Source organism: Paenibacillus sp. MCAF9 (genome assembly GCF_052114265.1).
In the GTDB taxonomy this organism is placed as follows: Bacteria; Bacillota; Bacilli; order Paenibacillales; family Paenibacillaceae; genus Pristimantibacillus.
In genome coordinates this window covers 1-57,671 of record NZ_JBFREL010000006.1, presented here as the reverse complement: position 1 = coordinate 57,671, position 57,671 = coordinate 1, and the positions used below count along the sequence as shown (strand labels likewise).

Below are 57,671 nucleotides of genomic sequence, written 5' to 3'. Positions count from 1 at the left end.
TGGAGATCCAACAAACAATTTGGATCAGCTTCCAATGTTCTAAATGAAATGTTAACAACATTAATAAAAAGGCGCCGCACTTCTTAGATGTCGGCGCCTTTTTTGTATTTAGTTGATCTCATAGCTTTCATGCTGCCTAACGATTCGCATATGGCCCGTTAGACCTTCATATTGCTCTATGGTGTCTCCGTAATGCATAAGCCATATTTTACTTTGAATAGATTCAGGAAGGCTTAGAAGCTCCTCCAGGCTTGCGTGAACAACAGCTGGCGCTTCAAGCTGGCAATCATGGTAAATAGTCGTTACGCCATCATCAACTAATTGCTGAAGCAGCTCTGGATCAAATCGCATGTCGGCAGAGTAGAAGAAGCTGTTGTTAAAAATAAAGGAATAGCTTGGCTTATTAAGAATATGCTTCGTTTGCAACAGCTTAACAGTCAAACCAGGATGAATTTCAAATTCGTTATTTGGCTGAATCGGATGGACCTCGAAAAAATCCTCAAGCTTGGTTAAAGGATCCTGCGTTAAACCTCCGCGAAGTGTTTGCTCCCAAAGCGGTTCAACTAACGACTCTGCTATGTATAGGGCAGGCTTTCGATTATATTTAAACATCATTTGGAAGGCGTATTCTTCTAATCCACCTACATGGTCCCCATGAATGTGACTGATGAGAACAGCATCCAGGTCAGAGAAGGTCAGTCCTTGTTGATGTAAAGCCTTCGGTAAAGTGATTCCGCAGTCTACGAGCAATCGGAAGCCATTCACTTCAATAATAGCATTATTATTATCGTATTTTTTGGCAAAGGCACTGCCTGTCCCAATCATTTTTATTTTCATGAATCACACCTCCTCAGCTTTCTATATTGTTTAATGTACCAAATTTAAAATATATCTGACAAATAAAGATGCACATTCGCCCGTGTCTACATACAATGCTAAAGCGATACGAACAGTGGAGGCGAACAAGTGATGAGCAAAGGAAAAGGCAAAGTTGTAAAGAAGAAACAGCCGGCAAGCGATCGGAAACAGTATAATTATAAACTTGTACTTTCGGATACCTGTGCAGTATGTAAAACACCGTGTACAAGAGGGATGGCATATCTTGCAAGAATGAGAAATCCTGGAACAGTAGGCAAAGGTGTTCCTTGCATTTTAACAAGAACGTATGGGTAATTATTATTTCCACTTTTATATTTCCCAGGCAAGCGCAGGTTTCAACAGCATTTGACAATAATGGTTAAGATGTAGTATGGGATTAAAAATGTTTCATAAATCGCGCAACTTTGCTCGGGCTGACGAGTATAACCTTTCATCCAGGCTATCGGATGGAGGGCTTACAACTATGAAAATCAGAAAAATCGTTATTCTGCTTCTGCTGCTATCTCTTTGGGGTGGATCGATGATGTTCGCAGACTCGGCTATACAGAAGGTTCGCGTTCTCATTAACGGAGATGATCAGGATGACGGTGGAATAATGACCGATGGCAAAACTTATTTGCCGCTTCGTCAATTAGCCACATCTATGCAGGCCATTGTGGAATGGGACAATCAAACGAAAAAAGCGACCGTTTATAAGCCTAACGTGCATATGTTTCTTTTCCAAAATAATGCGGTATTCGGAAACGTAGCAAAAGGCTATCAAGCGAAGTTTAAAGTGTTTGCCCAGATCGATAATTTGATGACGGATATTGTAGCCGTCAAGGTTTCTATTTTCGATCCGAATGGTAAAGAGAAAGTGATTCAAACGGAAAGTGTCAAAACATCAAAAGATAATTTCTGGTTCGCTACAGAAGATATCTCATATAAATTCGAATCTAGCGGGAAATATCCGATTCGTTTTTACCTTAAGCTTAAGGGCTCAGATGAGTGGACTGTTGTTTCAGAAAAACTAATTTCTTCTTTGTAGTAATCAAATGGTCTACCTAAGGCGCTCCTTTTCTTCATAGGGGCGTCTTCGTTTGACCGTTGATAGAGTGTCATGTTAATATACGATAGTCTGTAAACATTATTGAAATGGGGTAATAACATGAGCGAACATCAGCATGGCGATGATTGCGGCTGTGGTGAAGACCACGAGCATGAAGAGCATGTCTTTATCGTGACTGACGACGAGGGCCAGGAACGCGAAATGGTCATGGTTTATACGTTTGAATCTGAAAGCCAAGTTTACGCTGTATTGCTGGATCGCAACGATCCAGAAGCAGACGGCGTTATCTTCCGTATTGAAGAAGAAAACGATGAGTCCTTCCTAGTTGGCATCGAAGATGATGCGGAATGGGATCGCGTAACAGCGATTTATGAAGAAATTGCTCGTACGGAAAGCGAAGAGAACTAGTTCTCTTAAGCTTTAACGAGCTAGTACTAAAAAAACGATCTGCGAGTTTCGCCTGCGGATCGTTTTTTTTTATTAACTTATTTGCGTGGATTAAAATAAATCGTTCTTCCATTAAACATGGTCAGCTCTGCCTTCAATTGCTTAGCTATATATTTGCATAGTTCATTTGCTTTCGATTTGTCTCCGTGCGTAGCTTCCTCTGGTAACACGACTTGAACGCAAGGGACGTTTTGGCCTGCTGCGCTTGCCGTTTCGCCGGGTCCAAAGATGATGTGCTTATAAAGGTGATTAATACCCTTTAAATAAAACCAACGATCATCATCCTTCGATTCGATCGTATAAGGAAATGCTGCTTCGGCATAGTCCCAATCCAATTGCGAGCCGGTAAGGCTTGTTTGCTCCCGGTAACTTATAAGCTCGTTCTTAATTTCCTGCAGCGTCAGTTTCTCCACGGATGATCCTTGCACAAATTTGATATAAGCGCTTTGACTCATCGCATCTCACCTCTGCCAACATCATAGCATGCTCGAAATAGGTTGACAATAAGTGGCATTCCGTAAAAATAATTAGAAAAAAACCGACCTCAGGATTTCTATAAGATTCCTGTAGATCGGTTTATTAATTTATTATGAAATGGCTGTTTCTTCAACGATTACTTTAACGAACTCGATGCTGCGATCTTCCGGCCCCTTGACAGGCAATCCGACTTGGACATGATCCACGATATAATCGATATTTTTTTGGGTAATGACTTCGCCTGGTAGCAGAATCGGAATGCCTGGCGGGTATACATAAATGAATTCAGCAATAATTCGGCCAGCTGATTCTTTGAACGGAAGAACTTCTGTCTCACCGTAAAATGCATCACGAGGCGTTAAGGACAGCTGTGGAATATCTGGAATTTTGACCACTAATTCACGTGCTTCAGCGCCTTCATGGAAATGCTCAGACAATCCACGCAGCGCAGTTAACAATTTAGACACGGAATCAGAGGTATCTCCAGGCGTAACTAGGCAAAGAATGTTATACATATCGCTCATTTCAATTTCCACATTATAGTTGTCGCGCAGCCAGTTCTCCGTTTCATATCCGGTGATGCCAAGGTGGCGAACATGAATGGAAACTTTAGTGGGATCGAAATCATAAGTAGCCTCATCGCCGAGAATTTCTTCTCCGAAACAATATAGACCTGGAATTTCATTGATTTGTTTGCGTGCGGATTGAGCAAGCTCAATCGCGCGCTCAGCGATAGCATGTCCGTTCAAAGCAAGGTTGCGTCTAGATGTATCAAGCGAACCTAACAAAATATACGATGTCGACGTTGTTGTAAGCATGCTGATTACGGTTTGAATACGGTGCGGGTTAACTCTTCCCTTGCGAACATTAAGAACTGAGCTTTGCGTCATAGAACCGCCGAGCTTATGAACACTTGTCGCAGCCATATCCGCGCCTGCTTGCATCGCTGACATTGGCAGCTTCTCATGGAAATGAATGAGTACGCCATGTGCTTCATCCACGAGTACAGGGATATCAAAGCTATGAACGAGATCAACGATCTCCTTAAGGTTGGCGCAAATGCCGAAATAGGTAGGGTTGATGACAAGCACAGCCTTTGCATCCGGATGGCGCTCAAGCGCTTTACGGACGGAGCGGGTCGTTATGCCATGATCAATACCTAGCGTATTGTCACGGGCTGGCGAGATGAATACTGGTCTGGCACCTGCAAAAATAATAGCAGCCATAATGGATTTGTGAACATTTCGAGGCACAATGATTTTGTCCCCCGGGGCACATACGGTCAAAATCATCGTCATTATTGCGCCGCTTGTTCCTTGTACAGAGAAATAAGTATAGTCTGCTCCGAAAGCGTCAGCAGCTAGCTTCTGCGCTTCCTCAATAACGCCGGTTGGCTGATGCAGGTCATCAAGCGGTGCTATATTGATTAAATCGATCGACAACGCGTTATCGCCGATAAATTCGCGAAATTCGGAATCGCTGCCTAATCCCTTTTTATGTCCGGGAATATGAAACTGAACGGGATCCTGCTCCGCATGCTTACGAAGCGCGGTGAAGAGCGGGGTTAAATTGTGATCCATCGCTTTCATCCCTGCCTTTCTTTAAAGTTTACAAACAAAGTTGAGTATAGCAAATACAGGGGGGAATGCAAGCTTCATTTTTGAGATAAGAGCATCATTTTCAATTTGTTCTTCAATTGTTCATACATGTGCGATAAATGGATATGGTAACATAGGTTGGTGGAGGGGTTGTATTATGAAAGATAAACGAATGCTAATTGTAATGGCTACTTTAATGACAACATTTATAGGGTTCGGCATTATCATTCCGGTTATGCCAGAAATTATTCAAGCCGCAGATCCGAGCAAAGCGGAACTCCATACAGGTTGGATGCTTGCTGTTTATTCTGCAGTTTCCTTTTTCTTATCACCATTTTGGGGAAGCTTGTCCGACCGTATCGGCAGACGGCCGATTATTTTAATAGGTATTCTTGGCTTTGCCGCAAGTTTCTTGTTATTTGGTTTATCGTCAGGAGACTTAACGCTCATGTACCTCTCAAGGGTGCTAGGGGGCTTGTTCTCGGGGGCGGTTGCTTCCGTTATTGTAGCATATGTCGCTGATATTACATCGCCTGAGGAAAGAACGAAGGGGATGGGGCTCGTTGGGATGTCCATCGGATTAGGCTTTACGATCGGACCTGGCGTTGGCGGTTTGTTAAGCGTGATCTCACTGGAAACGCCATTTTATGCAGCATCAGCGTTAGCGCTGATAACGTTCATTTTGGCTGCATCTAAGCTCAAGGAATCACTAACACCTGAGCAGCGGAGCAGCCAGTCAGAGAAGCGTGTATCACGCTGGGCTGCGTTTACAGGACCGCTGAAATATTTGTATGTGTTAGCCTTTTTTGTAACATTCACTCTCGCTGGAATGGAAGCGACCCTGCAGTTTTTTGGCATGCGGCGTTTTGATGTGACTCCATTTCAGGTCGGAATCTTATTTTTTGTTTGCGGCTTTGTGGGAGCACTCGTTCAAGGCGGAGTTGTGCGACGGAGAATTAAGACAGGCGAGGAGCCGAAATATATTGCGATCGGACTTGTCATCTCGGCACTTGGTTTTTTTATGCTTCTAGGCRCACATTCCCTTTGGTGGGCTACGTTGTCACTTGCTGTATTCGGAATCGGCAATGCCTTAATTAGGCCATGTGTCACCTCGCTCATCACTCAGAAGACGACTGTAGGCAAAGGGGTAGCATCCGGTCTAAGCTCTTCGATGGACAGTTTGGGGCGTATTGCCGGCCCGCTGCTCGGTTCATTTTTCTTCACGATAGAAATGGGACTGCCATACTTGCTCGGCGGCATACTATGTCTAGCTGCTCTGCTGCTATTGTTTCGTTTCCGTCAAATGGATACAAATGGAATTGGCGAAAAAGAAGTTAATGCTGCAAAATAAACAAAAAACAAGCCGGTTCCTCATCTTGCGATGAGCGACCGGCTTGTTTTCTTTTGGAGCTTAAGGGGCAAGCCCTTTTATAATAAAAGTAATAGTCGCCTCTTTCTCTAAATCATCATCCCAGTGAATGCCATCTGTTTTTCCGATGAACGTACGACTAAGGACATAACCGATTAAGGACGAGGCGATTAATCGAATGACAGTAAGGGGGGCCCAATTAACGATTACGCCTTGCTGCTGAAATTGCGTAATACTAATACTGAATTTTTGTACCACTTTTGAGAGGATGAGCTTCTGGAATTGATCGAGCAGTTCGGGATGAAAGGGAATCTCTTGAACAAAAATTTTCAACACCTGAACATGACGCTCAACAAATGTAATGCGATTTTCTATAATGGCGCGCAACATAAGGTCAAATGTGTCAAATCGGCTTTCGAGAACCTTATAGAAATCGCGAAGTACAAATGGAGCGATTAACTTTGCCATAACAGGCGCAACAATCGAGAAAAGCAAATCCTTTTTGGTTTTATAATGACGAAAAATAGTTCCTTCTGCCACACCGGCTCGCTGGGCGATTTCACTTGTAGAAGAGGCGGCAAAGCCCTTCTCAGCAAAGATTTCGGAGGCAGCCTGCACGATTTTCAATTGTTTTTCTGTCATTTTTTCTTCTTCATTATCTAGTTGCAATAACTTCTGCAGCCATTGATCCACCGGTTCTGACATGCAAGACACTCCTTCGCGTTAACCCATTCCTTTGATTATACCAGTTGTTCTATTGTCTACATACGGCGGTGCTTCTTCAGAGCCAGCACATTCAATACAGCAAACAATAAGGAAAATCCCGCCAACACATATACATTTACCTGAAACTCACTCCAGCGCTCGCCGCGTATCATTATTCCCTGCATAGCATCTGCGCCATAGTAAAGAGGCATTAGGTAACTTAGCTTTTGCAGCCAGGGGTTCATGGCATCAAGGTTAAACAACCCGGAGAAGAAGGCTTGCGGCACGATGACAATAGGAATGAATTGTATGATCTGAAATTCACTGCTTGCAAAAGAAGACAACAGTGTACCTAGTGTTAATGCTGTTAATGATAATAATAAATTAATGACCAGCATATTTAAAATGCTGCCCTCCATGTACATTCCAAGAACTTGAACGGAATACCAGGCGATCAAGCAGGCTTGAATCAGGGTGAAAATACCGAAACCGGCTAAATAACCGACTACGATTTCGCTTCGTCTAATTGGCGTAGCTAATAAGCGCTCCAAAGTACCGCTCGTTCGCTCGCGCAGGAAGGAGACACCTGCAAGTAAGAAAACAAAGAAAAACGAGAAGAAGCCTATTAAGACAGGCCCAAAGGAGTCGAATGGAGCCATGTCAGGACCGCCGTGCAAGTATGATATAGCTGGGGCAGATTTATCTAAGCCTTGTTGCATCACGCTTTGAATAAGCAATATTACCGCTCGATTGATGGAGGGATCGCTGCCCTCAAGCGTTAGTTTAGGCATGCCGCCGCTCGCTTCCAATATCGCGTCGAGCTTGCCGCCCTGTAAAGCAGCTTGAGCAGCAGCACTTTCATCATAAAGTGTGATTTCAGCATCAAGCTGCTCAAACTTTTCTGTTAAAGCTGCAGGCACATTAACCATTCCGATTGCTGGAGAGACAGCTTGCCCATCAAAAACTAATTTCATTAAAGTTAAGATGAGCAGGGGAGCAAGAAATAACAAGGCAAGCGTTCGTTTATCACGCAAAAATTGATTAATAATTCGAATGGCGAGCGCACGTATTCTCATTGTTCAGCTCCTTTGCTTTGACCAAGCGCAATGAACGCCTCTTCGAGTGTGGCGCAGCCTGCTTGCTGCTTAAGTGCTTCAGGCGTATCGATGGCTGTAAGTTTACCGCTTCGAATGAGCCCTAACCGATCACATTTCTCGGCCTCGTCCATAACATGGGTTGTTATAATAATGGTCACGCCTTGTTTGCTCAAATCGGATAGCTCTTTCCAAATTGATTGGCGTAAAACAGGATCTATGCCAACGGTTGGTTCATCGAGTACGAGAAGCTCAGGCTCATGCAATAGTGCAATAGCAAGCGAAAGCCGGCGTTTCATGCCGCCAGAATAAGCAACCGTTTGCTTATGAAGATGATCGGTTAGCGCAACAAGCTTGGAGACCGTTTGAATCCGATCTTGCAGTATGGCTCCCTTTAATCCAAACATAGCCCCAAAAAACGCTAAGTTTTGCTTGCCAGTCAATTCACTATACAAAGCGTCTGATTGAGCCATATATCCAAAGGCTTGCAGCATTTTTAATTGCGGCATGGGCTCGCCAAGCATGCGGACCGTTCCGGCATTTGCCCTGTCTATTCCAGTCATGACCTTGATTAGCGTCGTTTTCCCCGAGCCCGATGGGCCTAATAAACCAAATAGTTCACCTCGCGGAATAGAAAGTGTAATGCCATCAAGAACGGTACGATCACCAAATGAGCGGTTAATGTCTTGTAGTTCTACGGCGAAGGTTGTTTCAGCTAATACTGCTGGACTGTTAGTCATCATCGATCACACTCCACTTTCTCAAATGAGTAATCACTCCACCCAATTATATACAGAGAATGCCTTAAATAAAAGTGAGTACTTACTCATTTTTATTCCAGGCTGTCCACATCCTCAGTCTCTGGTCGTAGATGAATCAAGACTAAAGCCGAGAACCAATAACCTTCTCTGGACGTTTTTGGTAATCATACTTTCCCTCTATGATTAGAAAAGACAAAAAAAGAAATCCGTAATCGGAGAAGGAGTCGGAAACAAATGAGTAAATTGACGGAATGGTCGTTCCGAAATAAGGCGGCTATTATACTGATCGTCATTATGGCTTTAGTGATGGGGGTAATCAGCTATTTGAGGCTGCCGATGGAGTTTCTGCCTGCTGCAGATAATCCACAGGTCATGGTCACGGCAATAGGGCCGGGGAATGACGCGAAGACGATGGAGCAGATGGTCACAAATCCTTTGGAAGAAGCTGTAACGCTGGTTAAAGGAAAAACGGATATGTTCTCTACATCAGGTGATGGTTATGCTCAAATCAGCTTGAATTTCAATTCGAAGACGAATATGAAGGAAGCGAAGACGGAAGTCGAGCAATTGGTCGCTCAGGTACAGCTTCCGGCAAATGTAATGAAGCCTTTTGTCTTGCAATTGAATACTTCAATGATTCCAATCTCATGGGTGACGTTGACCTTTGATGAAGGATTATCTGAGCAGCAAAAAGACGCAAAGCTGAAAGAAGTAACGGCGGAGCTTAAAAAGACCGAGGGTGCGGGCGAGGTTAGCATTAGCGGCAAGTCGTCGCCATCGGTTCATGTCGTACCCAATACGGAGAAGCTTGCACAGGCAGGAATTCCCGTACAAGCGTTAATGGGCGTGCTTCAAGGCAGGGGAGCGTCGGTTTCACTCGGGGAACGCACGCTCGATGGCGCTGATGGCAATATTAATGTGTACGATCAGGTATCTGATGTGGAAACACTGCGCAAGCTTCCTGTTGCAGCAGGCGTGAAGCTCGGGGATGTTGCAGCGGTTGAGCTCGCCAAAGACCAAGAAAGCATAAGCCGTATGAACGGCAAAGATGCGATTATGTTCACGGTCTCTAAATCTGCTGATGCGAATGCTGTGAATGTAGGTAAAGCAATCAAAGAAACGATTGATCGTTTAAATGCAGATGTGGAAGGAATCGATGCTTCCATCATTTTGAGCACATCTGATTCGGTCGTATCTTCTGTTAATAGTATGCTGCGAGAGGTTTTGCTTGGTGCATTGTTCGCAACCATCGTCATTTTATTGTTCATGCGCAACTTTAAAGCAACGCTCGTGACGATTGTTTCAATTCCGTTGTCGCTTGGCATAACGCTGTATCTGCTCCAGCTCTCTGGTGTATCACTTAATATTATTACACTTGGAGGCGTAGCCGTCGCGGTTGGAAGGCTGGTCGATGATAGTATCGTCGTTATTGAAAATATTTATAGAAGGCTGCAGAAGGAGTCCTTCTCTATTAAGCTAATTACGGATGCAACGAAGGAAGTGGCTTCGGCCATTACCTCGTCAACTCTCGTTACAGTTGCAGTATTTTTGCCAATGGGCCTTCTGCGCGGTTCATTGCAAGCATTTCTTCTGCCATTCGCGCTGACAGTCGCTTATTCATTGCTCGCTTCTCTTCTTGTAGCGCTGACAGTTGTACCCCTTTTAAGTGCAATATTGCTTCGCGGCACAAAGGAGAAGGAGCATGCGGGTTCTCCAAAATTCGCTTCCTTCATTCGTTGGAATCTTGCTCATAAATTAGTGCCGTTAATCATTGCGGTATTGCTGTTTGCAGGATCGATCGGCGCTTATATGTTCATGCCAAAAGGAGCGCTTGATTCCTCGAGTGCGGGGAATTTAAATGTGGCACTGCAATATCCGAGCGATACGCCGGCGGATCAAGTACTCGAAGCCGGGAAGAAATTCGAATCCTATCTAACTGCAAATCCAGATATTGAATGGGTCATGATGATGCTTGGCAATAGCGCAGATGCGGCTAAGTATGGCTCGGTGACTTCGCCAACGCTCATTACTTATATGGTGGATTTGAAGGAAGGCGTTGACGCAGAGCTCTTGATGGATAATATCAAGACTCAGAAGGATAATTATGAGGACGCAACCTTGACGGTTGATGCGGCCGATCTAATTATGGGCGGCGGATCATCGCAAATTTACATCGATGTCTCTGGTGAGAACTTGGAGCAGCTCTCTACAACCGCAGACCAGTTGATCGCAGCGATTAAACCTATCGACGGTGTGCTCAAGGTCGAGAGCAATCAAGAGGAGAAAAAGTCGGTTTATTCCTTCCATGTTGATCCTACCCTTGCCAAAGGCCAAGAGGTAGCCATGCAGCTGCAAAGCATGCTTAATCCATTGCCGATAGGATCGATCCAGCAAGAAGGCAGTGAAATTCCGGTTATTATGCTGCCTGTTATAAACCCAGATTCAAAGGCAGAACTAGAGAAATTAACCGTAATGACAGAGTCTGGTCCAACACCGATGTCGAAGGTAGCGGAGCTCGTTCGTACCGAGGAGCCATCCTTGTACTACCATAAAGAAGGCAAAACGTATATCCGTGTCACAGCGAGCGCCGAACCAAAAGAACTATCGGTCGTCGGCGATGAAATATCAAAAGCAACAAAGGATCTCAAGCTTCCTGATGGCGTCAGCCTTGCAGTAGGCGGAGCGTCGGCTGACCAATCGAGCGACTTTGCAGATTTGGGCTTAACAGCGCTTATCTCAATCGGTATTGTTTATCTGATCATGGTGTTAACGTTCAAGACGCTTCGTGCTCCGCTGGCGATTATGATCTCCTTGCCGCTTGCAGCAATCGGCGCAGTAACAGGCTTGCTTGTATCAGGCGTAACGCCGGATTTCACAGCCATGTTCGGAGCGCTGATGCTAATCGGAATTGTCGTCACGAATGCTATCGTATTAATTGATCGTGTGAAGCAAAACGAGCTGACGATGCCGATTCGTGAAGCGTTGATTGAAGCGGCTACGACACGGATGCGTCCAATCGTAATGACAGCGGTGGCGACAGTGTCCGCGATGCTGCCACTCGTATTCGGTTCGCATGAATCGGGCAGCATCGTCTCCCAAAGTTTAGCGATCGTCGTTATTGGCGGGCTAGTTGCGGCTACGCTGCTCACGCTAATTATCGTTCCTTGTGTCTATGAGCTGTTATTTTTCCGTACTTCACGCAAGCAACGGCGCAATTTGGCTTCCTCCGCACATGCGGAAGCGGCTGCATCACAGCAAGCGTAACTAAACGATAAAAGGCAGTACTTTTAGGTCAGAATGGACCTAAAGGTACTGCCTTTTTTGAATAGATATTAAATCCATTCTTATACATTTGCCATATGGTATAACGGCATAAGCGTTTTATAAGTGGAGGAAGTAAGCTCAAGCAGCGCATCGCCGTCTTTGAGAATCGGATCGCTCGCTTGCACATGACGGCCGATAAGCAGTTCAGCTTTTTGAACATCACGGAAACGAACGAGCGCATCGTTCCAGTCTTGTTTTGACATCGTATTGACAGCGGTGGACTCTTTTTTCATATGATCAAGTGAAAGTACAAAATCCTTAGGTACATTTGCAATGACCTCATCAATTTGGTTCAGGAAGGCCGTTGCGATATTGGATTTATGCGGAACTTCGTAAATGAGTGCAAACCACATAAATAGATGATCATCAAACAATCCAAGCTGAAAATGCGGATGTGCCTTGTAGCCGCGTTTGCTAGCGCAAATGGCAAGCCAAGTATCCTTTGGCGGATTCACTTTACGACGAGCATGCCTTGCAACATGCAAGTACATTTCATTGCCGGCGTGAACAGCTGCATCGACGCTGAGCTGCTCGCCGATCGCTCGGAATTTCGGCTGAATCTGATTTTGAATAGCAGCCATACGCTCCTCAAGCCCTTGAAGCGCAAAAACATCGAAATCGGCTTGTGTAAAGCCAACAAGCGGGGTAGAAGTAATCTGTGTTGTCATTAAATTAATCTCCTTCAATCAAACAATTATTGGTGCAATAATTTCAAATAAAAAATGGCGATTTGCGTTCGGTCTCGAAGCTCGAGTTTATTAAGTATTTCAGTAATATAATTTTTAATTGTACCTTCGCTTAAGAAAAGGGTAGCGGCAATTTCCTTATTGGATTGACCGTCCGCAATCAGACGAACAATTTGCACCTCAGCTTGCGTAAGGCCGGAAATCATTACTGATTTGGCTGAGTCGGCTCGTGGCGTCTCCAGCATCCCAGCCAATTTACGGGCGATGTCGGGATGGATCAGTACGGAACCTTCATGAACAGTTTTTATGCCGCTTATAATACGGCTTGGCGGTACATTTTTGAGCAAATAGCCGTTGGCTCCGTTTCGAATGGCTTGCGCGATGTACTCGTCATCATCAAATGTCGTCAAAATAAGCACGGCAGGTGGAGGATCAAGTGCGCGCAGCAGCTTCGTACCTTCCACCCCATCGCAGAGCGGCATCCGAATATCCATTAGCACGACATCAACGGGGTGTTGGCGGACAAATTGTTCGGCCTCCAGACCGTTTGCACAAACGCCAGCGACATGCAATTCGTTATCCAATCCTAAAATAACGTTCATGCTCTCTCGTATAAAAGGATCATCATCCACTATCAGCACTTCAATCATTTGCTCAAATCTCTCCATTTCTAAAAAGAGCAGAATCGTCGTTAACCGCCAAGCAGCGGAAGTGTTGTCGTTATTGAGAACTGATCGGCCTTCTGCCAGTCCATTTGGCCCCCTATTAAGGCAATCCGCTCTCGCATCCCCTTCATGCCAAGACCAGCTTCGATAGGCTCATCGGGCAAGCTGCCATTATTGGATACGGTCAGCGCTACGTACGCAGTTAAAAAATTTAAAGTAACCGAAACCGATGTCGCATTTCCATGCCGAACAGCATTCGTGATCGCTTCTTGGGCATTTTTGAATAAAATGAGCTCGATGCTGGGGTAAAGAGGTCTGGGATGACCTGTTACACGGAAGCTTACGGATATGCCTAGAGCAGAAGCGGATTCTTCAACCAGACGATCGAGGGCATATTGCCTAACGTCTTTTTCCCCATCTGATGCGAGTCTTCGTACCGTTCGGCGCATCAGCTCCATGCTGTCCTGTAGCTGATCACGCATTTGCTCAACCGTGCTGCGAGCTCTTGCGGTATCTGCATCGAATAAATGCAAAGCCGCTTCGGACATCATTTTGACGCGAATGAGGCGGTGCCCCAAATCATCATGAATATCTTTGGCGATGCGGTTTCGCTCTTCGATCTGGGCTTGATACTCAACCTGCAAAGCGTAATCTTGCATTCTGCGTCTTGCTGAGTCAAGCTCTGCATGGCTGGCAGCCAGTGCTCCGTATAAATCCTCTATTTGATGATGTTTGTTCTCAAACTCGTTGGAAGCATAGAGGGCGGCTGCTGTAGTTATCCATAGTACCGCTACGGCAAATATGATTTCGGGTTCTCTGCCATACATACCTGTCAATAAAGCAGCTAAGCCAGCGAAGGTCCAAGCTGTGCTGACCATGCGAGTCGGCCTTTGTTGAAATGAGGCAATAAGGGTAGAGAAAAGCAATAGAAACAGAACTCCGCCGTATGAATAGGAAAACCATGAGAAAGCGATTAACTCCAGTACCAGCAATAAAATTCGGTATTTAGGATACATGGAGCCAGTTTTCGTTAGGAGCAGAGCAAGGAGTACAGAGGCGGTGTAATGAGCATATAAACCTGCTTCTACATGCACGATACTAATAATAGAAGGAATCGCTACTAACAAGGATCGAATTTGGTTCAGTTGTTTCTTCATATCCGAGCAGCTCCTGCAGCTGAATTTGATTTATTATAGCACATTGTTTAATGAGCGAACGAGACTGAAACCGCTTTTCATCCAACCTTCATGCGGATAGAAGCTATTTTACAAAGAGATGACTTTAGTCACCTTCATAAGATGACTTTTTAGACCTGTTTCGTTGCCTTTCATGACGTACAATTGGTTTATCAGAAACGAACTGAAAGGATGAATAAATATGAATCTAGTTACATTTCGCGAGGTTGTCAAAAAATACGACACAACGATAACGGTTARTCATCTTAGCTTCAATATTGATCAGGGTGAAATTTTTGGTTTGCTTGGTCCAAATGGAGCGGGAAAAAGTACAACGATTCATATGTTGGCTGGTTTGCTGAAGCCAAGCGGCGGAGATATTTTGGTCGAAGGTTTTTCAATTCGCAAGCATCCGCTTGAAGTAAAGAAACGGATTGGTTTAGTGCCGCAGGAGCTGGCTATTTATGAGACGTTGACCGCTCGCGAAAATGTTACTTTTTTTGCAAAGCTTTACGGTCTCAGAGGTTCGCTGCTTCGCGATCGTGTGGATGAGGCGCTGCAATTCGTAGGGTTGCTGGACAAAGCGAAGGATAAACCTAGCACATTCTCAGGAGGAATGAAGCGGAGACTGAACATTGCTTGCGCCATCATGCACCGCCCAAAGCTGATCATTATGGATGAGCCAACGGTTGGAATCGACCCTCAGTCACGCAACCATATCTTGGAGTCCGTTAGGGAATTAAATAAGTTAGGCTCTACCGTCATTTACACCAGCCATTACATGGAAGAGGTAGAAGCGATTTGCACAAGAATCGGCATTCTTGATAAAGGCAAGCTTATTGCATGCGGGACGAAGGATGAATTAAAACGCCAGGTTGGCCAAGAAGAGAAGCTGATTTTTGAAATTGATAAAAAATCGGCGCCGGCAATGACTGAGATGGCTGAGCATCCAGGCGTGCTTCAGCTTGCAGAACGAGATAGTAGCTTGACGCTTGAAGTGACGGTGAAGGAATCTTTGTCTATATTACAGGATTTATTGTTTATCCTTCAGAAGCATGGCATTAATATTCGCAAGCTGACGCGGGAAGAGCCGAATCTTGAATCGCTATTCCTGCAAATGACCGGACGCACATTACGTGACGAATAGGAGATGATGGTGATGCCAGCATGGTGGACAGCTGCTTATTATGAGCTTATAAAATATACACGGATGCGTTCCGTTCTTATTATTTTAATCGGTTTGCCCTTATTGTTGATTTTGCTGCTTGGCAGCGCATTTGACACAGAAATAAAGCCGGCTAAAATTGCCCTATATAATGCGGATCAGGGGGAAATGCGAGCTAGCATTGATGCTTTCTGGAGCAATGAAGCAATAAAACCATATGTGAAGGTTCTAGATGCAAACTCAGAGAAGGAGGTAAAGGACTGGATACGCGAGGGTATTGCTGATTATGGCGTATCGATTCCGAAAAATTTCTCCAGTGAGCTAAGCGCAGGGGAAACGGCGAATTGGTCAACGTTTGAAGGGCGCTATGAAGAAAAAAATATTGCTGCTTCTGCTTTTATCAATAAATATATGGCTGCTGTAAATTTGCAATCCGCAGCTTTGCAAATCCTTGGACCAGAGCTAAGTGCGGGTGCTGCTCAAAGTCAAGCGCCAGCAGGACAATCACACATTGAGACGAAAAATTTGAGCTCAGGAGATAATCAAGCCTTTGGCAAAGAATCAGCGATGCAATACTATTCTGTGGCCTACTTAATTATGTTTTTGCTCTATGGCGGCATGACGGCGACGATCGCGCTGCTCAATCAGAGGGAAGCGGGAACCTTGCAGCGTATGTACGCAATTCCAGGCTCATTTAGAGCCATTGTGTTTGGCATTATTTTAGGAGGAGTCATGCTTGCAGCGCTGCAAGCGGCAGTGATTATCGCATTTACAGCTTTTGTGTATGGCGTCGATTGGGGAAATAACTTTGGAGCTATTGCGCTGACTTGTCTGCTTACGACTGCTGCTGGGGCTGCACTTGCTATTACGATCTCATCCTTCGTACGATCCAAAAAAACGACACAAACGCTGTTCAGCATCATTGTATTCAGCATGACCTTTATTAGCGGCGGAATGATTACAGGCATTGAGAAGATGGTAGGAGGTCTCGATAAGTGGACGCTTAATCATTGGGCTAATGAAACGCTTCGTGCCATCATGAACGGTGAAGCATCAGCAACGATTTGGAATGAAATCGGTATTCTTGGAGCAATCGCTTTAGGTATAACAATAATCGCAGTCATCAGACTGCCAAAGGTGGTGAGAAAGCATGCCTAGTTTGCAAATTGCTGCACATCTCGTGCGACGCACCATGGGTTCACGTCGCGGATTGATTATGAATGTTCTTGTCCCAGCGATCATTTTATCTATAATGGCAGGGTTGTTCGCTAGTACGAATAGAGATAAGGCTATTATTATCGTGAATAATGCTGACTCAGGAATATTAGGCGAATATTTGGCATCCTCACTACAGAAAGAGCCATTGTATGAGATTCATTCGGAGCCGGCGATGAATGAACAGCAATTAAAGGATCGAGTCCTAGAGGGCAAAGCGGATGCTGCCATCTATATTCCTTCGGATTTCTCAGCAAAAATGATGGAGGGAGGCCCTTCATCAGCTCAGCTTTACCGAATGAATACGCAGCTTTGGAACGCTTCGCTTGAAGCTACACTTCAGACAGAAGCTGAGAAGCTGTCTTCCTCTGCCGCTCTTGCAAGAGGGACTGACCCTGAATCTCCAGTGGATTTATCCAAGCTGAGCGCTTTGCTGGAAGCGCAAGCTTCACCTAAAGCTGTCCTTGTAAATACGGAAATGGAGCTTGGCAAAATTGTATCCGATCCAACGATGATCGGTCTTATCCTTATGTTTGTTATGCTGCTTGTCAGCCAGTCAATCGGTTTTATTATGGAAGATCGAGAGCAGCGCACCATGGCAAGGATGTACACAGCGCCGCTTCGCTCGCTTGATATTGCTTTTGGGAATTTTATGGGCAGCATGCTGGTGGGCACGATTCAGCTTGTCATTGTTCTAGGCTTAACTTATTTCGTATTTGACTATTCACCTGGTATTTCGTTTGGATGGATGCTGCTCGTATTAGAATTCTTTTTGCTTGCAATTGTCGGCCTTGCTTCAGCGGTAGCGGGTCTGGTGCGCAATAGCACGCAGCTGTCTCAAATCAACAACATTATCATCGCTCCGTCCTGCATGATCAGCGGTTGTTTCTTTCCTCTTTCCATGCTTCCTGATTTTATGCAAAAGCTTGCTAATTTCTTGCCGCAAAAATGGGCGCTTACAGCAATTGATCGTTTAGGCGGCGGGGGCAGCTTTAGTGACGTCTTGCTTCCGCTTCTTATCCTGCTTTTATTCGCTGCTGTTCTGATTGCCTTTGGTTCGGCTGTGCTCAGACCAAATCGAACGAGCTAAAATGCTAAGCAGCAAGCGCCCTGAAAATTGGCTTGACTTCATCATCGTTGTATTGTAAATTTGTCAAAAGTTAATGACATCGCAACAGCGTCGACCAAGACTATGTTAATCAGCAAACGTTTCTATCAGAGAGGAAGCCCGAAGGCTGGAAGGCTTCTATGAACGATTGATTAATCCCTATCTTGCGAGCTGCAGCGGGGAGCTTATACTTCCTTCTCCGCTGCCGGAATATTCATTCCGTTATCTATTGAGAGTTGTCCAGATTATTTGGCGGCTATTTGAGGGTGGTACCACGAACGCATTCGTCCCTTACGAATGCGTTTTTTTGTTTTTATGGCATAAATTTAATCATCGGAGGGTTATCTATTATGAGACAGAGTAAGCTTTTAATGCCTACCTTGCGCGAGGCGCCGTCAGAAGCGGAAGCAGCCAGCCATCAATTAATGCTGCGTGCAGGTCTTATTAGACAGCTTGCCGCAGGTATTTATACGTATTTGCCGCTTGGCAGGCGCGTACTCAGAAAACTCGAGCAAATCGTAAGAGAAGAAATGGATCAAGCCGGAGCTCAAGAGGTATTAATGCCCGCTATGCAGCCGGCAGAGCTGTGGCAGCAATCGGGTCGATATGATGTGTATGGACCTGAGCTTATGCGGCTGCGTGACCGCCATGATCGCGAGTTTACGCTTGGACCAACGCATGAAGAAGTGATTACAGCTCTGGTGCGCAGCGAGGTAAGCTCTTATCGGCAGCTGCCAATGACATTGTATCAGATTCAAACTAAATTCCGCGACGAGAAGCGTCCACGCTATGGCTTGCTCCGCGGCAGAGAGTTTTTAATGAAAGATGCTTATTCCTTTGATGAGGACTTTGATGGGCTTCATCGCAGCTATACGAGCATGTACGAGGCTTATAATCGCATCTTCACACGCTGTGGTCTAAATTACCGTCCGGTTGAAGCTGATGCAGGTTCAATTGGCGGAGAAGGCGGAACACATGAATTTATGGCACTCGCTGATATTGGTGAAGACACGATTGCTGTGTGCAATTCATGCGACTATGCGGCGAATTTGGAAAAAGCTGAATACAAGCTGTCGCAACAAACAACGGATACACAGCAGAATAATGATGCTGCGATGGTGCGTCATCATACACCGGAGATTAAGAAGATTGACCAACTTGTCGAGGCTTTTGGCCTTGGAGCAGATGCTTTTATGAAAACACTGATTTATGTTGCTGACGGTGCTCCGGTTGCTGTTGTTGTTCGGGGGGACCATGAGGTAAATGAAATAAAAGTGAAAAATGCGCTTGCTGTAGCTCATCTGGAGCTTGCGGATCAAGCTACGACAGAGCGGGTAACTGGCGCACCTACTGGCTTTGCCGGGCCGATCGGCTTGCAAATTCCCGTTTATGCTGACCATGCGGTTCTTGCGATGAAATCAGGAATTGCAGGAGCGAACGAGCAGGATTATCATATCGGAAACGTTATCCCAAGCATTCATTTGACGGATGTGCAGGCAGGTGATTATCGAAATGCAGCAATAGGCGACGGGTGCCCGCGATGCGAGACAGGCAGCTTGGTATTTTACCGCGGCATTGAGGTTGGCCATGTGTTCAAGCTGGGAACGAAATACAGTGAAGCGCTAAATGCTAAGTTTTTAAATGCGTCGGGCTCGGAGCAGCCGTTAATAATGGGCTGTTACGGCATCGGAGTTTCACGTTTGCTCTCTGCAGTACTTGAACAGCACTCCGATAGCAATGGCATCATTTGGCCTAAATCGATAGCACCTTACCAAGTCCATGTGGTACCTGTATCAGCGAAGGATCAGGTCCAAATGGATCTGGCCGCGCATATTGCAGCAAGATTGCTTGAGTCTGGGGTAGAGACGCTGCTCGATGATCGTGACGAGCGCCCAGGCGTCAAATTCAAAGACTCCGATCTTATCGGCATACCGCTGCGCATTGTAGTAGGGAAACATGCTGCTCATGGAATCGTAGAGATTAAGCAAAGGAACGAATTAGAAGCGCAAAAGCTAGAATTAGAAGAAGCTATCGCTTTTGCTTTACGCAACTGAATTTGAAAACAAATGCATGAAATGGGTTTGAAAAATCCATGAAGGCCTATGGAATATAAGATCAAAAGGGTGCGAGACCGCTTCATATGAAGACGCTCGCGCCCTTTTTTGAGATAAGTCGGCTGTAAGCGTAAAATTAGTCAATAATCCAAGTTGCCATAACATAAGATGGAGTATAAGATAAAAGTAAGAACAAATTATCAGAACATTTCGTCAACTATTCTGAGGTAAGGGAGGGATTGCCGTGAACAAAAGCCATGAAGTCGAATATTGCAATTTGGAGCTGCGATTTGACCGGCGGCAAATCCAAAATCTCATCCGCGATCTTATTCAGGAAGGGTACTCCTTGTACTGGAGTGAGACGGAGGGACAGTTTCTTGTATCCATTCGAACTGGCCGCAAGCTCGTTAAGCTTCAGTTCCAGCGAATGAAGAACCGTTACAAAATTGTCGGGGACTACATTATTAAAGATGAGAAGCTGTCAGAATTAATTGAAAAGCTGATTAATGACACACGTGGACATGCGATTGTGAAGCGAATTAAAGATCGTCAAATCGTCATTGAGAGTATTATGTTCGGTGAGATTATACGACTCGTGGAGGTGTCCGGTATGGAACATCGGATTATTTATCAGAAGAAGCCTTTCGTTACAATAGAAGAAATGATTAGAGCATTTCAATCAAAGCGCGCTGAGGAAAGAGCGGTTGTACTGCGTTATGAGCTGGATTATGAGCTATCAATGCTGTTTGACGCGCTAGAGAGCAAGGATGAGGAAGCGGTTACTGAGTCTAAAGAGCGGCTGAATACTCTTCGCTCGGAAATGTTGCAATTGGAACTCTGATGATAGAAGCTGGCCCCCATTTGAAAACATAAAAACGATCAAAAGCTGCCTTCTAACAGCATTTGATCGTTTTTATGTTGTTCATTTACCATTAAAAAAGACTCCTTTTATTATAAAAATGACTAAGCTTTTAGGTATATATAAGGTAAACTTTTTAGTTCTCTCAATATTATTGATGCGACTATTGCGACATTTTTCCTTGCAGACAGTTTTCTTCTTGCCGCAAAAAGAGTAAAATGAAACTATTGTGACCCAAAATAGATGATGAAGGATGGAAGAACCAGATGTCAAAACAGCAAATTGGTGTAATTGGATTAGCCGTAATGGGTAAAAACCTTGCCCTTAACATTGAAAGCAGAGGCTTCACGGTATCGGTGTTCAACCGTTCCCGCGAGAAGACTGATGATCTTGTTCAAGAAGCAGTTGGAAAAAATCTTGTTCCTACTTATACAATCGAGGAATTTGTTCAATCATTGGAAGTTCCCCGCAAAATTTTGATTATGGTACAAGCAGGTGCAGGAACAGACGCAACAATTGATTCACTCGTTCCACATTTGGCTGAAGGCGATATCATCATCGATGGCGGCAACGCTTATTTCCCTGATACTGTTCGTCGCAGCAAAGATCTTGAAGCTAAAGGCTTCCGTTTTATCGGAACTGGCGTTTCTGGCGGCGAAGAGGGAGCACTAAAAGGACCTTCTATCATGCCGGGTGGACAAAAATCCGCTTACGAGCTGGTTGAACCTATTCTTACTGCTATTTCAGCTAAAGTTGGAGACGATGCTTGCTGCACATATATCGGACCAGATGGCGCCGGTCATTATGTGAAAATGGTACATAACGGAATCGAATACGGCGATATGCAGCTGATTTGCGAAGCTTATGATCTGCTTAAAAACGTACTTGATGTTAGTGCTGAAGAACTGCACGAAATTTTCTCCGAGTGGAATAAAGGCGAGCTTGACAGCTACCTAATCGAAATTACTAGAGATATCTTCTCCAAATACGATCCTGAGACAGGCAAGCCAATGGTAGATGTTATCTTGGATTCCGCTGGTCAAAAAGGTACTGGAAAATGGACAAGCCAAAGCTCGCTAGATCTTGGCGTACCGCTTTCTATCATTACAGAATCCGTATTTACTCGTTTCTTGTCAGCTATGAAGGAAGAGCGCGTTGCGGCAAGCAAAGTACTTAACGGACCTGTAAAAACACCTTTCCAAGGTGACAGAGCAGCATTTATCGAATCTGTTCGCAAAGCATTGTTCGCAAGTAAAATTTGCTCGTACGCTCAAGGATTTGCTCAAATGCGTGCAGCTTCTGAAGAATTTAACTGGGATCTTAACTACGGCGAAATCGCTATGATTTTCCGCGGCGGCTGCATTATCCGTGCTCGCTTCCTGCAAAACATCAAAGACGCTTACGACCGTGATCCTAACCTGCGCAACCTTTTGCTTGATTCTTATTTCCAAAACATCGTTGAGTCGTACCAAGGGGCTTGGCGTGAAGTGATCTCCGCTGCAGTTTCGAACGGAGTGCCGGTTCCTGCATTCTCAAGTGCAATTGCTTACTTCGACAGCTACCGTACGGAGCGTTTGCCTGCAAACCTGCTTCAAGCGCAGCGTGACTACTTCGGTGCTCACACATTCAAACGTGTGGACAAAGAAGGAAGCTTCCACTTTAACTGGATGCAATCTTAATTAGATCAGCCATTAGTTCCTCATCTCGCGAGGATTGTCCTTATTTAAGCCATAAGCTGCTTGACGCAAACAGTCGCGCAGCCGATCGGCCTCTTGATTGGAATAATGTCTGCGATGGATGAGCGACATGGCCGCTTCGGCAAAGAAATGAAAATTTTGCAATAAGCGTGGCTGCGTAAGATCCTTTAAGGCTGGATCTTCGTCAGCCACCTTTTTTTTAATAAATTCAAGCATCCAGACCACATCCTCCCGGCAAAGGGGATGGTCAGGATCGAGAATACGATTGAAGCGTTTTTGAGTTGGACTCTGATCAGGCAACTGAAGATCACTGTTCATCGCTAATGTCACTCCTATTCTCGAATAAACATCTTTATCATCCATACGGCATATATAACTTTTTTATACCCTAGTATTACAAAAAAATGATATGATATTGTAGAAAAATTGGTTTAACAAGAACGAAAAGGGTGAAACGGTTACGATGGGAAGGCAACAATTGAGTAAATTAGTGCTTATCGGGTTTATGGGAACCGGCAAATCAACCGTCAGCAAGCTGCTTTCCGAGAAGGTGGGCTGCACGCGCATCGACGGCGATGAAGAAATCGAAAGGCTGGAAAACAAGCGGGTTTCTGATATTTTCGCAACGGATGGCGAAGCAGGTTTCCGGATCATTGAAACCAAAGTGCTGGGAACGATTTTGGAGCGCGAGGATACCTGTGTGGTTGCAACAGGCGGCGGCGCAGTGCTAAGTCCCATTAATCGTGAGCTAATGCTTAAAAACGGTTTTGTCGTCGCTTTAAAGGCGAGTCCAGATCAAATCATCGCTCGGGTAAAGACGGACACAGAGCGGCCTTTGCTTCAAGGCGATGCAGAGGAGCGGGTTAATCTGCTGCTTAAACAGCGTGAGCATGCTTACGATTTTGCTCATTTTACGATCGATACGACAAATATGAGTGTGGAAGAGGTTGTTGCTGCAATACTCGAGCAATGGTCGCTTCATAAATAACTGAGATCATCATCACCTCAATCAGCCGATTAGCTGTAGAAGTGTATAAATTATTATAAAGGGAGATCATACGAACTATGGACGTTTTAGTGACACCAACGCCAAGGCTTGAAGGTGAACTTCAAGCGCTTTCTTCAAAAAATTATACCACTCGCTACCTTCTGGTAGCCGCTCTAGCTGAAGGAACGAGTACGATTTATTTCCCAGCCCACAGTGAAGACAGCGATGCAATGCGCCGCTGCATTCGGGATTTGGGAGCAACGGTAGAGGAAGACGAGGAAAAAATCGTTATTACCGGTATTGGCCGCAATCCTAAGCCAGTTGAGCAGCTGGATGTAGGTAATGCAGGTGCGGTTTTGCGGTTTTTGATGGCGATCGCGGCACTTTGCCCAGACGTAACCTTTATTAATCGTTATCCAGATTCTCTAGGTAAACGACCTCATAGCGACCTCATTGAATCTTTGACAGCGATGGGCGTTTCTATTGAGCATAATGAAGGCAAGCTGCCTATTCGAATTAAAGGCGGCGCTCCAAAGGGCGGCAAAATTCAAGTTTCAGGCAACATAAGCTCGCAATTTTTGAGTGCGCTGCTGTTTTTGACGCCTCTTCTCGAAGAGGACAGTGAAATTGAAGTGCTACATGATTTGAAGTCAAAAGTAGTAGTTGGCCAGACACTAGAAGTATTGGAGCAAGCGGGTATTGTTATCCATGCAGATGAGGACTATATGCGGTTCCGCATTCCAGGCGGTCAAAGCTATGAAGCAAAAACTTATTCTGTGCAAGGCGACTATCCAGGGTCTGCAGCCATTCTAGCAGCTGCGGCTGTAACGGAATCGGATGTTATCGTACACCGCTTGGAAGAGAAGAGCAAGCAAGGGGAACGCGCTGTCGTTGATGTGTTGAAAATGATGGAAGTTCCGCTTACGCATGAGAATGGCATTGTCCACGTGAAGGGCAATGGCAAGCTCAAAGCAGTCGAGTTCGATGGCGATCATGCAACGGATGCAGTACTCGCAATGGTTGCAGCGGCTGTTTTTGCTGAAGGCACCTCTAGATTTTATAATGTAGAAAATTTGCGTTACAAAGAGTGTGACCGCATTACCGATTATTTGAATGAATTAAGAAAAGCTGGAGCCAATGTCGAAGAACGCCAAGCAGAGATTATCGTGCATGGACGTCCTGAAGGTGTAGAGGGCGGTGTCGAAATCAATGCGCATTACGACCACCGAGTCATCATGGCATTATCGGTCGTTGGATTGCGTGCGAAACAGCCTATTCGAATTCGTGATGCACATCATGTAGCGAAGTCCTATCCGATATTCTTCGATCATTTGCAAGCTTTAGGCGCTAAGGTTGAATGGATTGAAGGCTAATTATTAGTTGACGTTTAGAAGCTTGTTCACAAAATAATGAATCGAGGTATGATCATGGCATTTGAGAATCCAACTCGCGAGCATATTAAGGGTATTTTGGAGAATAGCATGACGGTAGCTGTTGTAGGCTTGTCAGACAATCCAGAGCGCGTTTCCTATATGGTATCCGAAGCGATGCAAGCGAAGGGCTATACGATTATTCCTGTTAATCCTAACGCCGATTCAATCTTGGGACAAAAAAGTTATGCGTCTCTAAAAGATATTCCCGTGCCAGTAGATATCGTAAATGTTTTTCGCAGAAGCGAGCATACGCCGCCTGTAGCTGAGGAGGCGGTTGCCATCGGCGCAAAAACCTTCTGGCTGCAGCTTGGCATTGCAAACGAGGAAGCGGCTGCGATTGCTGCAGCAGGCGGTCTAGAGGTTATAATGGATCGTTGTATCAAAGTGGAGGATTCCATCTTGCTTCCGAACGGGAAACCCAAAAGATAACAGTTATAAAAAACAGGTCACTCCTACACAATAAGAAAGCTTCAAGTGCGATTGCATACTTGTTTTTCGCATGTAGAAAGCGAAACAAGCGGCATTCACTTGAAGACAATACGATTGTAATTCAAGGAGGACACGACGTGAATCAGTTTTCGCAACAACCGGGTAATTACCAAGGCCAACAGAGCTTCCTTAACCAAAATGCACAATTTGAGCCATCTGGCCATGTGCAATCACATTACCAAGGGCAGCTAAGCCAACCGACTTTTGGCAGAGAAACGAACTCGATTGTTGCTAACTCGCCAGGCGGTTACCAATCGTCTAATGCTTATAGCCAAGGAGCGCAAACACAACATTATGCTCCTAATAACTATTCGAATATGACGCATCCGGTGGGAACGAACAATTCATTCATGTCGCATCAACCGGTTCACAGCTACGCGCAATCGCCAGCAACGGCGTTTGGCAACGTAGGTCCGGTTATCGCACATGTAGGTTATCAAGCTGGTTCTGAGCATAACCAACAACATTCCTACTACCAGCCATCCTCGAATAATGGGGCGCAGTATGCTCAGCATGCAGCATCCAATTATGGAGGTTACGGCCAATCTCAATTCCAAAATGGATATGGCGGTATGACACAAACTCACTCAAACACGTCGCTCCACCCTGTATATGAAGCAACGAATGCTTATCAAAATGCAGGGCCTGTCATTTCTCATGTAGGCTGGCAGTCGACGAGTGCAGTCAATTCTTCTCCTTATTCAGGCGGTAATCGATAACACTTTTTTAATACAATTAGAAAAGAATCATCAACATCGGCGGGCCCTTACAGGCTCGCCGTTTTACTTTGACAAAAACGCAGCAAACGCTTAACATCGATATAGATGTGTTGAATAATGCTTACGAAGTCAGTTTTGTTTTGCAAAACTTGAAGCTTATGCTTACGAAGTAGTTTTGCTTCGCAAAACTTGAAGCTTATGCTTACGAAGTCAGTTTTGCTTTGCAAAACTTGAAGGAGGTGCAAGATGGTTTTCATTGGGAGCCTGCAGCAGCTTGGTAGGGCATTCATGCTGCCGATGATTGTCCTGCCAGGTGCGGCTATATTTTTGAGTTTAAGCAAGCTGCCATGGGAGTACTTTGGCCTGCCAGGAATGGAAGGCTATTTATTAGCTGCAAGCGAAACGATTTTTACATATTTACCATATATTTTTGCGCTTGGCATCTCACTAGGCTTAACGGGTAATGCTCTCGCAGCAGGGATGGCTGCTCTTGTAGGTATGGCTATTTATAGCGGTATTACAGGGTCGGCAGAGGTGCCGATTGAGCCAACCGTGCTCATTGGTACACTTATAGGAATTATTTCAGGCGTGAGCCATGAGAGGTTTAAAAGCTTAAAATTACCGGAATACATACAATTTTTTGGCGGACCGCGGTTTGTACCGTTATTTGTAAGTGTTGTTAGTTTGTTGTTCTCAATAGCTATGATCAATATTGCGCCTTATTTACAAAGCATGATGATAAATCTGGGTGAAATTGTTGAATCGGGTGGCGGTTTCGGCGTATTTTTATACGGATTTGTACACCGGATTTTGGTTGTATTCGGTTTGCATCATTTGGTCAGCCATGTATTCTGGTTTCAAATTGGCAGCTTTGAAACAGCTTCAGGACAGATGGTGTATGGCGATCTTCCGCGTTTCTTCGCTGGCGATCCTACTGCCGGCTCGTTTATGGCTGGTCTTTATCCGACGATGATGTTCGCTTTGCCAGCCATCGCATTCGCGATTATTCACGAAGCGCGCGAGGATTTAAAGCCGAAAATTCGAAAAACGTTTATGTACGCAGCGCTTGCGTCATTTCTAACTGGCGTTACTGAGCCGGTAGAGTTCGCATTTTTGTTTGTTGCTCCTTATTTATACGTCGTCCATGCGATATTGTCAGGCATTATCATGTGGGTTACTTATGAGCTTGGCATTAAGCACGGATTCTCCTTCTCAGCAGGAGCCATAGATTATGTTATCAACGAGCATTTGGCAACGCGAGGTTGGCTAATCATACCGATCGGCATCGTTGTTGGCTTCGTTTATTACTTTTTGTTTCGCTGGGCGATACGAAGATTTCGGATTCCGACACCAGGTCGTGAGGAAGGCTCACAGCTTGATGAATGGGCAGGCGATATCCCTTATCGTGCACCACTTATTTTGCAAGCCATTGGCGGTAAACAAAATATAGAAAAGATGGAGTCCTGTATTACAAGACTGCGGCTTAAAGTTTCCAACGATAAGCTGCTCGACATAAATGCACTTCGGAATCTAGGCGCTGCAGGCGTAATCAAATTAGGCGGCGGACATGTTCAGGTCGTATTTGGCACGTATTCCGAACTCATCCGTGAAGAGATGATCAAAACTATTCATCGTGATCAAGCACAAGTTTTGTTCCATTCGCCGATGCAAGGCCGCATGATTCCGCTTGATGAGGTGCCTGATCCGATATTTGCGGGCAAACTCGTCGGACAAGGCGTCGCATTTATACCAGAGAAAGGAGAGCTTGTATCGCCGGTTAAGGGCAAGGTGATGCATATTTATCCGACGATGCATGCGATCGGCATTCTTACTCCTGAGGGGCTTGAGGTTCTGCTTCATATAGGCATTGATACTTCACGTCTGGCTGGCAAAGCGTATTTTAATGCGCTCGTTAAAGAAGGGGACGAAGTTACGCCAGGCATGATGCTTATAAAATTTGATTTGCAGCGAGTTCGAAAGGAGAGCAAATCTCTTGCTACTCCTATGGTCATAACAAATTCTGATCTTGTTCACTCATGGCGATTTGCACCTTTCAAAGCGGTGAAAAAGGGGCAGTCCTCGGTATTGTCTGTTGTACTTAAAGAGAGAAACGGTGGAGGGGAAACACAATGATTCAAGGAATAGGGGCGTCAGCAGGCATAGCGATTGGGAGATCGTTTGTGCTTCCGAATTGGGAATGGGAGTTACCGGAGCAAAAAATCGATGTAGCTGATTTTGCCCGCGAGTTCGAACGTGTATACGAAGGCATTCGTACCTCTAAGTCTGAAATTGAACAGATTAAAGATGATCTGCGAGATGTTGTCGGTTCAGAGGAAACACATATATTCGATGCTCATATAGCCATTTTGGACGATCCTGTCTTTATGAATGAAATCCAAGGTATTATCCAACGCCAGTACAAAGCGGCTGAGGTTGCTGTTAAGGAAGCTATTGATCATTTTGTTACGATGTTTGATCTGCTTGACGATGAGTACATGAAAGAACGGGCGCTAGATATTAAGGATGTGGGCAATCGATTGCTGAAGCATCTGCTGGGAGCGCCAGAAATTACACTGCCTTCAGATACGCAGCCATTTATATTGATTGCTAAAGAGTTGTCTCCTTCTCAGCTAGCACATATTAATCCGCAGCATGTGCTCGGCATTGTGACCCTTGCTGGCAGCAAAACTTCACATTCAGCTATTATGGCTAGAGCGCTCGGCGTACCTCTTGTTGTTGGTGTAGAGACGAGGTTAGTTGAGCCTATTCAAACAGGGCAAACGCTAGTTATTGACGGCAATGACGGCACTGTGTTTATCGATCCTGTTCAGCAAGTTATTGACTATTACACAGAGCTGCACTCTCATCAATCGGAAGCAAAAAAAAGACTGCATGGCATTGCAGGACATCGCCCGGTAACGCCTGATGGCAAAAGGCTGGAGCTTGCAGCGAATATTAGCTCCTACAAAGAGCTGGAAATTGCGATGTCGAGTGGAGCGCATGGAGTTGGGCTGTTCCGTACGGAATTTTTGTACATGGATCGAAATCGGTTTCCAAAGGAAGAAGAACAGTTTGAGGTATATCGCAGCGTAGCCGAACGACTTGAGGGTGAGCCGCTCGTCATCCGAACGCTGGATGTCGGCGGTGACAAGCAGCTCGATTATTTTGACCTGCCAGAGGAAGACAATCCTTTTCTAGGTTACAGAGCCATTCGGATATCGCTGGATCGTAAAGATTTGTTCAAAACGCAGCTTCGTGCTATTTTGCGGGCAAGTCATTACGGTCAAGTAAAGCTTATGTATCCGCTTATTTCATCTGTCGATGAAGTTCGTGCTGCAAATGCAGTATTAAACGAAGCGAAGCTTGAGCTTGAAGCAGCTGGGTATCCCTATGATAAAGGGATGAAGATCGGAATTATGATTGAAGTTCCTGCCGCAGTTATGATCGCTGATTTACTCGCGGAAGAGGTTGATTTCTTTAGTATCGGCACGAATGATTTGGTACAGTTTACGTTAGCTGTGGATCGTATGAATGAGGAAATCGCACATTTGTATGAGCCTTACCATCCAGCGCTCATTCGAATGCTGCGCATGACGGTGGAAGCGGCAAAACGGAGCGGGATAACAGTTGGCGTGTGCGGCGAGCTTGCAGGGGATCTAAGAGCGCTGCCGATTTGGCTAAGCCTTGATGTAGATGAGCTGAGCATGTCTTCGCATTCAATTTTGCCCATCAAGGAAAGGCTGCTCTTCACTTCACAAGAAGAAAGCCATGAGGTATTTCAGCAGCTGCATCATTGCCGTACAAGTACAGAAATATTGGAGCAGCTAACTGGTTTTATGGAGCGCTTGGACAAAAAAACAGCGAATGGTTAACCCATTCGCTGTACAAGTGCATCTACAAACGCTTTTGCATAAGGAGGAAGATCAGGCGGACGGCGTGCGGAAATGAGGTTTCCATCAACAACGACTGCTTCATCGAACCATGTCGCTCCTGCATTTTCCATGTCATCTCGAATGCCAGGTGTTGAAGTGACTTTGCGCCCCTCCAATATTTTCGCCGAAATGAGTACCCAGCCTGCATGACAAATTTGGCCGATCGGTTTGTCGGCGGCGTTCAGTTCTTGTACGAGCTGGAGAACTTTAGGATAACGGCGAAGCTTATCAGGTGCCCAGCCGCCTGGAACCAATAAACCGATAATGTCTTCGCTATTTACTTCATCAAATGACAAATCAGCTACAGCAGGCACACCATATTTTCCGATATGTGTTTTACCTTTTTCAGGCCCAGCATATAAAACGGTCGCACCAGCTTCGCGCGCACGATATACGGGATACCATAGCTCCAAATCCTCAAATTCGTCGTCTAGCAAGCAGATGACGGTTTTATTTTGTAACGGCATATTTTTCCCTCCATCTAGTAAAGATCTCTATTATTGTAACGAAGGAGAAACAATGAAGCAAACGGAGAGTTATTCTAAATCATTTTCATACGTTAGGCTGCTGCGCTTTTTGCCGGCTATTGCATGGATGGCTGTTATATTTGCGCTATCTTCGAGAACAGGTGATGAGATAAATACCTTTCTCCCTTTCTTTCAAAAGTTTTTCCCCTTTATGGAAGGTTTTAATTGGGGCCATTTTGTTTCCTACTTCATACTTGCACTTACGATAGACTACGGCATTGGCAAGAGGGGCGACCGATTTTGGATGAAGGTCGTTATTGTACTTATTTGTGGTTTATATGGAATTACAGATGAATATCATCAGTCTTTTGTTGGCGGCAGAATGCCGGACGTTATGGATGTGAGGAATGATCTTATCGGAGCAGCGATTTGGACGATTGTTGCAGCTGTGCCGCCAGTAAGGAAAATATGGAGAAAAGTTGCGCCATAACTAGCATTTAGTGGTCAATTTTGAGTGTGATTTTAGTAGTAAAAATTACAAGGTTGTGCATGCAGGAATTTGTGCGAAAATAGTCGAATCAATTATACATTATTACTCTGAAAGCTATGGTTGTTACGATAGCTGCTACTATGAAGGAGTGGACCACTTTGCATAAGAGTTGTCATTGTGGCGACATCATGAAGATGAAACTGCGCACAGTTATTTACTCAGGGAAGGTTGAGATCGATAACGTTCCTATATATTCTTGCACAGCCTGCAATCGCAGTGAAGTATTTCCGGAAGTAAAACCTGATTTATCAGGTTTAATAGCACAATTGGGGGCTCAACCAGACAAGCAGACATTCCTTTTTAATGAATGCAACGAGTGGGCTAGCATTTTGGTAGAGGCAAAGGCAGACAAACAGCAGACGGATCGCATCGGATTCGAGAGATTGGTCGAGCAGAGAATCAATAAGCTACTTGATTTGTATTTGCTTGCTCAAACGCTTAACGATGAAGCATGGATTTTGGATTTGAAAAAGAGACTTGAGCAAATAAGCCGTCGAACGTTGCTTACATAGAAGCTCAGATTATTGATTTTACAAGACGTGCAGATGAGTGAAACATGCGTCAACATTGCGAAAAGAAATATTTTGTCGTATGATAACGTTAATATGCGTCGTGCGTAATTATAAAATCTGAGCTAATGGAGAGAAACACTGTGACGGTAACCATTTATGATGTAGCAAGAGAAGCAGGAGTATCAATGGCTACGGTTTCTCGGGTTGTGAACAATAATCCCAATGTGAAACCAGCAACACGCAAAAAAGTATATGAAGCAATAGAGCGCCTAGGATATCGTCCAAATGCCGTAGCAAGGGGCTTGGCAAGTAAGAAAACAACGACGGTGGGCGTAGTTATACCTGATATTTCAAATGCTATTTTTGCTGAAGTAGCACGCGGAATTGAAGATATCGCGAATATGTATCATTACAATATTATTTTGTGTAACGCGGATAAGAAAAAAGATAAAGAAATCCGTGTTATCAATACACTTCTTGAGAAGCAAGTAGACGGCTTGCTATTTATGGGCGGGGCAGTGACGGAARAGCATTTGCAAGCATTTAAGACGGCTAATGTTCCGATTGTACTTTGTGCAACTTCTGATGAGAGCGGACAAATTCCATCTGTTGACATCAACCACGAGGATGCTGCGTTCGATGCTGTACAAAACTTGTATGAGCAAGGACATAGAAGAATTGCAATGATCAGCGGAACACTGCAAGATCCATCCATTGGTTATGCAAGATTCCAAGGCTATAAGCGTGCACTTGAAGCAGCAGGTATCGCTTATGATGATGCTTTAGTTCGTACGGGCAACTACCGTTATGAATCAGGCGCAGAAGCGATGAAATATTTCATTGAGCTGGACGAGCGTCCAACAGCTGTGTTCTCCGCAACGGATGAAATGGCGATCGGCGCAATTCACAGCATTCAGGATTCCGGCTTAAGAGTACCGGATGATATATCTGTCATTAGTGTTGATAACAGCCGTATGGCATCCATGGTTCGTCCACAGCTTACAGCTGTTGCACAGCCAATGTATGATATTGGCGCGGTATCGATGCGTTTGCTGACAAAGCTGATGAAGAAAGAAAATGTAGATCAATCCAAAGTTGTGCTGCCGCATGAGATTATCGTGCGTCAATCGGTTGGAGGAATATAAAAGAAATGTCGTTTAATAAAATTGGAATTATTGGCGCTATGGCTGAAGAAATTGAATTGCTGCATGAGCATGTAAACGTAGTGTCTGAGGTTACTAAAGCAGGTATTACATATTATGAAGGCACACTTCATGGCAAAACGATCATTTATTGCAAATCAGGTGTAGGGAAAGTAAATGCTGCGGTTTGCACGCAAATTTTACTTGATCTTGGTGCTGATTGCGTTCTGTTCACCGGCGTTGCCGGTGCAGTTGATCCGCAGCTTAACATTGGAGATATCGTCGTTTCGACGAGCTGTGTCCAGCATGATATGGACTGTACACCACTAGGATTTGCTCTTGGAACGATTCCTTTTCATCCAAGATCAGAATTTCCTGCAGACGAGAGATTAATTGAGCTGGCTTCTGCAGCTAGCAATCGTTTATTCTCAGGACGCAGCATACAGGGCAAAGTGCTGTCGGGCGATCAATTCATTGCCAGCCGCGAGTCGGTCAAGCTGCTTCACGAGAAGCTGCAAGGCGCTTGCGCGGAGATGGAAGGCGCCTCAGTCGCTCAAGTATGCGATATGAATAATACACCATTTGTCATTATTCGTTCGATGTCTGACAAAGCGGATGGATCGGCTCATGTGAACTTTCCAGAATTTACGGTAATCGCCTCCAACAATTCTTATCAAATTATTGATGATATCATGCAAAATATTTAAACGAAATACAAAGAACCAGCTCTGATGCCAACATCGGAACTGGTTCTTTTTTTATGCGAGCATGACGCTGTAATCGGATTACAGATCTTGAATAACGATCTGCTGCATCATTCTGTTTTTATTCGTAATTTCGATTCGTCTAGGCATAGGCTCAATATCTTCGGGATCGTCCATCCAATGCGTAGGAAGCTTGTGAGGGCTAATGGATTCCCAATGACTCAACCAGCGGTCTGGAAGCCTAGCTTCTTCACCAGCTGCAATCGCATGTGCAATAGGGTGATCAATCATTGTAAGCCATACTAAAGACCAAGCTCTTGGAACGACGCGGAAAATATCATAACCGCCGCCGCCTAACGCAATCCAGCGGCCATCGGTATAGGTATGGGCTAATTCATGGATGATAGCAGGAATTTGGGCATATATTCGCATGCTGCAATGAATATGAGAGAGCGGGTCAAAGGCATGAGCATCGCAGCCGTGCTGACTAATAATGACATCAGGTTTGAAGGCCGAAATGATTTTGCGCAACGTAATATTAAAGCTCTCCAGCCAGGATTCATCCTCTGTGTACGGTTCTAACGGCACGTTAAAGCAAGCGCCAAAACCATGGTCTGTGCCTTTTTCGTGCACGTAGCCTGTACCTGGAAACAGAAATTTTCCCGTTTCATGGATCGAATAGGTGCATACGTCTGGATCATCATAGAAAACCCACTGAACACCGTCCCCGTGATGGACATCCGTATCAATATAAAGCACTTTTGCCCCATACGTTTGACGGATATGCTTAATAGCGACTGCTGCATCGTTGTAAACACAGAAGCCTGAGGCGCGGTCAGGGAAGGCGTGATGCAATCCTCCGGCAAGATGGTAGGCATGCTTGGCTTGACCCGTCATAACAAGCTCAGCGGCCGTCACAGAGCCTCTGACGATGGACATTGCTGCCTTGTGCATGCCTGGGAAATAAGGAGTGTCTTCTGTGTGTAGTCCAAACTGCTGTGCAAGTACGCTGTTATCATCGATTTCGGCTTCACTCAATTGCTTAACAGCGTCCAAATAGTCGGTTCTATGGACGAGTGACAGCAGCTCATCCTCGGAATACACTGCAGGAGGCTGGATATCCTCATCATACAATGCATCAACTTCTTTGAGCAGATCGATCGTTAGAGCAAGCCGCAGCGGATCGAAAGGATGCTCCTCACCGAATTTATATCCGCTAGTATCCGAATGATAGATGAAAATAGAGTCAGAAGCCATTCCTATCCTCCTTAAGGTTTGCGCAGCAAACCTGCATCGTAAGCATAAACTTAGGTTTGCGCAGCAAACCTGCATCGTAAGCATAAACTTAGGTTTGCGGAGCAAACCAGCATCGTAAGCGTAACTTAGGTTTGCGGAGCAAACCAGCATCGTAAGCATTAACTTAGGTTTGCGGAGCAAACCAGCATCGTAAGCAAAACCTTAATACATAAATCTCTGCCGAAAACGTACTGTGTCAAAATGTTCTACCGAGCTTAGCGGGACCTCTGTGCCGATACGGACCATAAGACAATTCGCGGGATGGGAGCAAATTTCGGGGTCATCTGTGGCGTACCAAATCATTCCGACGGATTGCATCAATTTTTCCATCATTTTGCGATAATCCCACACATTCAGCTTCGTACCCTCAAGATCCCAATGCCAATAATACTCTGTCGTAAATACAATCATATTTTCTAATTGCTCCTCGGCGAAGGCGAGCTGAATCATTCGTTTTCCTAAGCCAAGGCCGCGATAATCATCTGCAACTTCGATGGCGCCGAGCTCGATTAAATCCGTCATTCCGCCTTCTGACCAGCGCTCAAGCTCGTCCGCATAGTGGAAGGTAACGTATCCAACGATGACCGAGCCTTCACGCGCTAAAATAATTCTTCCTTCTTCTAGGCCGGCAATTTCAACGAGCGCAACATGCTGCTCGTTTGGTCTGCGGAATGCATCCAGCGATTTGTGCATCGTCATGTTGGCTAACTGATCGGGCGGTACTGGTCCTTCCAAAATAAGTTCACGACTTGCGTCCAAAACGAGCTGCTCTCGCTGCAAACGCTTTCGATGTTCCAAGGCTGCCCCCCCTTTGCTGTTAAATTGCTGCTTAAACACAATCCTCTATTACTCTTTATAACAAACATTTTACTAAATGAAAAGCGTAGTCGAATAGAAAAAGGTTATGTTATAATAAGTTTGGCGGTTTAAGATCATGGGATGCGCGAGTTGTTGTCGGCTTGTTTGCCTCAAGTTACGACTTCGTTTTGAAAGCGTATTCTTACAAAGTAGAAACACAGATTTGATGGGAGAGTGATAGTATGATCAACTTACATCAAGAACGAATTCCAGCGACTGCGCAAAATTCGAACTTACCGAATTATGAAGAAGCGATTAATTCCTTTGAATGGAGTCAAATTGAAAGTCAATTTAGCTGGTACACAACTGGAAAAGTAAATATGGCGTATGAGGCCATTGACCGTCATGTCGAGCAAGGAAAAGGCGATAAAATCGCCCTTTACTATAGCGATAGTGAGCGGGATGAATCTTACACCTTCGAACAACTGAGCAAACAATCCAATCGTTTTGCAAATGTCTTGCGCAAGCTTGGCATTTCCAAAGGCGAGCGTGTCTTCATCTTTATGCCGAGAACGCCTGAGCTTTATTTTAGCGCGCTTGGTGCTTTGAAGGTCGGCGCGGTTGTTGGTCCGCTATTCGAAGCATTCATGGAGACAGCGGTAAAGGACAGACTTTTGGATAGCGAAGCTACTGCTATTATTACAACGCCTGCTCTTCTCAAAAGAATTAAGCGAGATGAGCTGCCGAATTTAAAGCATGTAATCGTATTCGGCAAGGATTTAGCTAAGGAAGAGAATATTGTTGATTTTGCAGAAGAGATGGCTGCAGCGTCCGACGAGGCTGAAATTGAATGGCTGGAGCGCGAGGATGGTCTCATTTTGCATTATACGTCCGGCTCAACCGGCAAACCAAAAGGTGTCTACCATGTACAAAATGCGATGATTCAGCATATGTATACGGGTCAAATAGTACTTGATTTGAAAGAAAATGATATATATTGGTGCACTGCAGATCCAGGCTGGGTTACTGGCACTTCTTATGGCATCTTTGCACCGTGGCTTAACGGCGCTACAAACGTCATACGAGGCGGACGCTTTAGTCCAAGCGATTGGTATAGCGTCATTCAGAAATACGGCGTTACGGTATGGTATAGCGCGCCTACGGCATTCCGTATGTTAATGGGTGCAGGTGACGAAATATCACAGCAGTTTGATCTTACAAGCTTGCGGCATGTTCTAAGCGTAGGCGAACCGCTTAACCCAGAGGTCGTAAGATGGGGCATGAAGGTTTACGGCCAACGCATTCATGATACATGGTGGATGACGGAGACAGGCGGCCAATTGATTTGCAACTATCCAAGTATGGATATTAAGCCAGGATCGATGGGCAAGCCGTTGCCAGGCGTGAAAGCTGCTATTATCGATGATAGCGGCAATGAGGTGCCTCCATATCGTATGGGCAATTTAGCAATACATGTGCCTTGGCCATCCATGATGCGCAAGGTATGGAATAATCCTTCTAAGTATGAGGAATATTTTTATCTTAAAGGCTGGTATATCTCTGGAGATTCCGCCTATATGGACGAAGATGGCTACTTCTGGTTCCAAGGCCGTATCGATGATGTAATCAATACAGCAGGCGAGAGAGTAGGCCCGTTTGAGGTTGAGAGCAAGCTGGTTGAGCATCCGGCTGTAGCAGAAGCGGGGGTCATCGGCAAACCAGATCCGATGCGTGGAGAAATCATTAAAGCTTTTATTGCGCTCCGCGAAGGCTATGTGGCCTCGGACGAATTGAAGCTTGAGATTTCACAATTCGTAAAAGTAGGCTTATCCGCCCATGCGGCACCAAGAGAAATTGAATTTAAGGATAAGCTTCCCAAAACACGAAGCGGCAAAATTATGCGTCGAGTGCTGAAAGCGTGGGAGTTGAACCTGCCAACGGGCGATTTGTCCACAATTGAAGACTAACCAAAATATAAAAAAGAGGATGGCTCCTGATCAGATCAGGGGCCATCCTCTTTTTAGTGCTTTATTCGAGCAGTCATTAACGCTGAAATAACTCGATTCGCTCACCGTCAGGTCCGCTTACAAAAAAGTATTGGTATCCGTTCGGCAGTACAGTGATGCCCTCATCGATAAAGGTCACTTCAAGCTGCTTTAAACGTTCAAATTCTGCATGGACATCAGTTGCTGTCACTGCAAAATGATGCACCTTGCCTTCACTTGGAAGGTTGTCATTATAGCCTTGAATTAATTCTAATTCGGTTTCGTCGGAACCGCCAAAGCCAAGAAAGGCAAGCTCAATAATTCCATTCGTATGAGGCGTTCTTCCTTTAAGCTCAAAGCCAATAATTTCAGTATAAAAAGAAATAGAAGCATCAATATCTTTTACCATAACGCCAACATGATCAATACGTCTTTTAGTCATTGTTTTTATTTCCTTCCTAATCGGGAATATGGAATTTTATCGCAATAATGAATGCTTTTTATCATAAGGAGATGGAAAACAGTTGTCAAGTCATAATTATCGAGTGGTAGTTAACCAGTTGGTTCATTTTGAAAAAAATGGGTTGACTTTCATGCAGACACATTTATAATTATTTTAGTACCAAGTAATCAGGTAGGAATAATTAAGTAAAGGAGGTTCGCTTGTTGGATAAGAGAAAATTAGGCAATAGCGAGCTTTATCCATCCGTTATAGGGTTCGGATCTTGGGCTGCTGGGAAAGCAGGCTGGGGAGAAGTCGATGATAACGAGATTGAAGCTGTCATTCGTCGTGCGTATGAACAGGGGATCACCTTCTATGACACCTCTCCATCCTATGGGCTGGGACATTCTGAGAAAGTGCTTGGTAAAGTGCTGCAGCCAGTAAGGGAACATGTCATTATCGCAACAAAAGCTGGCCTCATCTGGAACGATCAAGGGCAGTTTAGTATAAATGTATCCAAAGCAAATATAATTCGTGAGGTAGAGGAGAGCCTGCGGCGATTAAATACGGACTATATTGATTTGTATCAAGTACATTTTCCTGATCCCAGCGGCAAAACAGCGATTGAAGAAACGTTTGAAACGTTAAATCAACTCGTCGTTGACGGGAAAATTAGGAATATCGGCGTTTCAAACTTTAACGTTCAGCAATTAGTTGCAGCGCAATCCGTTAGCAATATAGTATCTTTGCAGCTGCCCTATAACTTGTTCCAGCGCGATGTTGAACATGCAGCATTACCCTATGCGAAGCAGCAAAACATAGGTTTTATTCCTTATAGTCCGTTAGCTCAGGGGTTGTTGACGGGGAAATTTAATTATTTGACAAGGCTGCCCAAAACAGATGTTCGTGCGCAGCTTAATCCATTATTTTCGGATAAACAATTTATAAAAAACATTGTCATCATCGAAACCTTTACTGGAATTGCTAGAGCCATCGAGAAACCGTTAAGCCAGGTAGCTATCAACTGGTTATTGTATAAGCAGGAAATAACGAGTGTGATCGCTGGTGCGAAGACGGTTAAGCAGCTGGAGGAAAATACGGCTGCAACTAAGTGGCGTCTATCCAGAGAAGATTATGAGCAAATAAGCCGTTTGTTTGAAACGGATTCATCTTATGTCATTTGATAAACATAGAATGCTGCTCTTATTATTCATTTTCTAAATAGTAAATTCCCAAAAGAAAAGGCAGCAGCCCCGTGAGAGGCTGCTGCCTATTTCGTTTACCTCTAGCTGATCGTTTGCTTGGAGGATGGTGATGACTCGCCTTTCGCGTTTTCAGAGGTTATATAGAAGGAACCTGTGATAAGCGGCGCAACATACTCAAAGCTTGTTTCCAAGGTTGATCCGATCTTGGAATATTGACCATCGTTGTTTGCACTGTAGTAAATATTATATTGCGTCACTTGGTCTGACACACTGTTAGCCGCCCAAGTTAATCGTACGCTTAGATCTGTTTTCGCAGCCTGCAACCCAGTAGGTGTGGAAGGTGCTGTTGTTGTGCCAGAACCATTTCCACTTCCATTTCCGCTTGAGTTGTCTCCACCTGTTGTCGGTGGAGGGGTATTCGGTGTGCTGCCATATTGTACAATTTGACTAGGTGCTGACTCTTTGCCCACAACATCAACCGCTGTTACGTAATAAGTGTAGTTTTGAGCATTGGATGCATACACTTTCATACGTTTGTCTGCACCAACAACAATGGATTCCCCTTGCTTCTCATAAGGCCCTTGATTAACCGAACGGTACACGCGGTAACCAACGACATCAGCAGCAGTACTATCATTAAATGTCAATATAAGCACGCCATCCGACGATTGCAGCTTAACGCTTGCCGGAGGTGGTGGAGCTGCCCCATCATCAACGCGAGGGTCTGGTTTAGACGGCGCGTTGTTTTCTGCATCCGCAGGAAGGTAAATATCAAGTGGACGACGACTGCTAGCCGGAAGTTTCTGCTGTGCTGCCTTAATTTCATCCATAAGAACATCCAGCGGTTTTTTACGCTTAATAACGATTTGTTCCTTAATCATATCGCTAGGAGTAGCTGGGTTCGGAACATAGTTAACGCCATTGAAGGAAATATAAGCCATCTTCACGAGCGCGTCATCTGTTTTCTTAGGTATATCCTTCTTGTTAAACCAGTCAGTTACAAGCATGCCTGCTTGCTTCGTTAATTGACTTGGAAGCAAGCCGCTAGCGCTTGACACCGTAGCTTTGACAATGCCGGATGGACGTTCAAATTCTTTGGTTACAAAAACTTCCGGCTTCTTCTCAGCCATCTTATTCATAATGAGTGCCCAGATGGAACGAGCACGCGTTTTGCCGACCTCGGATAGGGAGTTGACCTGTTCCTCATAACCGGCCCACACGCCTAGCGTAATATCTGGCGAGAAGCCCATAAACCACACGTCACCGTAGCTTTGTGTAGAGCCTGTTTTACCGGCAATAGGAATTTCTCCGTACTTATCGAATTGTGATTTCAATTTGTTAGCAGAACCGCTCTTGCTTGAAATAACAGTCGACAGCATATCTGTCATCAAGAAGGCACTCTGCTCCGAGAACACTCGTTTTGGTTCCTGCTTGTGTTCATATACAATTTTTCCGTTTGCATCTGTAATTTTTTGAATCATATAAGCATCATTGAAAACGCCTTTGTTCGGAATCGAGCCGTATGCATTCGTAAGCTCTTCAACCGATACGCCGATGCTTAGACCGCCAATTACACCGGTTTGTGCATAAGCATCTTGCGGCTGCAGCGTTGTAATGCCTAGCTTTTTAACGAACTCCCAAGCATTTTCAATTTTGACTTCCTCATTGAAAATTTTCAGAGCAGGCAAGTTCAAGGAACGGTTTAATGCCTCACGCGCCGTTACTAGACCCGCGAACTTACGGTTTACGTTCATTGGGATATGGAAACCCTTCTGGCCATCTTTCAGGACAATTGGAGCATCATCAATTATGCTCGCGGGCTGAATGATACCCATTTCAATAGCTGGAAGGTAAGCCGCCAATGTTTTCATCGTTGAGCCTGGCTGCCTTGTCATCTGAGTGGCATAGTTTAATTGCTCCTCATAGAAATCTCGGCCTTCAAGCATACCCACGATAGCGCCAGTTTTGTGATCGAGCATGATCGCTGCAATCTGCTCCAGCCCTTTTTTCTCGCTGTATGGCGTGAAGTTCTCATCATTGGTGCCAATCTCGCGCATGAGCTGGTAAACATCCTTGTCGATGGTTGTATAGACATGGTAGCCGCCGCGCAGCAAATGATCGCGAGCTTCCTCAATAAGCGGAGCATTTTCCTTTTTGCGAAGGTCTGCTTTTGTTAAAGTAGAATCCTGCGCCATGAGCATAATTTCCGCTGCTTGACGTTCTGCTTCAAGCATGAGATAAGGATAGGTTGTATAAGCTTTTTCTTTTGGCTTAGCCAGCGTTTTCCTAATATCGAATTTGGACGCTTCGTCGTACTCTTGCTGAGTAATTCGCCCAGTCTCGAACATTCGCTTCAAAACTGTTTTTTGGCGTCCTAGTGCGAGTTCAAAGCCCGCCTCATTGAATTGACCTTTACCTGTGAACGCTGTATAGGCAGAAGGCCTTTGCGGTAGACCTGCCAAATAGGCAGACTGCGCAATATTCAGCTGGTTTAGATCCGAAATATCAAATATCCCTTTGGCAGCTGCTTTAATGCCGAACAAATTGTAGCCGCTGGAACCATTTCCGAACGGAACCTTATTCAAATAAGCTGCTAAAATTTCTTCTTTCGTTAAATAACGTTCCATGCGCAGCGATAAAAATATTTCTTTAATTTTACGGCTATCTGTTTTGTCCAAACTTAGAAATACACGTCGTGCAAGCTGCTGAGTAAGCGTACTTCCGCCCGTTTGCGTATCTTCATTTAGAAGCTTTTGCTTTACTGCACGTCCAAGGCCGTTAATGTCTACGCCATGATGCTCCAAAAAGTTATTGTCCTCAATGCCAAGTACGGCAGTAATAACCTGCGGCGGTAAATCATCATATGTAATAATCATTCGGTCCTCTGACGTTCTTAGCTGTCCGACAAGTGAATCATCATTGAAGTAAACAAATCCTGTGATGGCATTTTCGCCGATCTTCTCTAAAATAACGGATCGAGGTCTTACGGTTTCGTCTTTCACAAGCGCGGCCACATAACCAGTTACTGCTCCACCGGCAAGCAATCCGATGAAGATTCCGAAATATACCATCCATTTAGCTGTTATAAAAGTTACGATTCCAAATGTACGCCATTTGCTTCTTTTGTTTGGCGCAGGTTGACGATCTTCTTGCATTTCTATGACTCCTCCTCCAAATAGCACACCTATTATAACATAAATCGCTAAAGTAACGCATTCTTTCCTTGCATTGACTTCACAACACGGCTATGGTATAAATTCAATAATGTTTTATCTAATCAATGCTTTGAAGGGCATGAGTAGACAGCGAATCGTACTTTCAGAGAGCCGGTGGGTGGTGGAAACCGGTATGCGCCGCTTGTTGAATTACCGCCTGGAGCTAAGTGAAGGAACCGTATACTGACAATCCTCTGCATATTTTGGCAAAAAAGCCTGTGGGGCAGTCGAATCAGCCGTAGTAGTTCACTTCGGAGCCCGTCTCCGTTATCAACAACGAAGTGAGAGTACCTCTTTTTTTATGTGAAAAAAGGCAGGAGTACTCTAACGAGGGTGGTACCGCGAGCTAATCCTTCTCGTCCCTTGGGGCTGGAAGGATTTTTTATGTCTATATAGACGCATACAAAGGAGGAAAAGTTCTATGGTGAAGTGGGAAAGTTTAAGTGGCGAGCAGAAAAGTGAGGTCGAGCGTCAGCTGGCTGTCATTCGCCGCGGTGTTGTGGAGATTGTACCTGAGGATGATTTGAAAAATAAAATAGCGAATGCTGTCGCAACAGGAAAGCCGTTAAATGTAAAGCTAGGACTTGATCCTTCAGCGCCAGACATTCATATCGGCCATACGGTTGTTCTTCACAAGCTTCGTCAATTTCAGGAACTCGGTCATCAGATTCAGCTGATTATCGGTGATTTTACAGGCAGAATTGGTGATCCAACGGGCAAATCGGAAACAAGGAAGCAGTTGACGGAAGAAGATGTGAAGCGGAATGCAGAAACATACCAAAAACAAATTTATAAAATATTAGATCCACAGCAAACAAAGCTCTACTACAACTCGGAATGGCTTGCACCGCTTAACTTCGCGGATGTTGTAAATCTAGCCGGGAAAGTAACGGTTGCACGCATGATGGAGCGTGATGATTTCACAAAACGGTACACGAGCGGATTGCCGATCAGCATTCATGAGTTTTTCTACCCGCTGATGCAGGGATACGATTCCATAGCTCTTGATTCCGATGTGGAGCTAGGAGGCACGGATCAGACATTTAACCTATTAATGGGCAGAACCTTGCAGAAGGAATATAATAAACCGGGCCAAATTGTAATTACGACTCCTTTGATCGAAGGGTTGGACGGCGTAAATAAAATGAGCAAAAGCTTGGGCAATTACATCGGTATCGATGAAGAGCCAAACCAAATCTACGGCAAATCGATGTCGATTCCAGATAGGCTTATGCTCAAATATTACGAGCTTGCTACTGATTTAAGCAACGAGGAGCTTGCGGCATTGAAAGCTGGACTGGCAGATGGATCTGTACATCCACGTGATGCGAAGATGCAGCTTGCAGCGACATTTGTACGAATGTACCATGGCGAAGCGGCAGCGAAAGCGGCAGAAAATCATTTTATTACCGTATTTCAACAACGTGCGCTGCCTGATGATATCGAAGAGGTATCGATTGCTGCGGAACAATTGGAAGATGGCCAAATTCGCATCGTGAACCTGCTCACTATGCTTGACTTGCTGCCAACGAGCAGTGAAGCGAGAAGAAGCGTTCAGCAAGGGGCTGTTCGTCTAAATGAAGAGAAGATAACAGATATTAATGCGGATATTTCTCCTAAGGATGGCGACGTGCTTCAAGTTGGAAAACGTAAATTTATAAAAATTAAATTAACATAATTGGAATAATAGAGCTTGTTGAAATGATAAAATTCAACAAGTTCTATTTTTTTAGAAACAAAAGAGCGTTTTCAACGTATTAAATAACGGAAGCATTAACAGGTTATGGATACTAAGGGAGGAGGAGAGAGTTGGAGACGCTATTTATGTCTTGTCTAGTCGGAGGAATCCTTTATGCGCTCGTAAGTATTATTTTTGGGGATTTGATCGGGCAAGCACTCGATGGAGCACTCGATTTTTTATCCTTAGATGGTCATTCATGGCTGTCGCCGACTGCGCTAGTAGGCGGGATAACCACTTTTGGCGGAGCAGGGATCCTACTCGGACGCTACACTGCCTTTAGTTCAACAGCCATCGTGATGATTGCCTTATTCATCGCACTTACAGCTGCAGCAGCTGTTTTCTTTCTCTACATTAAGCCGATGGAGCAAAGCGAGAATTCGATCGCTTTTTCGCTAAATGATTTGTCGGGTAAGCTTGGGGAGGTGCTGGTCCCCATTTCTGCGAAGGGCTATGGTGAAGTGATGGTTAAGGTGGGAGCTGGATTTACGAATCAAATTGCAGCTAGCTTCGAAGGCGTTGAAATTACAAGCGGCTCCAAGGTTGTCGTTGTTGAGGTAAGGGACAGTACTTTGTATGTATCGGAAGTAAATCTATCTTAATTAAAGCAGTATAAGGGGGAAATTCAATGGAAGATATTTATGTTATACCTGCTATTGTAGTTGGCGTTTTTGTTATATTAGGTCTTGCCTTCTGGGCGCGCTACAAAACAGTAAGTCCAGACGAAGCGATGCTCGTAACGGGATCATTTCTAGGCTCCCGAAATGCGAGCACGGATGAATCTGGGCGCAAAGTGAAAATCATTAGAGGCGGAGGCGCATTTATTCTGCCGATATTCCAGAAGGCTGAGTTTTTATCGCTATTGTCCCATAAGCTGGATGTATCGACGCCGGAGGTATACACAGAGCAAGGCGTACCAGTCATGGCAGACGGTGTAGCGATCATTAAAATTGGCGGCGCGGTTGAAGATGTGGCGACGGCGGCAGAGCAGTTTCTAGGCAAGCCTACCGAAGCGCTCAAGGGTGAAGCGCAGGAAGTATTGGAAGGACATTTGCGCGCAATTCTTGGCTCAATGACAGTTGAAGAGGTATATCGCAACCGCGATAAATTTGCGCAAGAGGTGCAAGGGGTTGCAGCTAAGGATTTGAAGAAGATGGGTCTTCAAATCGTTTCCTTCACGATCAAGGATTTGCGCGATAAACATGGATATTTGGACGCGCTGGGTAAACCGCGGATTGCTGCAGTCAAAAGAGATGCTGAGATTGCGGAAGCTGAAGCGATTCGGGATGCTAGAATTCAGAAGGCACTCGCTGCTGAGGCCGGTCAAAAGGCCGAGCTAGTGCGTGATACCAACATTGCGGAAGCAGAGAAAGAAAAGGAAATGAAGGTCGCGACGTTTAAACGTGACCAAGATACAGCAAGAGCGGAAGCGGATCAGGCTTATTCGATTCATGAAGCGCGAGCTAAGCAAAACGTAGTCGAAGAGCAAATGAAGGTTGAACTCGTACGTAAAGAACGTGAGATCGATCTGGAAGGAAAAGAAATATTGCGTCGTGAGAAGCAGTATGATGCAGAAGTGAAGAAAAAAGCCGATGCAGACCGTTACGCAGTTGTACAAGCGGCGGAAGCGAACAAGGCGAAGCTTCTTAATGAAGCTGATGCTCTGCAATACCGTATTGAAGCGGAAGCCAAGGCACATGCTACCCAGAAACGTTTGGATGGTTTAGCTGTTGCAGAAGCAGAGAGAGCGAAAGGTACAGCGGAGGCAGACGTTATTCGTCTTCGCGGTTTAGCGGAAGCGGAAGCAAAAGAGAAGCTAGCTGAAGCTTTTGAGAAATTTGGAGAAGCTGCAATCCTTGATATTATCGTAAAAATGCTTCCTGAGCTGGCTGGCAAAATTGCCGATCCTATCGGCAACATTGATAAGCTTACTGTCGTTGATACAGGGAATGGCGAAGGGGCGGCACGTATAAGCAATTATGTGACTTCATTAATGTCTACTGCTCCGGAGATGCTGAAGAGCGTATCGGGAATCGACGTGAATGCAATCATTAAAGGTCTGACGAATAGAGGCGGTAATTTGCCTGCAGTACCTAGCAAACCGGTTGATATTGCTGCTGCTCCTGCTGTAATTAAGCTTCCTGAACAATAGAGTAAGGCAGTGTAAACAGAAAAAAACCTTGAACCAAATGGTTCAAGGTTTCTTTGTTTATTAACGGCTGTAGAATTCGACGATTTGTTTCTCGTCGATATCTTGGGAAAGCTCACCGCGGTCAGGCAGACGAAGGAATTTACCTTCCATTGCTTGATCGTTGAACTCCAAGTAGTTCGGAAGGTGATGACGGCCTTCCATAGCTTCTTTAATTGTTCTAAGGCTGCGGCTGCGCTCGCGCAAACCGATTACATCGCCAAGAGAAACGCTGTAAGAAGCGATATCCACTTTCTTGCCGTTTACAGTTACGTGACCATGTGATACCAACTGACGAGCTCCTGCACGGGAGTTGGAAAGGCCAAGACGGTAAACGAGGTTGTCAAGACGGCTTTCAAGGAGGCCCATGAAGTTTTCACCGGCTTTACCTTTCATTTTTGCCGCTTTGTCAAACAAGTTGCGGAATTGTTTTTCGTTCAAACCGTACATGTGACGAAGCTTTTGTTTCTCTTGCAATTGAACGCCGTAACCGCTCATTTTTCTGCGTTGGTTAGGGCCGTGTTGACCTGGTGGAAAAGCGCGTTTTGCAAGTTCTTTACCCGTTCCGCTCAAAGAGATTCCAAGGCGACGGCTTAGTTTAAATTTAGGTCCTGTATAACGTGACATACGTAATATTAACTCCTTCATCAAATAAATTTGTGAATGGGGTTGTGTTTCGCCGAATACGTTCAATGTTCGAGCAAGCTCGTCCCTGATAGGCTAGTCAGCCGCTGGCCTATAGTGAACGTATTTCATGAGGGTGACACAAAACCGTACGCCCATCTATTCATCAATAAATAATATATGAATTAGATAGCTGTTGTCAAGGTTAACAAAGGAAATTTAATGATGTTTGAAACACATCGAAAGACCTATATTTTAAATACATAGTAGTGCAAATTTCTCAAAAATGGAGTATGATGATTGTAATATTAAGTGAAAATAGGAAGCTCATCACCTTGGTTGACAGATGGAAGGGTTGGGGCTGCATGGTTGATCGAATGAATAGCAGTTTTGCATATCGTAAATCATCAACAATTATGGATACATCAGCAGAGTCACAACCGATTTGGTTCATCAGCGAAGATATTAGCGATGCGGACAAGCCCTTGCTATCACCATTGTTCCAAGACAGTTTCAATCAGTGGGTAAGTGAAACATCAGGATTAGCCTCATTTGAGGCTGGTGAATTTGTGTTATTCAATAATGAAGCGGAAGAGATCTCATCTGAAGGTCTTTATGACGCTGAGGCTTGCGAGAAACGCGATGCTGCGCTTGCAAAGGTTGTCCAAAGCGTTTTAAGCAGCGGTTTATCATGTCATAATGAAGCAGATGATCTATTTACAGCAGCAGTGCCTATTCATAGGCGAGGCGATGGTGCTGTTTTTTGTATTCTTGCTTATGTGTCTCCAATTGGTCATCAGAAGGACATCGCGCAGCTTCAAATGTGCTCATTGCATTTTCGCAGCTGCTTTTACCATAAGTTTGAACAGCTTTATGTCAAGGATTTGCTTTTGCAGCAGCAGCGGGCAGAGCAGGAAGCAAGTAGAAGAGATTCTTTGTTTCAAGCAGCCAAACGGCTTTATGATCAAATCGATGTTGCATCGGTGCTGTCGGAATTGCTTAGCAGCCTGGAACAGCTTTATCCCAACTCGGAAGTTCATTTGTATTTGTCGCAGGACCACTTAAACGGTGATCCGCGTGTAAAGCCGCTTGTTTTCAAAAACTTGGAGCATGATCTTGTGACCAAGGCTTTTTTGAATGGCAAATCGGTTACGGAGCATGACAGAGACGGTACGCTTAGGCTGGCTGTTCCAATGAACGGCAAACAAGCTGCGTATGGTGTGCTTTGTTTGTATATAGGTCCAGGCAAATGGGATGAAGCGGACTTGCCTGCCTTCCTGCTGCTGGCGGATACTGCGGGATCAGCCTTCGAGAATGCGAAGCTGTATGAGCAATCTAATCTGCTTATTAATGAGCTGCGACTAATTAATGAGCTTACGAAACGATTAAACCAGTCGCTAAGGCTCAAAGAAATTTTTCAATTTGCTACCACTGAGCTTTTAACGATATTTGATGCGGATTATTGCTGTGTTTTGCAGCTTAACAAAGAAAAAAATCAATTCATCGTCATGTCCAGTAATTTCCCATCCCTGACGAGCGAGCAGTTTTTGCCCGATTACGGGTTCTGCGGAATGGTTTATCGAACCAAGGAGCCAATGATCATATCCGATTACTGGCATACTCGTGTTGTAACGTCCAAGCTAATGGATAATACTGGTTCAAGATCGCTTATTGCCTCACCGATAATGGTTGATGGAGAGGTCGTTGGCGTTATTTTGATTACACACAAAGCGCCAAACTTCTTCTCCTACGATAATTATAAATTACTTCAAGTGATGAGCACGCACATTGGACTTGCTGTAACGAATGCTTCATTGCACGCTGAAGTGCGCCGGATGGTTATAACTGATAACTTAACCGGCTTGCATGCTCGCCACTATTTAAATGAACAAATTCAAAACCGTCAGCGCAAAGATCCATTTGGCTCACTTATTCTTGTAGATATCGATTTTTTTAAACGCATCAATGATACGTATGGACATCAAGTTGGTGATCGTATACTCATACAAGTGAGCAATATTATTAGAGGATCGATTAGGCAGGGGGATATCGCGGCACGCTGGGGCGGCGAAGAGCTTGCGATTTACTTGCCAGGCATTCGGGCTGAGCAAGCGTACCGCATCGCCGAACGAATACGGGTGCATGTGGAGATGGAAACGGACCCAGTCGTAACCGTATCCTGCGGCGTGTCCGAATGGAAGTTTGAGGATGAAAAAATTAGCGTTGAATCTTTATTTTATCGTGCAGATATGGCACTTTACGAAGCTAAGCATAATGGACGTAATTGCATCATAGTTGGTCAAAGCTAAAAAGCGGGAACGTTGTAAAGTGAGGGATGCTGATTGCAGCATCCTTTTTTTGTTCCTATTTGGAATAAGGAGCTTGATAGTTAGGGACGATACTATAGAACATGTTGTACGGGAGGTAGGCATATGAAAAAAGAGAAAGCAATTGGCGTAATTGTTGTCACGCTTGTATTCATGCTCTCAATTGCCGGGTGCGGAAATGTGGGTAAACATCGAACACCTGAGGAATGGCTGTCTTTGTCTTATTCGGGGCTTGCCGCAACGGATCAATATGATTTTACAGGGTCGATGAGCATAAAGACAGACGGTGGTCTAGCTTTTAAACCGGAAGTGTTCGAAGGCAAGGTCGTGGATCATCAGCAGTTGACATTGCAAACGAATAGTCAGGAAACGATGCATTGGAATCCAGTAAAGGTGCTTGAGACGTTGAATCAGTCCAATGATGAGGTTCGGATCGTAAACGGCAGCAACGATGAGGAAACCGTAACGCTGTTGATTACAGAGAACGCAAAGGTTTCAAAGGAGAAATGGGAACAGCGTTTGCGGCAGCAGCTAGATCAGCTTGGAGCAAACATGCCTTCCAAAGATAAGCCTTTTCACCAAGAATGGATGGAGGAATTGGCACGATCGCGCAGCCAGCTTGATGCCATGCTTTCGTCCATGCAGGCGACCACGGAGTATGAGCTCGTTATCGACCGCAAGAAGCTGCTTCCGCTGAAGATGGAAGAGAAAACATCCTTTCAGTACACCTACAACAAACGTCCATTTTCTGAATCAAGATACACGACAGTAAGGTTTCAATCCTTTAACGGTGCGTTGAGCAACACTGTTCAGCAGATGCATAAACGTGTTACGATGGATTAGTTTATGATCGAAAGTTAGAAGGAGAGGAATTTTACATGCGTGATCCAAGATTGCAAAAGCTAGCGCGAAATTTAGTCGAATATTCTATCGATGTTCAAGCAGGGGAGAATGTGCTAATTGACATGGTTGGTTCAGAACGAGAGCTAACCAAGTGTTTAATAGAAGAGGTTGCAAGGCGGGGCGGCAGGCCGTTTGTAGAATCGAGCGATCGTTCTGTTCTTCGTACTTTGCTGAAGCATGCTACGAAGGAGCAAATGGAGCTTTGGTCGTCGCTTGATTTGGAGCGGATGAAAAATATGCAAGGATATATCGCTGTACGCTCAGGAGACAATGTGAATGAATTTGCTGGAATTCCTGATGCCAACATGCGCCTATATGATCAAATCTATAGAAATCCGGTACACTCCGAACAGCGCGTTAAAAAAACAAAATGGGTCGTTTTGCGTTACCCAAGTCCATCCATGGCTCAACTGGCCAATATGAGTACGGAAGATTTCGAAGACTTCTATTTTGATGTTTGCAACTTGGATTATGCCAAAATGGACGCAGCGATGAACCCGCTTCAGAAGCTGATGAGTGAAACAGATCGTGTGCGGATTGTATCGCCAGGCACGGATTTAAGCTTCTCGATTAAGAATATCGGAGCGAAAAAATGCTCTGGCCACCGAAATATTCCCGATGGAGAGGTTTTCTCAGCTCCGGTTCGCGATTCGGTGCAAGGTACGATTACTTACAATGCGCCTAGCGTCTATTCTGGCGTTACGTTCCAAAATATTTCACTGACATTTGAAAACGGCAAAATCATAAAAGCAGAAAGCAATGACAATGTTCGTTTGAATGAAATTTTAGACATGGATGAAGGCGCTCGCTATATTGGTGAGTTTGCAATCGGATTTAATCCGCATATTTTGCATCCCATGAATGATATTTTGTTTGATGAGAAAATTGCCGGCAGCTTGCACTTTACGCCAGGTCAAGCCTATGAAGAGACGGATAATGGCAACCGTTCCGCTGTTCATTGGGATCTCGTACTTATCCAACGCCCAGAATACGGCGGCGGCGAGATTTATTTTGATGATGTACTTATTCGCAAAGATGGCGTTTTCGTCATTCCAGAGCTTGAAGGGTTAAATGCTGAAAACCTCAAATAAGCATTTACGCTCGAATCGTATTCCTATGTAATAAATGGAAAATAAAGCGTTTTTCATTTTACCTCTTGCTGGATGCTTCTTTTCGGGTTATCATGGTGACAAAGGTAAGCTTTACTAATTTAACTGGAGGGATCTCCCATGTCCAACAACGCAGCAATCGTAGAAATTTCCCAAACGGCTAGCCAATTCACTTCGTCCATCGTTCTGCAAGCCGAGAGCAAATATATTGATGTAAAAAGCATCCTCGGACTTTTCACTACACTAGTAGGCGGACATGCGTACGAACTTCATGTACACGGACCGGATGCTGAGGAAGCAAAAGCAGCAATGGCTGCTGTATTTGCTAAGCACAACTTAAATGTTAATGTTATTACGGATTAGTAGATCATATTTTTAACGAATAAGCACCTCTTCACTTTTGAAGAGGTGCTTTTCTGTTTTGACCTTGTATAATCGCTCTATTTCGTCTAATATAGTGGTATAGAAGACGGCGGATACGCGCACAGGGGGGAAAACGATGTCTTCACCGGAAATTACGGTACAATTGCATGAGAAAGCGCTTCGTCTCCTTCAGGAAGATGCGAGTAAAATAGAAAAGCTAATCGAAGTTCAGATGGAAAACTTGACTACTCGTCAATGTCCACTTTACGAAGAAGTGCTAGATACACAAATGTATGGATTCTCGCGAGAGGTTGACTTTGCTGTTCGCGCCGGACTCATTGCAGAGCTGGCTGGCAAGGAAATAGTGAGTAGATTAGAGCGGAATTTAGCTATGCTATACGAAGCACTGGAAAGAAAAGAGTAGCCTCCGAATGGAGACTACTCTTTTTTTTTGTTTACACAAGGTAGAACGCAATACCGAGAATGACATAGACCATAATAAGCAGCACGCCTTCATACCAATTCGTACGTCCATCTCGCGATACTGATTTGGCAATAAAGACAGAAACGCCGATGGCCGTTAATTCGATAGGCGTGAATACGATATCCATCGTGTTTCCGAATAAGGTACTGACGAGAATGAGCACAGGCGCTACGAATAAAGCGATTTGCAAGCTGCTGCCGATGGCGATTTCTACAGCTGCGCCAATCTTATTTTTCATAGCCAGCATAACAGCAGCGCTATGCTCCGCCGCGTTTCCGACAATAGCGATTACGAATGCCCCTATAAACAGCTCAGACAGGCCAAATTTCGCACTGAATGCATCAAGGGTATGTACAAGCCATTCACTCACAAAGGCCACCATAACGGTAGCTAGGAGGAGGAAGAAGATTGACTTTCCTTTTGACCAGGCCGGCTCTTCGCCGTGATCTGCATTCATGACGACATCAGAGAGCATGTCCTTGTGAGTAACCATGGAGAACACCAGCCACAGAATATAAGCTAAAATCAAAATTCCCGCAACAGCAAGACTTAAAAACTGATCCTTCTCAAACGAAAACTTCTCTGAGACAATGAATACAGCTGGCACGAAAAGACCAATGACAGCCATGATCATGAGCGTAGAATTGTGATCAGCTAATCGGCCGTTAAATTGCTGCTCCTTATATTTCAACCCGCCAAGCAATATGCTAAGACCCAAAACGAGCAATAGATTTCCGATAATAGCTCCTGTCAAGCTCGCTTTTACCATATCGAATTGCTGCGCTTTAATCAAAAATATCGCGATGATGAGCTCTGCGGCATTTCCGAAGGTTGCATTGAGGAAGCCGCCCAGCCTTTGACCTGCATAATGTGCGACACTCTCCGTGGCTTTACCAAGAAAACCGGCCACAAAGATGATCGCGATGGCTGAAATGATAAATTGGACTGTATTATCCCAGTGGGCGTAATGACCGATGGCACTAAGTGCAAACATGAGGATTAACCCTGAGAAAAACCATTTTTGATTCAAAGCGTTCACCTCTTCAAATAGTTGCTGAAAACCTGATAATACTATAGCGGAAATAAGCAAGCATGTAAACTTTACCAGTTAAATGGTGCATTCGATATATTTATCTGATTCATGGAGAATAAAGGGGAGATAAAGTTATTGTCACATATTGGAGAAAGTTGGTAGAATGATAATAGTGTGAAGGATTGAATGGGGGCCTGGCTATATCGTTCTCAAAACGGATAAAAACCTTACGGAATTCGACAGAAGCCTTGCTGGTCGAACGATTATTAATGATATGCCTGGTTCAAAAGCTTCATGGACGAAAAAAAATCAACATTTGTATCTCGTTATCAATTACAAAGACGAGAACGCAGAGCTAAAGGAAATTGTTATGCTTGCCAACATTAATATGTTTAAGGTTTACTCCTTCGTAACGACGGTGAATCAAAAGCTAGCAAGCGCTAATGGTGGAAGAATTATCAATTTATAAGCATTTAGTTCAAATAACATCTTGTTCACAAAAGCTTTTAACACTCAGCTTTGCTGTGGTTATGTCCGTCTGCTATAATAAGCCTATATGGCAAAATGAGGAGTGAGTCACATGACAGAAGAACTTCAAACGGGTCTTATCCGAATCTCTGATGATGTAGTAGCAACGATAGCTGGACTCGCAGCGCTTGAAACGCCAGGCATTGCGGCAATGTCGGGCGGAATTTCCGAAGGACTCGCCAAACGGCTGAGCGGAAAGAACGTGCAAAAAGGTGTATCTGTTGAAGTAGGAACGACGGAAGCGGCCATTGATCTTCGTATTATTGTTCATTACGGCATTCCGATTCAAGAGGTATGTCGCCAGCTTCAACTGAATGTACGTGAATCTGTTGAGAATATGACAGGATTGCACGTTGTTGAAGTGAATGTGAAGGTAGAGGGCGTTGCCTTCAAAGAAGAAGAGTTGGAAGAAGTTCAGCAGCAGCGATTGAAGTAAATAAAAAAGGGTGCCTCTTTTATAAAAAGAGGCACCCTTTTTTTGATTCCATTAGCGCTTTGTAGGTTCTACACGATTTGCTTCCCTCGATATGCTTAACAATACGCCGATTGACATTAGACAAAATAGCAGGGATGAGCCGCCATAACTTATGAACGGAAGTGTAACACCTGTCAGCGGTATTGCGGCAGTAACGCCGCCTATGTTGACAAAAGCCTGAATGGCGATCAAGCCGACAATGCCAACACCAACAACTGTGCCGTAATGATCAGGACAGCGGAGTGCAACGATAAGACCACGCCATAAGAAAAATAAATAAAAGAGCAAGAAGAGGGCGCTGCCAATAAAACCTAACTCTTCTCCAATGATTGCAAAAATAAAATCATTATAGGGATATTTCAGGTAATGCAGCTTCTGGACGCTTTCACCGAATCCGGCACCGGTTAAACCGCCGTGGCCAAAGGCTTGCAGTGACGACACGAGATGCCAGCCGGTATCCTGAGAATCGCTGAGCGGATCTCTAAACACGGTAAGCCGATCAATTCGGTATTTCCAAGGTTTTGGATCAATCGCCATCGAGATACTGAATATGACGGTGAGAAAGAGGCCGATAATTGTTCCAGACATAAATACCTGCTTTAAATTCGCACCGCCAGCCATAATCATGACCGTAGCACATGCAGCAAGCACTAAAGTGGAACCAAGATCGGGCTGCATCATAATCAAGCCGCAAACGAAGCCGACGATAATGATAACAGGCAGCAGCCCTTTTTTGAAGCTGCGAAAATTATCGCCCTTCTTCGTTATAAGAGCACCAAGATACAATATGATGGCCAGCTTGGCTGGTTCTGTTGGCTGTATGCCAAGTTGTCCAATTCCAAACCAGCTATGTGCGCCATTGATCTCCTTGCCAACAAACGGAACGAGAAAGAGCATGATTACTACTGGAATGAAAAATAGCATGAAGAGGCGTTTAAATACTTGATAACGCAAATTCATCATAAACAACATAACCACTATGCCAAGGCCAGCCCACACGAACTGGCGCTTGGTGAAATACAAAGCATCTTCCTTCGTTACGACCGCGACACTTGAGCTTGCGCTGAAAACCATAACAAGCCCAAAGCCAACGAGCAGAAGAGTTAAAATGAGAAGCAGAAAGTCCGGTCTTCCACGGCTACCGTTCTGCGTGGCTTTCATGTCAGCACCGTTACGCTAACAATTGTTTCAATTGCTGAAGTCTTTGCGTCGCCGTACTCATAATTGGCTGTGGAATAGGGGACTCATACTCAAGACCATGCGGGAAAGTGGAGCGTCCAATATAAACTGATTCGATAATTAGAACGGCATGAGGTGATTCAAGCTTACCTTCAATGGCTCTTGTTGTAATTCTCAAATAATAATCGGATCCGCTCGCGTGATCCTCAAGTTTCAAGTCGTATGTAGCGCGATAGTATTCCCACTGCCAACGGACAAAACCAACTTTTTCAGCAGATTCGTCTAAGTGGTCAAGTTCGCTTTTAACACCGTTTAAGCCGGTATTTTCAATAATCATGGTAGTTCCTCCCAAAGGTTTTGTGAAGCAAAACTGACTTTACTAGCATATGCTTCCATTTCAAAAGACAGAGTTGTACATTCTTTTCTCATGATAGTATGTTTCCCCAGCAAGCGCAACCCTTACTCCCACCCCTTGTTGTGAACAAAAGTGACATTTTGAAGAAAACTAATATTCCTAACGATTTAGTGATGCATTTGCTTCCTAATTAAGCCGTTCATCTGGTAAACTAAATGGCATGATAGGATTCGTAGTTTTTTTGAAAATGTAAGGGGGTTTGCGATTTGCAAACAGAGGATATCGTAGATCTACAGCTAGAGCAGCTATTTCCAAAAATGATTAATTGGCGCAGGCATCTTCATCAATATCCTGAGCTTTCGTTCCATGAGCGTGTAACGTCAAGCTGGATTGCTACCCAATTAAGCGAGCTGGGCATAGAGGTCCAGACAGGCGTTGGAGGACATGGACTAATTGCAACCATTAAGGGTGATCAACCAGGCCCGGTCATAGCGCTGCGGGCTGACATTGATGCACTTCCTATTCAAGATGAGAAAAAATGCGAATATGCGTCTAAGGTGCCAAACGTTATGCACGCATGCGGTCATGATGCACATACATCTACGCTTCTAGCGATTGCGTCTTATTATTCAGCAAATCGATCCGCTATTTGCGGTGAGCGCAGACTATTGTTCCAGCCAGCCGAAGAGGTTACACCTGGCGGAGCAATGCCGATGATTAAGGATGGAGCGCTGGATGGAGTAGACGTCATTTATGGCGTACATCTTTGGACGCCGCTCGCTTATGGCTTGGTGTCGTCCAAACCGGGAGCCTTTATGGCTGCTGCGGATGAATTCGTTATTGATATTGTGGGACGAGGCGGTCATGGGGGATTGCCGCATCAAGCTATTGATGCGATTATGATTGGATCAACGCTTGTGCAATCCGTTCAATCCATTGTAAGCCGCAATGTGAACCCGCTGCATCCGGCAGTGGTGACTATCGGTTCTTTCCAAGCAGGTACGACCAATAACGTCATTGCGGAACGTTGCAGACTAAAAGGAACTGTCCGTTCGTTTGACGAACAGACGAGAATGATGATACATGACCGGCTCAAGTCACTTGTTACGCATATATGCCAAATGCATGGCGCTGAATTCGATTACCAGATGAGGATTGGCTATCCGCCCGTCGTAAACGATGATGAAGAGGCTGAGCGATTCTTCAAGGTGGGTGAAACGCTGTTCGGTGAAAGCGCGGTTGTGCGTTCGGAAGCCATTACGGTTGCAGAGGATTTTTCTTATTACTTGGAAAAAGTGCCAGGCTGCTTTATGTTTGTTGGTGCTGGCAATGAGAGCTGCGGTGCAACGTATGCGCATCATCACCCTAAATTCGACATTGACGAGAGAGCGATGCAGCGGGCAGCCAGGCTTCTGATTGGTATGGCTGAGGAATATGCGACTGGATTTGTTTCATCCGAGTAAGAGCGGATGCTCAGGTTCTAAAAAGGTTATGCTAAACCTCGTAACTTATAATCGAGGAGGTATTTCAGCTGAAAACGTTAAAACAAATTATGTCGACAGATTGTGTCACAGCGACTTTGGTTGATAATGTATACGAGGTTGCTGTAAAAATGAAGGAACATGATATTGGATTTATTCCAATTGTAGACGGCAGGAAGCTGATAGGTGTAGTCACTGATCGAGATATAGTCGTAAGAGGATATGCAGAGAAGCATCCTGGCTCAGCTGCAGTTGCTGAGGTAATGAGTACGGATGTGGCTACGATAACTTCTGACGCATCTCCCGATGAGGCAGCGGAGCTGATGGCATCTAAGCAGATACGCAGACTTCCGGTTGTGGATGATGGAGAGCTAGTAGGAATACTGGCAATCGGAGATCTTGCTGTTCGAGATATATTTGCCGATGAAGCCGGGGAGGCGCTTAGCTCAATTTCGGAGCAAGAGTATTCAGCATCCCCTCCAACGGTTCATTAATATAAATAAGGCTGTCCGAGCGCGCTGTTAAACGCGCTTTGATATGCTCCCCAAATAGTAGACAGGTGAAATAATAAAAAACCTGTTGCTATGAGGGGAGCATTTTCATGTCTAAAATTAAATATTCCGCATCAGAGAAACGTACCATTATCGAAGAGATCAAAAGTGGCGAGCTTGGCTTTATGGC

At 44.8% G+C, this 57,671-nt stretch carries 54 protein-coding genes and 1 other annotated feature (1 of these 55 running past the window's edge); of the genes, 35 read left to right on the top strand and 19 right to left on the bottom strand.

All coding sequences use genetic code 11. The annotated features are described in order from the left end of the window. On the top strand, nt 1–43 hold the final stretch of the coding sequence (locus AB4Z45_RS12460; RefSeq protein ID WP_076268203.1) for a DUF3892 domain-containing protein. 209 nt of this gene lie to the left of the window's left edge; only the last 43 of its 252 coding nucleotides appear in the window; the start codon falls outside the window, past its left edge; it ends in the stop codon at nt 41–43. 65 nt (nt 44–108) lie between these two features. Here AB4Z45_RS12460 and AB4Z45_RS12455 read toward each other — a convergent pair whose 3' ends face one another. Next, the gene (locus tag AB4Z45_RS12455; protein WP_441909598.1) at nt 109–837 is read right to left on the bottom strand and encodes an MBL fold metallo-hydrolase; all 729 of its coding nucleotides are present in this window, start codon (nt 835–837) and stop codon (nt 109–111) included. A gap of 505 nt (nt 838–1,342) precedes the next feature. On the opposite strand from AB4Z45_RS12455, the gene AB4Z45_RS12450 reads away from it, so the two are divergent. After that, nucleotides 1,343–1,906, top strand: coding sequence for a stalk domain-containing protein (locus AB4Z45_RS12450; RefSeq protein ID WP_076268206.1), 564 nt, complete (start codon nt 1,343–1,345; stop codon nt 1,904–1,906). A gap of 120 nt (nt 1,907–2,026) precedes the next feature. Continuing rightward, nucleotides 2,027–2,335: a DUF1292 domain-containing protein gene (locus AB4Z45_RS12445; protein ID WP_076268207.1), complete on the top strand. Its 309-nt coding sequence runs from the start codon at nt 2,027–2,029 to the stop codon at nt 2,333–2,335. A 77-nt stretch (nt 2,336–2,412) separates the two neighbouring features. Here AB4Z45_RS12445 and AB4Z45_RS12440 read toward each other — a convergent pair whose 3' ends face one another. Together AB4Z45_RS12440 and AB4Z45_RS12435 are read right to left on the bottom strand one after the other, a co-directional pair. Further along, the gene (locus tag AB4Z45_RS12440) at nt 2,413–2,829 is read right to left on the bottom strand and encodes a DUF1885 family protein (RefSeq protein ID WP_441909596.1); all 417 of its coding nucleotides are present in this window, start codon (nt 2,827–2,829) and stop codon (nt 2,413–2,415) included. 132 nt (nt 2,830–2,961) lie between these two features. Continuing rightward, nucleotides 2,962–4,431 carry an aminotransferase class I/II-fold pyridoxal phosphate-dependent enzyme gene (locus AB4Z45_RS12435; RefSeq protein ID WP_441909595.1) on the bottom strand — a complete coding sequence of 490 codons (1,470 nt, stop codon included), beginning with the start codon at nt 4,429–4,431 and terminating at the stop codon, nt 2,962–2,964. 175 nt (nt 4,432–4,606) lie between these two features. Between AB4Z45_RS12435 and AB4Z45_RS12430 the strand changes: the two genes are divergently transcribed. Continuing rightward, entirely contained in the window at nt 4,607–5,800 is a 1,194-nt protein-coding gene (locus AB4Z45_RS12430; RefSeq protein ID WP_441909593.1) for an MFS transporter, read from the top strand. Nucleotides 5,801–5,860: 60 nt separating this feature from the next. Here AB4Z45_RS12430 and AB4Z45_RS12425 read toward each other — a convergent pair whose 3' ends face one another. From AB4Z45_RS12425 to AB4Z45_RS12415, 3 genes are read right to left on the bottom strand one after another with little or no spacing between them, the layout of a single operon-like run. Then, nucleotides 5,861–6,523: a TetR/AcrR family transcriptional regulator gene (locus AB4Z45_RS12425; protein ID WP_441909592.1), complete on the bottom strand. Its 663-nt coding sequence runs from the start codon at nt 6,521–6,523 to the stop codon at nt 5,861–5,863. Nucleotides 6,524–6,579: 56 nt separating this feature from the next. Further along, entirely contained in the window at nt 6,580–7,599 is a 1,020-nt protein-coding gene (locus AB4Z45_RS12420) for an ABC transporter permease (RefSeq protein ID WP_441909591.1), read from the bottom strand. Continuing rightward, complete coding sequence (locus AB4Z45_RS12415; protein ID WP_441909590.1) at nt 7,596–8,360, bottom strand: ABC transporter ATP-binding protein; 765 nt, start codon at nt 8,358–8,360, stop codon at nt 7,596–7,598. The genes AB4Z45_RS12420 and AB4Z45_RS12415 overlap by 4 nt, the downstream gene beginning before the upstream one ends. Nucleotides 8,361–8,612: 252 nt before the next feature. Here AB4Z45_RS12415 and AB4Z45_RS12410 point away from each other — a divergent pair, with 252 nt between their 5' ends. Beyond that, nucleotides 8,613–11,642: an efflux RND transporter permease subunit gene (locus AB4Z45_RS12410; RefSeq protein ID WP_441909589.1), complete on the top strand. Its 3,030-nt coding sequence runs from the start codon at nt 8,613–8,615 to the stop codon at nt 11,640–11,642. An 80-nt stretch (nt 11,643–11,722) separates the two neighbouring features. Here AB4Z45_RS12410 and AB4Z45_RS12405 read toward each other — a convergent pair whose 3' ends face one another. From AB4Z45_RS12405 to AB4Z45_RS12395, 3 genes are read right to left on the bottom strand one after another with little or no spacing between them, the layout of a single operon-like run. After that, nucleotides 11,723–12,370, bottom strand: coding sequence for a DUF1054 domain-containing protein (locus AB4Z45_RS12405; protein WP_441909588.1), 648 nt, complete (start codon nt 12,368–12,370; stop codon nt 11,723–11,725). 26 nt (nt 12,371–12,396) lie between these two features. Next, nucleotides 12,397–13,038 (bottom strand): response regulator transcription factor, encoded by a 642-nt coding sequence (locus AB4Z45_RS12400; protein WP_441909587.1) that lies wholly within the window; start codon nt 13,036–13,038, stop codon nt 12,397–12,399. 41 nt (nt 13,039–13,079) lie between these two features. Then, the gene (locus AB4Z45_RS12395) at nt 13,080–14,210 is read right to left on the bottom strand and encodes a sensor histidine kinase (RefSeq protein WP_441909586.1); all 1,131 of its coding nucleotides are present in this window, start codon (nt 14,208–14,210) and stop codon (nt 13,080–13,082) included. Between the two features lie 220 nt (nt 14,211–14,430). Here AB4Z45_RS12395 and AB4Z45_RS12390 point away from each other — a divergent pair, with 220 nt between their 5' ends. The 6 genes from AB4Z45_RS12390 (at nt 14,431) to gndA (ending at nt 22,308) form a co-directional block, all read left to right on the top strand. Then, nucleotides 14,431–15,375: an ATP-binding cassette domain-containing protein gene (locus AB4Z45_RS12390; protein ID WP_441909585.1), complete on the top strand. Its 945-nt coding sequence runs from the start codon at nt 14,431–14,433 to the stop codon at nt 15,373–15,375. Nucleotides 15,376–15,387: 12 nt separating this feature from the next. Then, on the top strand, nt 15,388–16,551 hold the full coding sequence (locus AB4Z45_RS12385) for an ABC transporter permease (RefSeq protein WP_441909583.1): 1,164 nt from the start codon (nt 15,388–15,390) through the stop codon (nt 16,549–16,551). Beyond that, a complete protein-coding gene (locus tag AB4Z45_RS12380) occupies nt 16,544–17,698 on the top strand; it encodes an ABC transporter permease (protein WP_441909581.1) in 1,155 nt (384 codons plus the stop codon). Before AB4Z45_RS12385 ends, AB4Z45_RS12380 begins: the two co-directional genes overlap by 8 nt. 368 nt (nt 17,699–18,066) lie before the next feature. Beyond that, nucleotides 18,067–19,770: a proline--tRNA ligase gene (locus AB4Z45_RS12375; RefSeq protein ID WP_441909580.1), complete on the top strand. Its 1,704-nt coding sequence runs from the start codon at nt 18,067–18,069 to the stop codon at nt 19,768–19,770. Nucleotides 19,771–20,014: 244 nt separating this feature from the next. Then, a complete protein-coding gene (locus AB4Z45_RS12370; RefSeq protein WP_076268222.1) occupies nt 20,015–20,611 on the top strand; it encodes a hypothetical protein in 597 nt (198 codons plus the stop codon). A 284-nt stretch (nt 20,612–20,895) separates the two neighbouring features. Next, nucleotides 20,896–22,308, top strand: a complete 1,413-nt coding sequence (gene gndA, locus AB4Z45_RS12365; protein WP_441909579.1) for an NADP-dependent phosphogluconate dehydrogenase — start codon at nt 20,896–20,898, stop codon at nt 22,306–22,308. A gap of 12 nt (nt 22,309–22,320) precedes the next feature. On the opposite strand, the gene AB4Z45_RS12360 is transcribed toward gndA, so the two are convergent. Next, entirely contained in the window at nt 22,321–22,644 is a 324-nt protein-coding gene (locus tag AB4Z45_RS12360; RefSeq protein ID WP_441909577.1) for a hypothetical protein, read from the bottom strand. Nucleotides 22,645–22,804: 160 nt separating this feature from the next. Between AB4Z45_RS12360 and AB4Z45_RS12355 the strand changes: the two genes are divergently transcribed. From AB4Z45_RS12355 to ptsP, 6 genes are all read left to right on the top strand, one after another. Continuing rightward, nucleotides 22,805–23,314 (top strand): shikimate kinase, encoded by a 510-nt coding sequence (locus tag AB4Z45_RS12355; RefSeq protein WP_441909576.1) that lies wholly within the window; start codon nt 22,805–22,807, stop codon nt 23,312–23,314. 77 nt (nt 23,315–23,391) lie between these two features. Continuing rightward, nucleotides 23,392–24,687: a 3-phosphoshikimate 1-carboxyvinyltransferase gene (gene aroA, locus AB4Z45_RS12350; RefSeq protein ID WP_441909574.1), complete on the top strand. Its 1,296-nt coding sequence runs from the start codon at nt 23,392–23,394 to the stop codon at nt 24,685–24,687. Nucleotides 24,688–24,741: 54 nt separating this feature from the next. After that, nucleotides 24,742–25,176 carry a CoA-binding protein gene (locus tag AB4Z45_RS12345; RefSeq protein WP_441909572.1) on the top strand — a complete coding sequence of 145 codons (435 nt, stop codon included), beginning with the start codon at nt 24,742–24,744 and terminating at the stop codon, nt 25,174–25,176. Between the two features lie 137 nt (nt 25,177–25,313). Next, nucleotides 25,314–25,955, top strand: coding sequence for a hypothetical protein (locus tag AB4Z45_RS12340; RefSeq protein WP_441909571.1), 642 nt, complete (start codon nt 25,314–25,316; stop codon nt 25,953–25,955). A 246-nt stretch (nt 25,956–26,201) separates the two neighbouring features. After that, entirely contained in the window at nt 26,202–28,088 is a 1,887-nt protein-coding gene (locus AB4Z45_RS12335; protein WP_441909569.1) for a glucose PTS transporter subunit IIA, read from the top strand. Further along, on the top strand, nt 28,085–29,827 hold the full coding sequence (ptsP, locus tag AB4Z45_RS12330; RefSeq protein WP_076268230.1) for a phosphoenolpyruvate--protein phosphotransferase: 1,743 nt from the start codon (nt 28,085–28,087) through the stop codon (nt 29,825–29,827). Before AB4Z45_RS12335 ends, ptsP begins: the two co-directional genes overlap by 4 nt. Here the strand turns inward: ptsP and AB4Z45_RS12325 are convergent. Next, nucleotides 29,824–30,354: a type 1 glutamine amidotransferase domain-containing protein gene (locus AB4Z45_RS12325; protein WP_076268231.1), complete on the bottom strand. Its 531-nt coding sequence runs from the start codon at nt 30,352–30,354 to the stop codon at nt 29,824–29,826. The genes ptsP and AB4Z45_RS12325 overlap by 4 nt on opposite strands. Nucleotides 30,355–30,406: 52 nt before the next feature. On the opposite strand from AB4Z45_RS12325, the gene AB4Z45_RS12320 reads away from it, so the two are divergent. The 4 genes from AB4Z45_RS12320 (at nt 30,407) to AB4Z45_RS12305 (ending at nt 33,265) form a co-directional block, all read left to right on the top strand. Beyond that, nucleotides 30,407–30,844, top strand: coding sequence for a VanZ family protein (locus tag AB4Z45_RS12320; protein ID WP_441909568.1), 438 nt, complete (start codon nt 30,407–30,409; stop codon nt 30,842–30,844). A 188-nt stretch (nt 30,845–31,032) separates the two neighbouring features. Next, a complete protein-coding gene (locus AB4Z45_RS12315; RefSeq protein WP_441909566.1) occupies nt 31,033–31,416 on the top strand; it encodes a hypothetical protein in 384 nt (127 codons plus the stop codon). A gap of 140 nt (nt 31,417–31,556) precedes the next feature. Next, nucleotides 31,557–32,561, top strand: coding sequence for a catabolite control protein A (gene ccpA / locus AB4Z45_RS12310; protein WP_441909564.1), 1,005 nt, complete (start codon nt 31,557–31,559; stop codon nt 32,559–32,561). 5 nt (nt 32,562–32,566) lie between these two features. Then, complete coding sequence (locus AB4Z45_RS12305; protein ID WP_076268235.1) at nt 32,567–33,265, top strand: 5'-methylthioadenosine/adenosylhomocysteine nucleosidase; 699 nt, start codon at nt 32,567–32,569, stop codon at nt 33,263–33,265. Nucleotides 33,266–33,343: 78 nt separating this feature from the next. Here AB4Z45_RS12305 and AB4Z45_RS12300 read toward each other — a convergent pair whose 3' ends face one another. Further along, nucleotides 33,344–34,519 (bottom strand): acetoin utilization protein AcuC, encoded by a 1,176-nt coding sequence (locus AB4Z45_RS12300; protein ID WP_441909562.1) that lies wholly within the window; start codon nt 34,517–34,519, stop codon nt 33,344–33,346. A 201-nt stretch (nt 34,520–34,720) separates the two neighbouring features. Then, nucleotides 34,721–35,356 carry a GNAT family N-acetyltransferase gene (locus tag AB4Z45_RS12295; protein WP_339208805.1) on the bottom strand — a complete coding sequence of 212 codons (636 nt, stop codon included), beginning with the start codon at nt 35,354–35,356 and terminating at the stop codon, nt 34,721–34,723. Between the two features lie 242 nt (nt 35,357–35,598). Here AB4Z45_RS12295 and acsA point away from each other — a divergent pair, with 242 nt between their 5' ends. After that, the gene (gene acsA / locus AB4Z45_RS12290; protein ID WP_076268238.1) at nt 35,599–37,323 is read left to right on the top strand and encodes an acetate--CoA ligase; all 1,725 of its coding nucleotides are present in this window, start codon (nt 35,599–35,601) and stop codon (nt 37,321–37,323) included. A gap of 76 nt (nt 37,324–37,399) precedes the next feature. Here acsA and AB4Z45_RS12285 read toward each other — a convergent pair whose 3' ends face one another. Continuing rightward, nucleotides 37,400–37,783: a VOC family protein gene (locus AB4Z45_RS12285; RefSeq protein WP_441909561.1), complete on the bottom strand. Its 384-nt coding sequence runs from the start codon at nt 37,781–37,783 to the stop codon at nt 37,400–37,402. A gap of 224 nt (nt 37,784–38,007) precedes the next feature. Between AB4Z45_RS12285 and AB4Z45_RS12280 the strand changes: the two genes are divergently transcribed. Next, nucleotides 38,008–38,967, top strand: coding sequence for an aldo/keto reductase (locus AB4Z45_RS12280; protein ID WP_441909559.1), 960 nt, complete (start codon nt 38,008–38,010; stop codon nt 38,965–38,967). A 101-nt stretch (nt 38,968–39,068) separates the two neighbouring features. Here the strand turns inward: AB4Z45_RS12280 and AB4Z45_RS12275 are convergent, their stop codons facing one another. Continuing rightward, nucleotides 39,069–42,143 carry a transglycosylase domain-containing protein gene (locus tag AB4Z45_RS12275; RefSeq protein WP_441909557.1) on the bottom strand — a complete coding sequence of 1,025 codons (3,075 nt, stop codon included), beginning with the start codon at nt 42,141–42,143 and terminating at the stop codon, nt 39,069–39,071. Nucleotides 42,144–42,264: 121 nt separating this feature from the next. After that, nucleotides 42,265–42,570, top strand: a binding site (T-box leader). A gap of 57 nt (nt 42,571–42,627) precedes the next feature. On the opposite strand from AB4Z45_RS12275, the gene tyrS reads away from it, so the two are divergent. The 3 genes from tyrS to AB4Z45_RS12260 all read left to right on the top strand — a co-directional run bounded on the left by tyrS (nt 42,628) and on the right by AB4Z45_RS12260 (nt 46,093). Further along, on the top strand, nt 42,628–43,881 hold the full coding sequence (gene tyrS / locus AB4Z45_RS12270) for a tyrosine--tRNA ligase (RefSeq protein WP_441909954.1): 1,254 nt from the start codon (nt 42,628–42,630) through the stop codon (nt 43,879–43,881). Between the two features lie 131 nt (nt 43,882–44,012). Continuing rightward, complete coding sequence (locus AB4Z45_RS12265; protein WP_441909555.1) at nt 44,013–44,543, top strand: protease; 531 nt, start codon at nt 44,013–44,015, stop codon at nt 44,541–44,543. 26 nt (nt 44,544–44,569) lie between these two features. Then, nucleotides 44,570–46,093, top strand: coding sequence for a flotillin family protein (locus tag AB4Z45_RS12260; protein WP_339208811.1), 1,524 nt, complete (start codon nt 44,570–44,572; stop codon nt 46,091–46,093). Between the two features lie 60 nt (nt 46,094–46,153). Here the strand turns inward: AB4Z45_RS12260 and rpsD are convergent, their stop codons facing one another. Continuing rightward, complete coding sequence (rpsD, locus tag AB4Z45_RS12255; protein WP_054028044.1) at nt 46,154–46,756, bottom strand: 30S ribosomal protein S4; 603 nt, start codon at nt 46,754–46,756, stop codon at nt 46,154–46,156. Nucleotides 46,757–47,088: 332 nt separating this feature from the next. Between rpsD and AB4Z45_RS12250 the strand changes: the two genes are divergently transcribed. From AB4Z45_RS12250 to AB4Z45_RS12230, 5 genes are all read left to right on the top strand, one after another. Beyond that, nucleotides 47,089–49,062, top strand: coding sequence for a sensor domain-containing diguanylate cyclase (locus AB4Z45_RS12250; RefSeq protein ID WP_441909553.1), 1,974 nt, complete (start codon nt 47,089–47,091; stop codon nt 49,060–49,062). Between the two features lie 123 nt (nt 49,063–49,185). Next, a complete protein-coding gene (locus AB4Z45_RS12245) occupies nt 49,186–49,923 on the top strand; it encodes a hypothetical protein (protein WP_441909552.1) in 738 nt (245 codons plus the stop codon). 35 nt (nt 49,924–49,958) lie between these two features. Next, a complete protein-coding gene (locus AB4Z45_RS12240) occupies nt 49,959–51,074 on the top strand; it encodes an aminopeptidase (protein ID WP_441909550.1) in 1,116 nt (371 codons plus the stop codon). 138 nt (nt 51,075–51,212) lie between these two features. After that, a complete protein-coding gene (locus tag AB4Z45_RS12235; RefSeq protein WP_076268246.1) occupies nt 51,213–51,455 on the top strand; it encodes an HPr family phosphocarrier protein in 243 nt (80 codons plus the stop codon). A 136-nt stretch (nt 51,456–51,591) separates the two neighbouring features. Next, nucleotides 51,592–51,879, top strand: coding sequence for a YlaN family protein (locus AB4Z45_RS12230; protein WP_054028048.1), 288 nt, complete (start codon nt 51,592–51,594; stop codon nt 51,877–51,879). Between the two features lie 31 nt (nt 51,880–51,910). Here AB4Z45_RS12230 and cax read toward each other — a convergent pair whose 3' ends face one another. Further along, nucleotides 51,911–52,969: a calcium/proton exchanger gene (gene cax / locus AB4Z45_RS12225; RefSeq protein ID WP_441909549.1), complete on the bottom strand. Its 1,059-nt coding sequence runs from the start codon at nt 52,967–52,969 to the stop codon at nt 51,911–51,913. Nucleotides 52,970–53,246: 277 nt separating this feature from the next. On the opposite strand from cax, the gene AB4Z45_RS12220 reads away from it, so the two are divergent. Next, nucleotides 53,247–53,441 carry a hypothetical protein gene (locus tag AB4Z45_RS12220; RefSeq protein WP_076268248.1) on the top strand — a complete coding sequence of 65 codons (195 nt, stop codon included), beginning with the start codon at nt 53,247–53,249 and terminating at the stop codon, nt 53,439–53,441. Between the two features lie 111 nt (nt 53,442–53,552). After that, a complete protein-coding gene (locus AB4Z45_RS12215; RefSeq protein WP_076268249.1) occupies nt 53,553–53,936 on the top strand; it encodes an Asp23/Gls24 family envelope stress response protein in 384 nt (127 codons plus the stop codon). A gap of 51 nt (nt 53,937–53,987) precedes the next feature. Here AB4Z45_RS12215 and ftsW read toward each other — a convergent pair whose 3' ends face one another. After that, the gene (gene ftsW, locus AB4Z45_RS12210; RefSeq protein WP_076268250.1) at nt 53,988–55,136 is read right to left on the bottom strand and encodes a putative lipid II flippase FtsW; all 1,149 of its coding nucleotides are present in this window, start codon (nt 55,134–55,136) and stop codon (nt 53,988–53,990) included. A gap of 10 nt (nt 55,137–55,146) precedes the next feature. Further along, nucleotides 55,147–55,491, bottom strand: a complete 345-nt coding sequence (locus AB4Z45_RS12205; protein ID WP_076268251.1) for a YugN family protein — start codon at nt 55,489–55,491, stop codon at nt 55,147–55,149. Nucleotides 55,492–55,826: 335 nt separating this feature from the next. Here AB4Z45_RS12205 and AB4Z45_RS12200 point away from each other — a divergent pair, with 335 nt between their 5' ends. Together AB4Z45_RS12200 and AB4Z45_RS12195 are read left to right on the top strand one after the other, a co-directional pair. After that, nucleotides 55,827–56,972: an amidohydrolase gene (locus tag AB4Z45_RS12200; protein WP_441909953.1), complete on the top strand. Its 1,146-nt coding sequence runs from the start codon at nt 55,827–55,829 to the stop codon at nt 56,970–56,972. An 89-nt stretch (nt 56,973–57,061) separates the two neighbouring features. After that, nucleotides 57,062–57,484: a CBS domain-containing protein gene (locus AB4Z45_RS12195; protein ID WP_441909547.1), complete on the top strand. Its 423-nt coding sequence runs from the start codon at nt 57,062–57,064 to the stop codon at nt 57,482–57,484. The last annotated feature ends 187 nt before the right edge of the window (nt 57,485–57,671 follow it).

Bases quoted from the DNA above. Each gene is read 5' to 3' on its own strand.
- AB4Z45_RS12455 (WP_441909598.1), bottom strand. From the start codon at position 837: ATGAAAATAAAAATGATTGGGACAGGCAGTGCCTTTGCCAAAAAATAC.
- AB4Z45_RS12450 (WP_076268206.1), top strand. From the start codon at position 1,343: ATGAAAATCAGAAAAATCGTTATTCTGCTTCTGCTGCTATCTCTTTGG.
- AB4Z45_RS12445 (WP_076268207.1), top strand. From the start codon at position 2,027: ATGAGCGAACATCAGCATGGCGATGATTGCGGCTGTGGTGAAGACCAC.
- AB4Z45_RS12440 (WP_441909596.1), bottom strand. From the start codon at position 2,829: ATGAGTCAAAGCGCTTATATCAAATTTGTGCAAGGATCATCCGTGGAG.
- AB4Z45_RS12435 (WP_441909595.1), bottom strand. From the start codon at position 4,431: ATGGATCACAATTTAACCCCGCTCTTCACCGCGCTTCGTAAGCATGCG.
- AB4Z45_RS12425 (WP_441909592.1), bottom strand. From the start codon at position 6,523: ATGTCAGAACCGGTGGATCAATGGCTGCAGAAGTTATTGCAACTAGAT.
- AB4Z45_RS12420 (WP_441909591.1), bottom strand. From the start codon at position 7,599: ATGAGAATACGTGCGCTCGCCATTCGAATTATTAATCAATTTTTGCGT.
- AB4Z45_RS12415 (WP_441909590.1), bottom strand. From the start codon at position 8,360: ATGATGACTAACAGTCCAGCAGTATTAGCTGAAACAACCTTCGCCGTA.
- AB4Z45_RS12410 (WP_441909589.1), top strand. From the start codon at position 8,613: ATGAGTAAATTGACGGAATGGTCGTTCCGAAATAAGGCGGCTATTATA.
- AB4Z45_RS12405 (WP_441909588.1), bottom strand. From the start codon at position 12,370: ATGACAACACAGATTACTTCTACCCCGCTTGTTGGCTTTACACAAGCC.
- AB4Z45_RS12400 (WP_441909587.1), bottom strand. From the start codon at position 13,038: ATGATTGAAGTGCTGATAGTGGATGATGATCCTTTTATACGAGAGAGC.
- AB4Z45_RS12395 (WP_441909586.1), bottom strand. From the start codon at position 14,210: ATGAAGAAACAACTGAACCAAATTCGATCCTTGTTAGTAGCGATTCCT.
- AB4Z45_RS12385 (WP_441909583.1), top strand. From the start codon at position 15,388: ATGCCAGCATGGTGGACAGCTGCTTATTATGAGCTTATAAAATATACA.
- AB4Z45_RS12380 (WP_441909581.1), top strand. From the start codon at position 16,544: ATGCCTAGTTTGCAAATTGCTGCACATCTCGTGCGACGCACCATGGGT.
- AB4Z45_RS12375 (WP_441909580.1), top strand. From the start codon at position 18,067: ATGAGACAGAGTAAGCTTTTAATGCCTACCTTGCGCGAGGCGCCGTCA.
- gndA (WP_441909579.1), top strand. From the start codon at position 20,896: ATGTCAAAACAGCAAATTGGTGTAATTGGATTAGCCGTAATGGGTAAA.
- AB4Z45_RS12360 (WP_441909577.1), bottom strand. From the start codon at position 22,644: ATGAACAGTGATCTTCAGTTGCCTGATCAGAGTCCAACTCAAAAACGC.
- aroA (WP_441909574.1), top strand. From the start codon at position 23,392: ATGGACGTTTTAGTGACACCAACGCCAAGGCTTGAAGGTGAACTTCAA.
- AB4Z45_RS12345 (WP_441909572.1), top strand. From the start codon at position 24,742: ATGGCATTTGAGAATCCAACTCGCGAGCATATTAAGGGTATTTTGGAG.
- AB4Z45_RS12335 (WP_441909569.1), top strand. From the start codon at position 26,202: ATGGTTTTCATTGGGAGCCTGCAGCAGCTTGGTAGGGCATTCATGCTG.
- ptsP (WP_076268230.1), top strand. From the start codon at position 28,085: ATGATTCAAGGAATAGGGGCGTCAGCAGGCATAGCGATTGGGAGATCG.
- AB4Z45_RS12325 (WP_076268231.1), bottom strand. From the start codon at position 30,354: ATGCCGTTACAAAATAAAACCGTCATCTGCTTGCTAGACGACGAATTT.
- AB4Z45_RS12320 (WP_441909568.1), top strand. From the start codon at position 30,407: ATGAAGCAAACGGAGAGTTATTCTAAATCATTTTCATACGTTAGGCTG.
- AB4Z45_RS12315 (WP_441909566.1), top strand. From the start codon at position 31,033: ATGAAGATGAAACTGCGCACAGTTATTTACTCAGGGAAGGTTGAGATC.
- AB4Z45_RS12305 (WP_076268235.1), top strand. From the start codon at position 32,567: ATGTCGTTTAATAAAATTGGAATTATTGGCGCTATGGCTGAAGAAATT.
- AB4Z45_RS12300 (WP_441909562.1), bottom strand. From the start codon at position 34,519: ATGGCTTCTGACTCTATTTTCATCTATCATTCGGATACTAGCGGATAT.
- acsA (WP_076268238.1), top strand. From the start codon at position 35,599: ATGATCAACTTACATCAAGAACGAATTCCAGCGACTGCGCAAAATTCG.
- AB4Z45_RS12285 (WP_441909561.1), bottom strand. From the start codon at position 37,783: ATGACTAAAAGACGTATTGATCATGTTGGCGTTATGGTAAAAGATATT.
- AB4Z45_RS12275 (WP_441909557.1), bottom strand. From the start codon at position 42,143: ATGCAAGAAGATCGTCAACCTGCGCCAAACAAAAGAAGCAAATGGCGT.
- AB4Z45_RS12260 (WP_339208811.1), top strand. From the start codon at position 44,570: ATGGAAGATATTTATGTTATACCTGCTATTGTAGTTGGCGTTTTTGTT.
- rpsD (WP_054028044.1), bottom strand. From the start codon at position 46,756: ATGTCACGTTATACAGGACCTAAATTTAAACTAAGCCGTCGCCTTGGA.
- AB4Z45_RS12245 (WP_441909552.1), top strand. From the start codon at position 49,186: ATGAAAAAAGAGAAAGCAATTGGCGTAATTGTTGTCACGCTTGTATTC.
- AB4Z45_RS12240 (WP_441909550.1), top strand. From the start codon at position 49,959: ATGCGTGATCCAAGATTGCAAAAGCTAGCGCGAAATTTAGTCGAATAT.
- AB4Z45_RS12235 (WP_076268246.1), top strand. From the start codon at position 51,213: ATGTCCAACAACGCAGCAATCGTAGAAATTTCCCAAACGGCTAGCCAA.
- AB4Z45_RS12230 (WP_054028048.1), top strand. From the start codon at position 51,592: ATGTCTTCACCGGAAATTACGGTACAATTGCATGAGAAAGCGCTTCGT.
- AB4Z45_RS12220 (WP_076268248.1), top strand. From the start codon at position 53,247: ATGCCTGGTTCAAAAGCTTCATGGACGAAAAAAAATCAACATTTGTAT.
- AB4Z45_RS12215 (WP_076268249.1), top strand. From the start codon at position 53,553: ATGACAGAAGAACTTCAAACGGGTCTTATCCGAATCTCTGATGATGTA.
- ftsW (WP_076268250.1), bottom strand. From the start codon at position 55,136: ATGAAAGCCACGCAGAACGGTAGCCGTGGAAGACCGGACTTTCTGCTT.
- AB4Z45_RS12205 (WP_076268251.1), bottom strand. From the start codon at position 55,491: ATGATTATTGAAAATACCGGCTTAAACGGTGTTAAAAGCGAACTTGAC.
- AB4Z45_RS12200 (WP_441909953.1), top strand. From the start codon at position 55,827: ATGATTAATTGGCGCAGGCATCTTCATCAATATCCTGAGCTTTCGTTC.
- AB4Z45_RS12195 (WP_441909547.1), top strand. From the start codon at position 57,062: ATGTCGACAGATTGTGTCACAGCGACTTTGGTTGATAATGTATACGAG.